The 55,853-nt window shown below is 65.1% G+C and carries 58 protein-coding genes and 1 tRNA gene (1 of these 59 running past the window's edge); 22 read left to right on the top strand and 37 right to left on the bottom strand.

Annotation, left to right across the window (positions count from 1 at the left end):
• Window positions 1–1,653, bottom strand: the 5' portion of a protein-coding gene (locus tag OLX23_RS17540) for a TonB-dependent receptor (RefSeq protein WP_264446331.1). The gene continues 801 nt to the left of window position 1, outside the view; the window shows 1,653 of its 2,454 coding nt (coding positions 1–1,653); it begins with the start codon at window positions 1,651–1,653; the stop codon falls past the left edge of the window.
• Window positions 1,654–1,798: 145 nt separating this feature from the next.
• Between OLX23_RS17540 and OLX23_RS17535 the strand changes: the two genes are divergently transcribed.
• Together OLX23_RS17535 and OLX23_RS17530 are read left to right on the top strand one after the other, a co-directional pair.
• Window positions 1,799–1,873: transfer RNA gene (locus OLX23_RS17535), tRNA-Gln, on the top strand.
• Between the two features lie 227 nt (window positions 1,874–2,100).
• Window positions 2,101–3,459, top strand: coding sequence for a tyrosine-type recombinase/integrase (locus tag OLX23_RS17530; protein ID WP_264446330.1), 1,359 nt, complete (start codon window positions 2,101–2,103; stop codon window positions 3,457–3,459).
• A gap of 82 nt (window positions 3,460–3,541) precedes the next feature.
• Here OLX23_RS17530 and OLX23_RS17525 read toward each other — a convergent pair whose 3' ends face one another.
• The 12 genes from OLX23_RS17525 to OLX23_RS17470 all read right to left on the bottom strand — a co-directional run bounded on the left by OLX23_RS17525 (window position 3,542) and on the right by OLX23_RS17470 (window position 15,349).
• On the bottom strand, window positions 3,542–3,772 hold the full coding sequence (locus OLX23_RS17525) for a DUF2274 domain-containing protein (RefSeq protein WP_264446329.1): 231 nt from the start codon (window positions 3,770–3,772) through the stop codon (window positions 3,542–3,544).
• On the bottom strand, window positions 3,769–4,995 hold the full coding sequence (locus OLX23_RS17520) for a TrbI/VirB10 family protein (RefSeq protein WP_264446328.1): 1,227 nt from the start codon (window positions 4,993–4,995) through the stop codon (window positions 3,769–3,771). Before OLX23_RS17520 ends, OLX23_RS17525 begins: the two co-directional genes overlap by 4 nt.
• Window positions 4,988–5,827, bottom strand: coding sequence for a P-type conjugative transfer protein TrbG (trbG, locus tag OLX23_RS17515; protein ID WP_264446327.1), 840 nt, complete (start codon window positions 5,825–5,827; stop codon window positions 4,988–4,990). Before trbG ends, OLX23_RS17520 begins: the two co-directional genes overlap by 8 nt.
• Entirely contained in the window at window positions 5,824–6,642 is an 819-nt protein-coding gene (gene trbF, locus OLX23_RS17510) for a conjugal transfer protein TrbF (protein WP_264446326.1), read from the bottom strand. Before trbF ends, trbG begins: the two co-directional genes overlap by 4 nt.
• 2 nt (window positions 6,643–6,644) lie before the next feature.
• Window positions 6,645–7,949 (bottom strand): P-type conjugative transfer protein TrbL, encoded by a 1,305-nt coding sequence (gene trbL, locus OLX23_RS17505; protein ID WP_264446325.1) that lies wholly within the window; start codon window positions 7,947–7,949, stop codon window positions 6,645–6,647.
• Window positions 7,950–8,072: 123 nt separating this feature from the next.
• On the bottom strand, window positions 8,073–8,816 hold the full coding sequence (gene trbJ, locus OLX23_RS17500) for a P-type conjugative transfer protein TrbJ (protein ID WP_264446324.1): 744 nt from the start codon (window positions 8,814–8,816) through the stop codon (window positions 8,073–8,075).
• A 26-nt stretch (window positions 8,817–8,842) separates the two neighbouring features.
• Window positions 8,843–11,296: a conjugal transfer protein TrbE gene (trbE, locus tag OLX23_RS17495; protein ID WP_264446323.1), complete on the bottom strand. Its 2,454-nt coding sequence runs from the start codon at window positions 11,294–11,296 to the stop codon at window positions 8,843–8,845.
• Window positions 11,290–11,565 (bottom strand): VirB3 family type IV secretion system protein, encoded by a 276-nt coding sequence (locus OLX23_RS17490; protein ID WP_264446322.1) that lies wholly within the window; start codon window positions 11,563–11,565, stop codon window positions 11,290–11,292. The genes trbE and OLX23_RS17490 overlap by 7 nt, the downstream gene beginning before the upstream one ends.
• Window positions 11,562–11,888 (bottom strand): TrbC/VirB2 family protein, encoded by a 327-nt coding sequence (locus OLX23_RS17485; RefSeq protein WP_264446321.1) that lies wholly within the window; start codon window positions 11,886–11,888, stop codon window positions 11,562–11,564. Before OLX23_RS17485 ends, OLX23_RS17490 begins: the two co-directional genes overlap by 4 nt.
• 2 nt (window positions 11,889–11,890) lie before the next feature.
• Window positions 11,891–12,880, bottom strand: a complete 990-nt coding sequence (gene trbB / locus OLX23_RS17480) for a P-type conjugative transfer ATPase TrbB (protein ID WP_264446320.1) — start codon at window positions 12,878–12,880, stop codon at window positions 11,891–11,893.
• Window positions 12,877–13,293, bottom strand: a complete 417-nt coding sequence (locus OLX23_RS17475) for a CopG family transcriptional regulator (RefSeq protein ID WP_264446319.1) — start codon at window positions 13,291–13,293, stop codon at window positions 12,877–12,879. The genes trbB and OLX23_RS17475 overlap by 4 nt, the downstream gene beginning before the upstream one ends.
• Before the next feature lie 40 nt (window positions 13,294–13,333).
• Window positions 13,334–15,349, bottom strand: a complete 2,016-nt coding sequence (locus OLX23_RS17470; protein ID WP_264446318.1) for a conjugal transfer protein TraG — start codon at window positions 15,347–15,349, stop codon at window positions 13,334–13,336.
• Window positions 15,350–15,672: 323 nt separating this feature from the next.
• Between OLX23_RS17470 and OLX23_RS17465 the strand changes: the two genes are divergently transcribed.
• On the top strand, window positions 15,673–15,948 hold the full coding sequence (locus tag OLX23_RS17465; protein ID WP_264446317.1) for an HU family DNA-binding protein: 276 nt from the start codon (window positions 15,673–15,675) through the stop codon (window positions 15,946–15,948).
• 150 nt (window positions 15,949–16,098) lie between these two features.
• On the opposite strand, the gene rlxS is transcribed toward OLX23_RS17465, so the two are convergent.
• From rlxS to OLX23_RS17450, 3 genes are all read right to left on the bottom strand, one after another.
• The gene (rlxS, locus tag OLX23_RS17460) at window positions 16,099–18,078 is read right to left on the bottom strand and encodes a relaxase/mobilization nuclease RlxS (RefSeq protein WP_264446316.1); all 1,980 of its coding nucleotides are present in this window, start codon (window positions 18,076–18,078) and stop codon (window positions 16,099–16,101) included.
• A 347-nt stretch (window positions 18,079–18,425) separates the two neighbouring features.
• A complete protein-coding gene (locus OLX23_RS17455; protein ID WP_264446315.1) occupies window positions 18,426–18,560 on the bottom strand; it encodes a hypothetical protein in 135 nt (44 codons plus the stop codon).
• A 332-nt stretch (window positions 18,561–18,892) separates the two neighbouring features.
• The gene (locus OLX23_RS17450) at window positions 18,893–19,213 is read right to left on the bottom strand and encodes a DUF736 domain-containing protein (RefSeq protein WP_264446314.1); all 321 of its coding nucleotides are present in this window, start codon (window positions 19,211–19,213) and stop codon (window positions 18,893–18,895) included.
• Between the two features lie 265 nt (window positions 19,214–19,478).
• On the opposite strand from OLX23_RS17450, the gene OLX23_RS17445 reads away from it, so the two are divergent.
• On the top strand, window positions 19,479–19,799 hold the full coding sequence (locus tag OLX23_RS17445) for a hypothetical protein (RefSeq protein WP_264446313.1): 321 nt from the start codon (window positions 19,479–19,481) through the stop codon (window positions 19,797–19,799).
• A gap of 12 nt (window positions 19,800–19,811) precedes the next feature.
• On the opposite strand, the gene OLX23_RS17440 is transcribed toward OLX23_RS17445, so the two are convergent.
• The 4 genes from OLX23_RS17440 to OLX23_RS17425 all read right to left on the bottom strand — a co-directional run bounded on the left by OLX23_RS17440 (window position 19,812) and on the right by OLX23_RS17425 (window position 23,894).
• On the bottom strand, window positions 19,812–20,342 hold the full coding sequence (locus OLX23_RS17440; RefSeq protein WP_264446312.1) for a MucR family transcriptional regulator: 531 nt from the start codon (window positions 20,340–20,342) through the stop codon (window positions 19,812–19,814).
• Window positions 20,343–20,556: 214 nt separating this feature from the next.
• Window positions 20,557–22,371 (bottom strand): ParB/RepB/Spo0J family partition protein, encoded by a 1,815-nt coding sequence (locus tag OLX23_RS17435; RefSeq protein ID WP_264446311.1) that lies wholly within the window; start codon window positions 22,369–22,371, stop codon window positions 20,557–20,559.
• Between the two features lie 93 nt (window positions 22,372–22,464).
• Window positions 22,465–22,929: a DUF2958 domain-containing protein gene (locus OLX23_RS17430; RefSeq protein WP_264446310.1), complete on the bottom strand. Its 465-nt coding sequence runs from the start codon at window positions 22,927–22,929 to the stop codon at window positions 22,465–22,467.
• The gene (locus OLX23_RS17425; RefSeq protein ID WP_264446309.1) at window positions 22,926–23,894 is read right to left on the bottom strand and encodes an ArdC family protein; all 969 of its coding nucleotides are present in this window, start codon (window positions 23,892–23,894) and stop codon (window positions 22,926–22,928) included. Before OLX23_RS17425 ends, OLX23_RS17430 begins: the two co-directional genes overlap by 4 nt.
• 423 nt (window positions 23,895–24,317) lie before the next feature.
• Here OLX23_RS17425 and OLX23_RS17420 point away from each other — a divergent pair, with 423 nt between their 5' ends.
• From OLX23_RS17420 to OLX23_RS17410, 3 genes are all read left to right on the top strand, one after another.
• The gene (locus OLX23_RS17420) at window positions 24,318–24,686 is read left to right on the top strand and encodes a hypothetical protein (RefSeq protein ID WP_264446308.1); all 369 of its coding nucleotides are present in this window, start codon (window positions 24,318–24,320) and stop codon (window positions 24,684–24,686) included.
• 380 nt (window positions 24,687–25,066) lie between these two features.
• The gene (locus OLX23_RS17415) at window positions 25,067–25,405 is read left to right on the top strand and encodes a helix-turn-helix domain-containing protein (RefSeq protein WP_264446307.1); all 339 of its coding nucleotides are present in this window, start codon (window positions 25,067–25,069) and stop codon (window positions 25,403–25,405) included.
• Entirely contained in the window at window positions 25,395–26,726 is a 1,332-nt protein-coding gene (locus OLX23_RS17410) for a type II toxin-antitoxin system HipA family toxin (protein ID WP_264446306.1), read from the top strand. Before OLX23_RS17415 ends, OLX23_RS17410 begins: the two co-directional genes overlap by 11 nt.
• A 70-nt stretch (window positions 26,727–26,796) precedes the next feature.
• Here OLX23_RS17410 and dinB read toward each other — a convergent pair whose 3' ends face one another.
• Together dinB and OLX23_RS17400 are read right to left on the bottom strand one after the other, a co-directional pair.
• Window positions 26,797–27,882 (bottom strand): DNA polymerase IV, encoded by a 1,086-nt coding sequence (gene dinB, locus OLX23_RS17405; protein ID WP_264446305.1) that lies wholly within the window; start codon window positions 27,880–27,882, stop codon window positions 26,797–26,799.
• Window positions 27,883–27,973: 91 nt separating this feature from the next.
• Entirely contained in the window at window positions 27,974–28,204 is a 231-nt protein-coding gene (locus tag OLX23_RS17400; protein WP_264446304.1) for a BrnA antitoxin family protein, read from the bottom strand.
• A 523-nt stretch (window positions 28,205–28,727) separates the two neighbouring features.
• On the opposite strand from OLX23_RS17400, the gene OLX23_RS17395 reads away from it, so the two are divergent.
• The 8 genes from OLX23_RS17395 (at window position 28,728) to OLX23_RS17360 (ending at window position 34,648) form a co-directional block, all read left to right on the top strand.
• Window positions 28,728–29,477, top strand: a complete 750-nt coding sequence (locus tag OLX23_RS17395) for a LuxR family transcriptional regulator (protein ID WP_264446303.1) — start codon at window positions 28,728–28,730, stop codon at window positions 29,475–29,477.
• Window positions 29,478–29,600: 123 nt separating this feature from the next.
• Window positions 29,601–30,236, top strand: coding sequence for an acyl-homoserine-lactone synthase (locus OLX23_RS17390; RefSeq protein WP_264446302.1), 636 nt, complete (start codon window positions 29,601–29,603; stop codon window positions 30,234–30,236).
• Entirely contained in the window at window positions 30,233–31,159 is a 927-nt protein-coding gene (locus tag OLX23_RS17385; RefSeq protein ID WP_264446301.1) for a phytanoyl-CoA dioxygenase family protein, read from the top strand. The genes OLX23_RS17390 and OLX23_RS17385 overlap by 4 nt, the downstream gene beginning before the upstream one ends.
• Window positions 31,160–31,199: 40 nt before the next feature.
• The gene (locus tag OLX23_RS17380) at window positions 31,200–31,799 is read left to right on the top strand and encodes a GntR family transcriptional regulator (RefSeq protein ID WP_264446300.1); all 600 of its coding nucleotides are present in this window, start codon (window positions 31,200–31,202) and stop codon (window positions 31,797–31,799) included.
• A 110-nt stretch (window positions 31,800–31,909) separates the two neighbouring features.
• On the top strand, window positions 31,910–32,038 hold the full coding sequence (locus OLX23_RS17375; RefSeq protein WP_264446299.1) for a benenodin family lasso peptide: 129 nt from the start codon (window positions 31,910–31,912) through the stop codon (window positions 32,036–32,038).
• Between the two features lie 71 nt (window positions 32,039–32,109).
• Complete coding sequence (locus OLX23_RS17370) at window positions 32,110–32,235, top strand: benenodin family lasso peptide (protein WP_264446298.1); 126 nt, start codon at window positions 32,110–32,112, stop codon at window positions 32,233–32,235.
• A gap of 101 nt (window positions 32,236–32,336) precedes the next feature.
• Window positions 32,337–32,915 (top strand): lasso peptide biosynthesis B2 protein, encoded by a 579-nt coding sequence (locus OLX23_RS17365; protein ID WP_264446297.1) that lies wholly within the window; start codon window positions 32,337–32,339, stop codon window positions 32,913–32,915.
• A gap of 206 nt (window positions 32,916–33,121) precedes the next feature.
• Window positions 33,122–34,648: an asparagine synthetase B family protein gene (locus tag OLX23_RS17360; RefSeq protein ID WP_264446296.1), complete on the top strand. Its 1,527-nt coding sequence runs from the start codon at window positions 33,122–33,124 to the stop codon at window positions 34,646–34,648.
• A gap of 37 nt (window positions 34,649–34,685) precedes the next feature.
• On the opposite strand, the gene OLX23_RS17355 is transcribed toward OLX23_RS17360, so the two are convergent.
• The 8 genes from OLX23_RS17355 to OLX23_RS17320 form a co-directional block, all read right to left on the bottom strand.
• Window positions 34,686–36,866, bottom strand: a complete 2,181-nt coding sequence (locus tag OLX23_RS17355) for an Atxe2 family lasso peptide isopeptidase (protein ID WP_264446295.1) — start codon at window positions 36,864–36,866, stop codon at window positions 34,686–34,688.
• Window positions 36,863–39,418: a TonB-dependent receptor gene (locus OLX23_RS17350; RefSeq protein ID WP_264446294.1), complete on the bottom strand. Its 2,556-nt coding sequence runs from the start codon at window positions 39,416–39,418 to the stop codon at window positions 36,863–36,865. The genes OLX23_RS17355 and OLX23_RS17350 overlap by 4 nt, the downstream gene beginning before the upstream one ends.
• A 158-nt stretch (window positions 39,419–39,576) precedes the next feature.
• The gene (locus OLX23_RS17345) at window positions 39,577–40,602 is read right to left on the bottom strand and encodes a FecR family protein (RefSeq protein WP_264446293.1); all 1,026 of its coding nucleotides are present in this window, start codon (window positions 40,600–40,602) and stop codon (window positions 39,577–39,579) included.
• 13 nt (window positions 40,603–40,615) lie between these two features.
• Complete coding sequence (locus OLX23_RS17340) at window positions 40,616–41,167, bottom strand: sigma-70 family RNA polymerase sigma factor (protein WP_264446292.1); 552 nt, start codon at window positions 41,165–41,167, stop codon at window positions 40,616–40,618.
• A 637-nt stretch (window positions 41,168–41,804) separates the two neighbouring features.
• Window positions 41,805–42,395 carry a lytic transglycosylase domain-containing protein gene (locus OLX23_RS17335; protein WP_264446291.1) on the bottom strand — a complete coding sequence of 197 codons (591 nt, stop codon included), beginning with the start codon at window positions 42,393–42,395 and terminating at the stop codon, window positions 41,805–41,807.
• A gap of 35 nt (window positions 42,396–42,430) precedes the next feature.
• Window positions 42,431–42,970 carry a S26 family signal peptidase gene (locus OLX23_RS17330; protein ID WP_264446290.1) on the bottom strand — a complete coding sequence of 180 codons (540 nt, stop codon included), beginning with the start codon at window positions 42,968–42,970 and terminating at the stop codon, window positions 42,431–42,433.
• Window positions 42,963–43,190 carry a helix-turn-helix domain-containing protein gene (locus OLX23_RS17325; protein ID WP_264446289.1) on the bottom strand — a complete coding sequence of 76 codons (228 nt, stop codon included), beginning with the start codon at window positions 43,188–43,190 and terminating at the stop codon, window positions 42,963–42,965. Before OLX23_RS17325 ends, OLX23_RS17330 begins: the two co-directional genes overlap by 8 nt.
• A gap of 137 nt (window positions 43,191–43,327) precedes the next feature.
• Window positions 43,328–44,077 carry a LuxR family transcriptional regulator gene (locus OLX23_RS17320; protein WP_264446288.1) on the bottom strand — a complete coding sequence of 250 codons (750 nt, stop codon included), beginning with the start codon at window positions 44,075–44,077 and terminating at the stop codon, window positions 43,328–43,330.
• A gap of 305 nt (window positions 44,078–44,382) precedes the next feature.
• Here OLX23_RS17320 and OLX23_RS17315 point away from each other — a divergent pair, with 305 nt between their 5' ends.
• The 4 genes from OLX23_RS17315 (at window position 44,383) to OLX23_RS17300 (ending at window position 46,533) form a co-directional block, all read left to right on the top strand.
• Complete coding sequence (locus OLX23_RS17315; RefSeq protein WP_264446287.1) at window positions 44,383–44,769, top strand: nucleotidyltransferase domain-containing protein; 387 nt, start codon at window positions 44,383–44,385, stop codon at window positions 44,767–44,769.
• Between the two features lie 15 nt (window positions 44,770–44,784).
• Window positions 44,785–45,207, top strand: coding sequence for a HEPN domain-containing protein (locus tag OLX23_RS17310; protein ID WP_264446286.1), 423 nt, complete (start codon window positions 44,785–44,787; stop codon window positions 45,205–45,207).
• 721 nt (window positions 45,208–45,928) lie between these two features.
• A complete protein-coding gene (locus OLX23_RS17305; protein WP_264446285.1) occupies window positions 45,929–46,132 on the top strand; it encodes a hypothetical protein in 204 nt (67 codons plus the stop codon).
• Between the two features lie 137 nt (window positions 46,133–46,269).
• Complete coding sequence (locus OLX23_RS17300; RefSeq protein ID WP_264446284.1) at window positions 46,270–46,533, top strand: hypothetical protein; 264 nt, start codon at window positions 46,270–46,272, stop codon at window positions 46,531–46,533.
• A gap of 13 nt (window positions 46,534–46,546) precedes the next feature.
• On the opposite strand, the gene OLX23_RS17295 is transcribed toward OLX23_RS17300, so the two are convergent.
• On the bottom strand, window positions 46,547–46,954 hold the full coding sequence (locus OLX23_RS17295; protein ID WP_264446283.1) for a response regulator: 408 nt from the start codon (window positions 46,952–46,954) through the stop codon (window positions 46,547–46,549).
• A gap of 86 nt (window positions 46,955–47,040) precedes the next feature.
• Window positions 47,041–47,406: a response regulator gene (locus OLX23_RS17290; protein WP_264446282.1), complete on the bottom strand. Its 366-nt coding sequence runs from the start codon at window positions 47,404–47,406 to the stop codon at window positions 47,041–47,043.
• Between the two features lie 164 nt (window positions 47,407–47,570).
• Between OLX23_RS17290 and OLX23_RS25830 the strand changes: the two genes are divergently transcribed.
• Window positions 47,571–47,813, top strand: coding sequence for a DUF6894 family protein (locus OLX23_RS25830; protein ID WP_413629908.1), 243 nt, complete (start codon window positions 47,571–47,573; stop codon window positions 47,811–47,813).
• 148 nt (window positions 47,814–47,961) lie between these two features.
• On the opposite strand, the gene OLX23_RS17285 is transcribed toward OLX23_RS25830, so the two are convergent.
• Genes OLX23_RS17285 through OLX23_RS17275 form a run of 3 tightly spaced genes read right to left on the bottom strand, consistent with a single transcriptional unit; the run spans window position 47,962 to window position 48,657 of the window.
• Window positions 47,962–48,240, bottom strand: a complete 279-nt coding sequence (locus tag OLX23_RS17285) for a hypothetical protein (RefSeq protein WP_264446281.1) — start codon at window positions 48,238–48,240, stop codon at window positions 47,962–47,964.
• 45 nt (window positions 48,241–48,285) lie between these two features.
• The gene (locus tag OLX23_RS17280; RefSeq protein WP_264446280.1) at window positions 48,286–48,525 is read right to left on the bottom strand and encodes a hypothetical protein; all 240 of its coding nucleotides are present in this window, start codon (window positions 48,523–48,525) and stop codon (window positions 48,286–48,288) included.
• Window positions 48,526–48,531: 6 nt separating this feature from the next.
• Window positions 48,532–48,657 (bottom strand): hypothetical protein, encoded by a 126-nt coding sequence (locus OLX23_RS17275; RefSeq protein ID WP_264446279.1) that lies wholly within the window; start codon window positions 48,655–48,657, stop codon window positions 48,532–48,534.
• Between the two features lie 2,233 nt (window positions 48,658–50,890).
• On the opposite strand from OLX23_RS17275, the gene OLX23_RS17270 reads away from it, so the two are divergent.
• Window positions 50,891–51,475 (top strand): type 1 glutamine amidotransferase domain-containing protein, encoded by a 585-nt coding sequence (locus OLX23_RS17270; protein ID WP_264446278.1) that lies wholly within the window; start codon window positions 50,891–50,893, stop codon window positions 51,473–51,475.
• 456 nt (window positions 51,476–51,931) lie between these two features.
• On the opposite strand, the gene OLX23_RS17265 is transcribed toward OLX23_RS17270, so the two are convergent.
• Complete coding sequence (locus tag OLX23_RS17265; RefSeq protein WP_264446277.1) at window positions 51,932–52,366, bottom strand: response regulator; 435 nt, start codon at window positions 52,364–52,366, stop codon at window positions 51,932–51,934.
• Between the two features lie 239 nt (window positions 52,367–52,605).
• Complete coding sequence (locus OLX23_RS17260; RefSeq protein ID WP_264446276.1) at window positions 52,606–54,078, bottom strand: phytoene desaturase; 1,473 nt, start codon at window positions 54,076–54,078, stop codon at window positions 52,606–52,608.
• 117 nt (window positions 54,079–54,195) lie between these two features.
• Between OLX23_RS17260 and ispH the strand changes: the two genes are divergently transcribed.
• The gene (ispH, locus tag OLX23_RS17255) at window positions 54,196–55,827 is read left to right on the top strand and encodes a 4-hydroxy-3-methylbut-2-enyl diphosphate reductase (protein WP_264446275.1); all 1,632 of its coding nucleotides are present in this window, start codon (window positions 54,196–54,198) and stop codon (window positions 55,825–55,827) included.
• Window positions 55,828–55,853 lie beyond the last annotated feature (26 nt).

Genomic DNA, 55,853 nt, shown 5'->3' with positions numbered 1-55,853 from the left:
CCCGATCAGCCAGGTCGGCCGCTTCGATTCCTGGCGCAAGGTGGTCAGGCAGCCCTCGGGCTGCGGCGAGACCGCGCCGGTCGAGCCGCAGATCGGCACCGAGACGTTGGGCGCCGGGAAGATGAAGGTGCGGACCGAGCCCGTGCCCTCGGCTTTGTCGATCGTGTAGCGGATGCCGCCGGTCAGCGAGAGCTGATCGGTGAACTTGTAGCTGGCCTGGCCGTAGAAGCCGATGTTCTCGAAATTGTAGCGCGTCAGCGTGTTCTGGACGAAGCCGCCGGGCGCGCCGGTCAGCGGATTGCGCAGCACGTCGGTGCACTGCAGGGTCGGCACGTCGGTGCAGCTCGCGAAGATCGAGGTGCGCGTGCCCTGCCAGCGCGAGATCGGGCCGCTCTTCTCGTAATAGGCGCCGACCTGGTAGGTGAACTTGCCGTCGCTGCTATTGCCCTGAAGCTGCAGTTCCTCGGTGAAGGTGTACTGCGAGACCGTGTCGTAGTTGGGATCGCTGTAGACGTTGACGTAGCCGAACGGCAGCCCGCCCGCGGTCGGGAAGCGGATGTTGTCGCCGAACAGGTTGGCGCTCTGGCTCTGACGCAGCTCGACGTAGCTGGCGATGTTCTTGACCGTCAGCGTGTCGCTGGCCTTGAGCGTGGTGGTATTGACCACCTGCCAGGTCTCGGCGTCGAGGTGCGCGTCGGGGTTGCTGTTCTCGACGTCGTAATAGCCGTAGCCAGCGAAGCGCGCCGACTGCTGCGCGCAGACCAGCGGCCCGATCAGCGCGCCGGCGCCCGTGATCGGCGCACCCGTCGGCCCGACGCCGGGCGCGCAGGGCACGCCGCCGATCGTCTGGGTGTTGGTCAGCGCCAGGCGCGGGACGTTACCGTTGGTGTCGGACTTGGCATAGGTGAAGATCAGGTAGTTCTCGAGATCGGGCGTCAGGTCGCCGACCACGCTGCCGCGGAAGTAGAGATAGTCGACGTCGTTGAAATCATCGGGACCGATGCCCGAGCGATTCTTGAGATAGCCGTCGCGCTTCATCCGGTCGACGCCGAGGCGGACGCGGAAGGTGTCCGACAGCGGGATGTTGAGCACGGCCTGGCCACGCTTCATGTCGTAGTTGCCGATCGAGCCTTCGACGAAGCCTTCGAGACGGTCGGTCGGCTTCTGCGGCACGAGCAGCACGGCGCCGCCGGTGGTATTGCGACCGAACAGCGTACCCTGCGGCCCCTTGAGCACCTGGACGTTCTGCAGGTCCATGAACGAGCCCGAGGGCACGTTGTTGGCGCCGGCCAGCGACGGCTGCCCGCGCGCGGCGACGACGTCGGCGAAGTAGACCGCGACCGAAGGCGCCGTCTGCGCTTCCTGGACGAAGCCGCGGATCGCGAAGGAGGCGGTCTCGTTGCCGAAGCGCGAATTGGCGCTCAGCGACGGTGTATAAGTCGCGAGGTCGTTGGCCGAGACGACGTTGCGTTCGTTGAGCTGCTGCTGGTTGTAGACGGTGATCGAGATCGGCACGTCCTGAAGGCGTTCCTCGGTGCGGCGGGCCGTGACGATGATGTCGCCCGCATCGCCGCTGGCATCCTGCGCCATGGCCGGGCTCAACGCGCCCAGGGCGGTACTCGCCGACAAGGCGAATAGAATCGATGCTCTCATACCACTCTCTCCCAATGGTCTTGTATCGCGATCCGCCAGCGCCGAGCGCCGTGTCGGAAACAACGTTCTCAAACCTGTCGCAGTTCACCGGGCTCCGCAACCACTTCACATCTGGGCGATCACCCGCTAAGCGCCCCCTTCCTGCTGGGGCGTCGCCAAGTGGTAAGGCACCGGTTTTTGGTACCGGCATTCGCAGGTTCGAATCCTGCCGCCCCAGCCAGCCAGATTCTCAAGAATCGGCCCCGCGCAGGAAGTTACGGCAAATCTCTCAGATTCTGACTTAGACTGGGTTGGACTCAGTTAGACTGGGTTAGACGGCTATTCTGCCAGGATTTCTGCCATGATTTTATCGCGCCGGAACCGCTGGAATCGGCCATGGCAAGACAGTTTCAATGCACTCCGGGTCAAATCGATCTGCTAGGATTTGGCACCCACCGAGATCCCCTCGTGCCCGGGCTGGCAATCGAAGTATTGGGCAGCGGCAAAAAGCGCTGGCGATATCGTCGGCAGATACCCCGAACGAGAATCATCGCGACTCTCTTCGGCGGGCTCTACCCGGCTGTCACGATCGCCGCGGCCCGTGAATGGGCAGACGGACTCAATCAGCAGGTCGAAGCGGGCATTGATCCCCGGGAAGTCACCCGGAACGAGCGAAGGCGCGCCGAAATGACGGTGGCCAAGGCGCACGGGCTTTACATGGTAGCGGTTCGGGAAGGGCGTTCGTCCCGCGCGAAGCGCCCCAACAAGCCACGCACCATCAAAGAGAAGCTCGAAATCTACGACCGCGATATCGCGCCCAAGCTCGCGAAGGCGAACATCTATGAGGTCACGGAAAGAGACCTCATCCGCCTGGTCGAAGCCAAAGGCAGGAAAGCCAAGATCCGGGCGAATCGCCTGGCCGCCGAGCTCAAGGTATTCTTTGGCTGGGCGGCGTCCCTGCGCGGCCTGGAAGTCGGCCTCGAGACCGACCCGTCCCTGCGCCTCGGCGACCTTCGCTTTCCCGAGACGGCTCGTTCGCGAAAGCTGGATCTCGAGGAAATCCGCTGGTTCCTGCTAGCTGTCGTGGAGGAGGAACGCGACTTCCAGCGGGGCATGCTCCTGTGGCTCCTCACCGCGGCGCGAATATCAGAGGTAGTTCAGGCCCGAAGCGCAGAGCTCGCCGGCGAGGTCTGGACCATTCCCGAAAACCGCGCCAAAAACTCTTGCGCCCACAGTATTGCGCTCGGCCCCTGGGGGCGATCACTGATGCTCACCAATCACGAATGGGTCTTTCCCGCCCCTCGTGCCGATGGACCCCGCAACAATTCAGTCTGGTACAAGGCCCGCGACCGGGTGCGGGCCCGCATGGAAGAACTTGCTGGCCACGCAATCGAGCGCTTCACACCGCACGACTTTCGCCGCACCGCGCGATCGAACACCAAGCGCCTGAAGGTCGATTTCGAGACGGCGGAAGCCATGCTCAACCACGTAAAGAAGGGGATGGAGCGGACCTACGATCGCTACGAGATGGAAGAGGAGAAGCGCGCTTGGTTCATCACCTGGGAGCGCGAAGTCGCCAAGATAGCCGTCGAAGCAGGCGTTGCCGAGACCCTCGGCGTCCCGGACTACGATGCCGAGACGCGCGCAAAATCCTACGCGATCAATTTCAGCCTACCAAAGCGCGCGGGAGCTCATCCAGCGTTCGACGTCCGCCCGCTTGAAGCGCGGGCAGTGCCGGTACTTGCTGTCACCCGAGCCGAGATCGTATTCGCGAGGGAACCCGGGCGGCCTTCTCTTTCGGAGCCGGTCGATCTGCCGCCGGGATAGTTGCGCCAGATAGGCAAACTCCTCGACCGTCACGTAGTCCGAGGGTCTGAAAGGCAACGAGGCGGCCACGGATCGAGATCGATCAGGTTGGCCGGTCGGCCAAGTCGCGACACCAGCGGCCAAAGGCCTTGTCGCCATCGAGGAAGGCGGCGACGATCGCGGGCAATAGATCCGCGACCGTCTCCTCGCTTCCATAGGCGGCGCGGTAGAATTCAGCGTAGCGGCCGAGGGTGGCCGCAAGTTCAGGACTCAGGCTGACATTCAGCCGAACCGGCGTGCGATCGGGTAGCTTGGCGAGGCGGATTTGGCTCATCGCAAGACCCCCCGCTGGGCCCACGGCGCAAGAATGAGATCTTTGTGAATAACCACGCGCAGCGGCCAGCCTGGCCGAACCTTTAGTGTAGGCTGGATGTCCAGACTGCGCCCGACGATCTGATCCCCGGCCCTTGCTCCGTTCTGCTGGGCGGATTGGCGCAGCGCGCGCACGAGATCGCTGCGCTCGTCGCCGAAGCTGATTTCCGTGCCCACGCCCAGCAGCGTCGAGAGGGCCACCCCCTTGAGCAATTGCCAAGTGTGTCGGTCGATGCTGTCCGAGAGGCCTGCGTAACCACTGGTATCGGTCGCGGGCATGTTGTCGATGCGGATCGAGGATCCGTCTGGCATCACAATCCGATTCCAGGTGACGAGAGCCCGGCTCTGCCCGAAGGCCACGACGCTGTCGTGTCGACCGATCAGGCGCGCCCCTTGTGGGATCAGCAAGATCTTACCCGTAGCGCTGTCGTAGGCATTCTCGCTGATCTGCGCCGTGACGAGACCCGGCAGGTCAGAGTTGAGACCAGTGATCAAACTTGCGGCGATGGTGCTGCCGGCGCTCAAGGTGTAGGGCGATGGTGCGCCCACGAGCCGGCCGGGATTTACGTCTGATGCCGCGTCGGCCTGTCGCAGGAAACTCGCCTTGCGACGCTGTCCATTTGGATCTGCCGTCCGATCGATATCCAGGCTGCGATCATCGCTGGCGGCCTCTTCATCGGGCATCGCCGCACGCAACGAGGCTGCACCTCCCACCTGCCCCGCAGAGCCAGCACTCGCGATCTGCATCATGACGCCGGACTCGCGAGCGGCCTTCCGGTCAGCTTCGAGCCGTTGGCGTTCGGCCTCGACGGCTTGCGCCGACCGGTCGATGGCCGGCTCGGTCGCCATGACAGCGCGTTGATGCGCCAAGATCGGGCGACCGAGATCACCGGGAAGTGGCGCACCGAGCTTCGGTACGTCGCCGTATGATTTGGGCGCATTGGCCAACTGCTCGGGAGGTGCTGCTCCGTCGATCTTGTCGCTCGCTTCGGCCACCATGCGGAAGGACGTTGGCCGCAGGCCCAGCCAGGCCACGCCTACGATGGCTACCGATCCCAAAGCGGCCGCGGCGATGACCGCACTGCGGCGGAACCGGACGGCTTTCCGCGGCGTGGCTCGCAGGACCAGGGTTTCAGGATCGATCTTCGGCCGAGGAGCGGGGTCTGCTTCTGCCTGATCATTCATGGCCGGTCTCCCGACGGCGGGAGGCCTGCGACGTGATGCGCACCACACTTTGCCGCTTGCCGCCGAGCCGAAGCTCCGCAGCCCCGAACAGCCGGTCGACCACGTAGTATCTGCCGCTCATCCGGTAATTGACCAGTTCGGCCTGGCCGTCCTGGCCCAGCACGAAAAGCGGCGGCGCTTCGCCGACAGCAATCCCCGCGGGAAACTCGATGAAGGTCTGCCGTCCGTCGTCGAAGGCGCGCGTCGGGCGCCACGCCGGCTTGTCGCCAGAGATCTTGTAGTCGAAACGAAGGCGATCGACCGCAAGCCCGCCAGCGACCGGCACGGCGGCCGCATCCGCATCTCGCTGGCGCTGGAGCGCCAGCATCTCGTCATTCGGATAGGTCCAGGAGAGCGCCGCCATGGCCGTTCGGCCCGTGCTCTCGAGCTGGAGCCGGTAGACGCGCCTATCGGTCGCAATGACCAGGTTCGTGGCCAGTCCTGACGCGTACGGCTTCACCAGGATATGCACGCGCTTGCCCGAACCCGAGCCGCTCGTCGTGTCGCCGACGGTCCAGCGCGCCGTGTCGCCGGCGGCTACCGAGGTAATCGCTTCGCCCGGCTGCAGCGCGATGTCAGTGACGCGCTCGGGCGCGGCGAAGAGCCGGTAGAGCGCCCCTTCCGAATAGGGATAGACCTGGACGGCCTGGACGAAGCCCGCACGTGCCGGCTCGCGCAGCGCCGAGCGGTTGGCGTTGGCAACACGGCTCGCCGGCCCTGCACCCCGTGCCTCGGCAGTCCCGGACAACATCATGGCAGCAAGGCCGGCGACGACGATAGTCTGTCTGATCATGGGTTCGTCCCTTCGGTGAGAGTGGCGGCCGCCGGCACCGCAAGGCCCGGATCGAGCGGAGAGCCCAGCGGCAGATTGGTCGGTGCCGGCGCGCGCTGAATTGGCCGCGCCGGCTGGGCGGCCTCGCCAGAGCCATCGAGCTCGCGGCTCCAATCGACCGCCTCGACGTAGAGCCCGAGCGGGTTCTTGCGCAGGGTTTCGGCCGAGCGCGGCGGCCGCACCGCGATCGTCAGGATCGCGGTCCAGCGCGACGAACTGGCGAGGCTGCCACGCTCGAAAGCGCTTTCGCGCCATTGAACCTGGAACGACTTGTCCGAGGCGCGCACGACGCTCGTCACCTGGACCGAGACGGTCATGTCGCCAACATTGGCGAAAGGATCGTTCGACCGGGCATATTCGCTGAGGAACACCCCGCCCTTTCGGCTGACGAAGTCGTAGGCCTGGAGCCAGTTCGCGCGCATCAGCACCGGATCGAGCGAGCGTGACCTGATGTTGGTGACGAACCGCGACAGGAACCAGGCGATCTGAGCGTCGCTGGGCTCGTAAGCCGCGGTTGCGGGCGCTACGGCCCTCGCCTCGCCAAGCTTGTCGACTTCGACGACATAGGGCGTGACCCGGCTCTGAAGAGACTGCCAGATCAGGGCCGCCGAGAGGCCGGCCGAGATGGCAAGACCGCCCAGCGCCATCAGCCGCCAGTTGCTCGCCTGGGCTCTCGCCGAGCCGATCCTCTCGTCCCAGACCTGCCCCGCCCGCTGATAGGGCGTCTCGGGCTCGGGAGTGCGCCCATAGCGCTGCACTGCACGTCTGAATGGCATGGCTAGTCGTCCCTTTCTTTGATGTCGGGGGTGGCGGAAGCGCCGCCGCGGTCGCCGCCCTGGATCGTGTGGAGCGCCAGCTGACGGCGATTGCGCGCGCTCTGCTCGGACTGGAGCTTCTGGGCCCAAGCCGGCATGGAACCTTGTGATTCACTCGGGGCAGTTGGCGCCGAGCCCCCTTTGGTCGTCCCGGCATTCCAGGCGGCCTGCTTGCCGCGCTCGGCCGCTTCGCCGAGACCCATCGCAGAGGAAGCCTTCTGGGCCGCCGCGCCGCGAGCTGCGGTCGCCACGCCACTCATGCCCGCCGACACCGAGGACGACCCGCTGGTTTCCTGGCCGAGCTTGTAAGCCGTAGATGCGGACGACCCCATCGATGTACCGGCTCGAATCGCGCCCATGCTGGCGCCGGCAAGTCCGCGCGCCGCGCTGGCCGCGCCCGCGCCGCCCATAACGAGCCCGCCGGCTGCGACGGCGCTGGTCGCGGCCGCTGATCCGGCGCCAAGCTGCGGCGCGCCCGCGACCAGTCCCGAAGCGACGGCAGGCCCGAAGATGCCGAGACCTAATAGCGCGAGGCTCGCCAGCATCAGCGACAGCGCCTGGTCGATGTCGGGCTCCTGGCCCTGGAGTGCGTCGACGAACTGACCGAAATAGTTCGAGCCGATGCCGACGATGACGGCGAGCACCATCACCTTGATGCCCGAAGAAACCACAGCGCCGAGAACACGTTCGGCCAGAAAGCTCGTCCGGTTCCACAGGGCGAAGGGCACGAGCACGAAGCCAGCGAGGCTGGTTAGCTTGAACTCGAGGATCGTCACGAACATCTGCACGGCGAGCACGAAGAAGGCGACGATGACGATGATCCAGGCGATCACGAGCACCGCGATCTGGACGAAGTTCTCGAAGAAGGCGATCGGCCCGACGAGCTCGCTCGCCTGCTCGAGCAGCGGCGCCGCGGCTTCGAAACCGACGCCAGCCAGGTGCCCGGGCTTCAGCAGCTCGTCGGCGGTGATCGTGCCGCCGCCGGCCGTGAGACCGAGGCCAGCAAACGACCGGAAGATGATGTCGGCGAGATCGTTGAAGCGGTTGAGGATGAACGCGAACGCGCCAACATAAAGTATTTTCTTCAGGAACTTGGCGATGACATCGTCCTCGCCACCTAAAGCCCAGAAGAGCCCGGCGAGCGTGATGTCGATGCCGATCAGGGTCGTCGTCAGGAAGCCGACGTCGCTTCCGAGCAGGCCGAAGCCCGAGTCGATGTAACGGACGAAGGCGTCGAGGAACTGATCGATGACGTTGAGATCGTTCACGGCACGGTCCTGATCGAAGAAGACAAAGCGCCGCGTGAACCCGAAACCCATGACGCAGGAGAAGTTCGAAGTCCTCGCGGCGAGGTGCGCCGGCAAAACCCGCAATGCCGGCGCGGCGGGAGCTCAGTTGCGAGGGCTGTAGGCCTTGCCGTCGCCCAGGAAGCGCGCGGTCGCATCGCGGGCTTGCCGCTCGATCTGGCCGCGGCGGGCCTGCTCGAGCGCCTCGGCCCGGAACTGCGAAGCCATCAAGTTCTGGATCTGGAACTGCTGCTTGGTCGTGAGTGCGAGCAGTTGGTTCGTCGCTTGGCTGACGGCGAGCGAACCTTCGGCGCCCTGGCTGCGCGACACGATCGCCGCGAGAGTGCGTGCATCGCCTTCAACGTTTTCAGCAATCTGGCTCTGGATGCTCATCGTCTGCCGGAAGCTGCCCATGGCCGCCTCGAGCTGCGCGCGCGCCGAAGTCAGCCGCTGACTACGCGTGCCGAGCGCGGTGAAGTCCTGCGGGAACAGGCTCTCGAACTGGCGGTCGAGCGAGCCGACCTTGAAGTCGATACCCTGGGCTTGGCCCATCAGCCGGTCAATCTCCTGGAGCTTGGCCTGCAGCTCCTGGAGCTGCGGGAAGTCGACCCGAGCCAGGTTCTTGCCCTGGTTGATCAGCATCTGTGCTTCGTTCTGCAGCGACTGGATCTGATTGTTAATCGAAGTCAGCGTGCGCGCCGCCGTCAGGATGTTCTGCGCATAGTTGCTGGCATCGAACACGGGGATCGCGAGAGCCGGCGTTGCCGGAAGCCCCACGCAGGTGAGGGCAGTGGCGCCGCCGCTGACGAGTGCGGCCGAACCGAGAGCGGACAGGATCTTGGTCTTCATCACAGCGTACTCCTTCTGCTTGAGGATCAGGCGATTGGCCTGGAGAAATGGGAGAGGACCTCGCCTGCCCATTCGAGCCCGGCATCGGCGAGGAAGGCGGCAAGGAAGCCGCCGCGATCGGGCCCCGCGAGCAGCCCATCGATGCGCTTCTGTGTGGCGGGATCAGAAGCGCCGCAGATCGCAAGAGCCAGCGGGCCGAGGCCCAGCTCGAACAGGCGATTTCCGCCGGCGGACTGCAGGTAATAGTGGCGTTTGGGTGTCGCCCGGCTGATCAGTTCAATCTGCCGCTCGCTGAGGCCGAAGCGCGCATAGGCTTCGAGGCTCTGCGGCTCGATCGCCCGATCGTTGGGCAGCAGGATCCGCTGCGGGCATGACTCGATGATGGCCGGCGCGATCGTCGAGCCAGATATATCGGCAAGGCTCTGCGTCGCGAAGACGACCGCGACGTTCTTTTTCCTCAGGACCTTCAGCCATTCGCGGATGCGCGCGGCGAAGAGCGGATGGTCGAGAAAGACCCAGGCCTCGTCGAGGACGATGAGGGTCGGCCGACCGGTGAAGCGCTCCTCAAGGCGGTGGAACAGATAGGTCAGCACCGGCGCGACCACGCCGGCATGACCGAGCAGCGCTTCGGTCTCGAAGCACTGGACGTCGGCCACCTCGAGCTGGTCCTCGGCGGCGTCGAGCAGACGGCCGAAGGGGCCTTCGAGCGTGTAGGGTGCGAGAGCCGATCGCAGCGGCAGGGACTGGAGCAGCAGAGACAGGCCGGTCAGCGTACGTTCTTCAGGCGGCGCGCTTGCGAGATTCGTCAGCGCCGACCAGACGGTCTCCTTGATGTCGGGCGTGACAAGCACACGCTCGTGCTCGAGCAGTGCCCCGATCCACTCGGCCGCCCAGGCGCGTTGTTTTGCGTCATCGATCCGGCGAAGCGGCTGAAAGGCCAGCGCGCCAATGCCATCACCGGTGCCAGCGTCAGCCTCGCCGCCAAGCCCGAGCGCATGATGCGCGCCGTCCATCGCGAGCACCGTCGCGCGCGCCGAAAAGCCCTTGTCAAAGACGTAGATCTGCGCGCCTTCGTAGCGCCGGAACTGGAGCGCCAGCAGGGCCAGCAGCACCGACTTGCCCGCGCCCGTCGGACCGACGATCAACATGTGGCCGACGTCGCCGACATGGGTTGAGAGCCGAAACGGCGTCGAGCCCGAACTCGTCGCGTGAAGCAGCGGCGGTCCGGCGAGGTGCGCGTTCCTGTCGGGTCCGGCCCAGACACTCGACAGCGGCATCAGGTGCGCGAGGTTCAGCGTGTGGACGAGCGGCTGACGGACATTGGCATAGGTCTGGCCGGGCAGGCTCGAGAGCCAGGCCTCGACCGCGTTGACGCTCTCGCGGATACAGGTGAAGCCGAGGCCGTTGACGATGCGCTCGACGCTGCGGACCTTTTCCTCGACCCGGGCACGATCCTCGTCGGCCACCGTGATCGTCGCGGTCAGGTGCCCGAAGGAAACGTGATCGCCACCCAGAGCCTGGAGCGCGAGATCGGCATCGACCGTCTTGTTGTCGGCGTCGCTGTCGAGAAGCTGGACGGGCTGGTTGTACATGACCTCGCGCAAGAGCGCGGTCAGGGACTTGCGTTTGTTGAACCACTGGCGGCGCAGCTTGGTCAGCGCCTTGGTTGCCTCGGTCTTGTCGAGCGCGATGAAGCGCGTGACCCAGCGATAGGCGAAACGCTGGTGGTTGAGCGCATCGAGGATGCCCGGCCGGCTGACATTGGGGAAACCGAGGATCGACAGGGTACGCACATGGCTTTCGCCAAGCATCGGCTCGAGGCCGCCGGCGAGCGGCGTGTCGGCGAGCAGCGCGTCGAGATAGATCGGCGTCTCGGGCACCGCGACCGCGTGGGGCCGCGTCGATACCGTGCCGTGAAGATAGGTCAGCGTCTCGCCGTCATCGAGCGGCGCGATCTCGGGCATGAAGCTCGACAGGAGATCGAAGGCACGATTGGTTTCGGCGACGAAGGCGGCCAGGGCCTGGCGCCAGTCCCTCCCCTCGCCCGAGGCCTCGCGCTCGATCATCAGGCGACCGGCGCTCTCAGCCTGGTCGACGGCGGGCAGGAAGGTCAGCGTCAGGTAGTAGCGGCTCTCGTAGTGCTGCCCCGCCGCCTCGAAGGCGCCGCGCCGCTCCTCGTCGATGAGCCAGGATGCGGGGTCCGGAAAGCGACTGTCGGGATAGCTCTGCGCTTCGCGGCGCTCGGCTTCGATGTGGAGCGCCCAGCCGGTGCCGAAGCGCTTCAAGACGTTGTTCACCCGCGCACAGGCCGAGATCAGCTCCGACTGGCTGGCGCTTTCGAGATCGGGACCGCGGAAGCGCGCGGTGCGCTGGAAAGAGCCGTCCTTGTTGAGCACGACGCCCGGCGCGACGAGTGCGGCCCAGGGCAGGTGATCAGCGAGCCGGTCGGCCCGCGGGCGATATTCGCGAAGGTTCAACACGAGAGATATCCCTTCTGGCGAAGGTGGCGCAGCGCGACGGGCGCGAAGTCGGGATCGCGCTTGGCGGCAAAGACGGCGGCCGTGTGGCCGAGCGCCCAGACGACGAGCCCGGCGAGCCACTGCTGGAGGCCGAGACCGAGCGCGGCGGCGAGCGTGCCATTGACGATCGCGATCGCGCGCGGCGCCCCGCCGAGCAGGATCGGCTCGACGAGCGCGCGGTGGATCGGCGCCTCGAAGCCTTCTGAGGGTTGGTCGGGCGAGGCGATCATACGACCAGCGCTCCGCCGCCGAAGCTGAAGAACGAGAGGAAGAAACTCGATGCGGCAAAGGCGATCGACAGGCCGAATACGATCTGAATCAGGCGGCGGAAACCGCCGGCGGTCTCGCCGAAGGCGAGCGTCAGTCCGGTCACGATGATGATCATGACCGCGACGATTTTGGCGACAGGCCCCTGGACGGATTCCAGGACCTGCTCGAGCGGCTGCTCCCAGGGCATGCCCGAGCCCGCGGCGAACGCAGGTCCGGCAAACGCGAGGGCGCTGGCGGCAGTCATCAGACGAGCGCCGACGCGCATGACGAACTTGGCAGACATATTCAGTCTCCTTTGCTGAGCGGGAAGGTTTCTGGCGTGAGATCGATCAGCGCGTAGTTCCCGTCCGGACCAAGCCCGGTGACGCGCGCGATCGCCTCGACGCGGCGGGCAAGGCCGCGGCCGTTGATGAAGACGATCGTGTCGATGGCCTCGGCGATCAGCCGGCGCGGCACCGTGACCACCGCTTCCTGGATCAACTGCTCGAGGCGGTGGAGCGCGGCGCTGGCGGAATTGGCGTGGACGGTGGCGATCCCGCCGGGGTGCCCCGTGTTCCAGGCCTTGAGCATGTCGAGCGCTTCGCGCCCGCGCACTTCGCCGACGACGATCCGGTCGGGTCTCAGCCGCAAGGTCGAGCGCACGAGGTCCGCCATCGTGACGCTGTCCGAGCGTGTGCGGAGGGCGACGACGTCGCGTGCGGCGCACTGCAACTCGCGCGTGTCCTCGATGAGGATCACGCGGTCCTCGAGATGCGCCATCTCGGCGAGAAGCGCATTGGCGAGCGTCGTCTTGCCCGATGACGTGCCGCCGACCACGAGGATGTTCCGCCGATCGACCACCGCCTGCGCCAGGACTCTGGCCGTTTCGGGCAGCATGATGCCGTCGTTGACGTAGTCGATCAGCGTGTAGATCCGCGCCGCGGGCTTTCGGATCGAGAAGCAGGGGGCGATGCTGACGGGCGGAAGGACGCCTTCGAAACGCTCCCCCGCGCCCTCGCCGTGCGGCGGCAGTTCCGCCGAGACGATCGGCGCGGCCAAATGTACCTCGGTACGGGCATGCGAGGCGACCAGGCGTACGATGCGCTCGACCTGCGCCGGCTCGTAGCGGACGCCGGTTTCGCAGCGGCCTTCGCCCAGCCGATCGAGCCACAGGACGCCGTCGGGATTGACCATGATCTCGATCACGAGGGGATCGCCGAGCGCGGCCGCGATCGTGGGACCCATCGCGCTGCGCAGCATGCCGCGCATGCGGGCATCGGAGACATCGAGCGTCATGCTCCGGTCTCCTCGCTCGAGCCCTCGCGCGCGCCATTTACGGCGTCATCATTCGAGGCGCTGAACGCAGTGCCCTTGGCTATGTTGACGCCAAGCCGATCGATGAATTCCTGGTACCGCTTGGCGCCCTTTGCCTTCGCCGCCGCATCCATCTCTTGGAGCGAGGCCGTCACCGTCAGTTCGTGTTGGACGAAGAGCATCAGCGCCTCGAGCGTGTAGACGGCGAGCTCGAGGCCTTGATGGACCTGCTGACTGACGCGGTCTTGCTTGCGCGAAATGCGGTCGAGCCGGTGCTGCAGCATCGTATCGACGCTCTTGAGGGCTCGTGTTTTCAGCCATTCGCGCAGTCCGTCGTTCACGAGCTGCGACTTGTTGCCCTTGCGGCCCGCGAGCGCGTCGAGCGCATCGGCCACGTCGCGTTCAAAATAGATGTTCTGGCGAAAGCGCATGGTTTCACATCCCCGGAAAGAGGTCGGGCTGCTGATCGCGGCCCTGGTTCATGGCGTGGGCGCGGACGATCGCACTGGTGACGCGATCGATCGCGCGCTTGTCGGAGACAGGATCGCCATCGTCGCGATCGGGTTCGGCGATCTCCTCGGCCGGCGCGACCTCGGGCTTGGCTGATGCAATCTGCTCGCCGGGCACCTGCTGTTGGTCGTGACCACCGTCGTCGGACGCCTGATCGCCGGCCCCCGCTTCGACATCGTCACCCGGCCCAGGAACTAGAGACCGGCCATCCCAGTCGTCGGGACGTACGGCCGGACGATCGCCATAAATGCCCGTGCCGAGGCGCGGCGGATCGACAACGCGGCCCGCAAAATTGGGATCTTCATAGTAGCGCAGCTTGGTCGCCCGGATCGGCGACATGCCGGCAACGAGAACGAGCTCGTCTTGGGCCGGCAGCTGCATGACCTCGCCCTGTGTCAGGAGCGGGCGCGCGGTCTCCTGGCGGCTGACCATGACATGGGCGAGCCAGGGGGCGAGGCGATGCCCGGCATAATTGCGCATGGCGCGCTGCTCGGTCGCGACGCCGAGCGCATCGGAGATCCGGCGAGCGGTGCGCTCGTCGTTGGTCGCGAAGGCGACGCGCACGTGGCAATTGTCGAGGATCGAGTTGTGCTCGCCGTAGGCTTTCTCGATCTGATTGAGGCTCTGGGCGATGAGGAAAGCGCGAACCCCGTATCCGGCCATGAAGGCGAGGCTCGTCTCGAAGAAATCCAGGCGGCCGAGCGCGGGAAACTCATCGAGCATCATGAGGAGCTTGTGTCGGCGCGCCCCGCCCTCGTCCTCGAGGGACTCGGTCAGGCGCCGGCCGATCTGGTTCAGCACCAGGCGCACGAGGGGCTTCGTCCGGCTGATGTCCGATGGCGGAATGACGAGGTAGAGCGAGACCGGATGCGCGGCATCGACGAGATCGGCGATCCGCCAGTCGCTTCGCGAGGTGACCTCGGCGACCGTCGGGTCACGGTAGAGGCCGAGGAACGACATGGCGGTCGAGAGCACACCCGAACGCTCGTTCTCGCTCTTGTTGAGCAATTCGCGCGCGGCCGAAGCGACTACCGGATGGACGCGGCCCACCCCCAGGTGCTCGGCGGTCATCATCCGCTTGAGCGTCGTGGCGAAGGTTCGCTCGGGATCGGACAGGAAGGTCGCGACCCGCGCGAGTGTCTTCTCCTCTTCGGCGTAGAGCACGTGGAGAATTGCGCCCACGAGCAGCGAATGGCTGGTTTTCTCCCAGTGGTTACGACGCTCGAGCGCGCCTTCGGGATCGACCAGCATGTCGGCGACGTTCTGCACGTCGCGAACCTCGTGCTCACCGCGGCGCACTTCGAGAAGCGGGTTGTAGTGCGCCGAGCGCTTGTCGGTCGGGTTGAACAGAAGCGCGTGACCGAAGCGCGAGCGCCAGCCGGCGGTCAGCTTCCAGTTCTCCCCCTTGATGTCGTGGACCACGGCCGAGCCGGTCCAGGAGAGCAGGGTCGGGACCACGAGCCCGACGCCCTTGCCCGACCTCGTGGGCGCGAAGGCGAGCACGTGCTCGGGCCCGTCGTGCCGCAGATAGCGCCGGCCGCATCGTCCGAGGAAAAAGCCGCGATCGCCGAAGAGACCCGCCCGCACCATGTCGCCTCGCGTCGCCCAGCGGGCCGAGCCATAGGTCGTGACATGCCGAGACTGCCGCGCCCGCCAGAGCGAGCCTGCAATCGCCGATGCGCATCCCAGGAAGCCGCTGGCGCCGGCCAGTGCGCCAGCCTTGTCGAAGACCTCGGGCGCGTAGGCTTCGTAGAAGTACCACCAGATGAAGAGGCTCCACGGGCGGTAGACCGGATGGCCTGCAAAGAGGAACCAGGCCGGGCCCAGCTGATCCTGATAGCCGAGCATCGCCGCAGACCACTGGGTCGCAGCCCAGACGCCGAGAAGCACGATCGCGAAGACCAGAAGGATCTGACCGATGAGGAGCTTGGTCGGCGACATGGCGGGCCTTGGGGCAAAGGGTGGGAACCGGACTTCCGGCCACGCCAATTTCCCACGTCGCGCCCCCGCACGTTAGCGTCTCTCCGCCGACTCTCGCCGACTCTCGCCGACTCCCGCCGACTCCCTCCTGGAGATCCGAGGACACCGCGGGCTTCTCCGGCACGCCTGCTCGTGCGAGTCGCGGCCCCCGCTAAATCACCGGCTCACAGGCTGGCTGGGTGGTCCGTTACGGTAATTTTGTCGGTGGATTTCGCGCCGGGCGCCGGTGGACCGGCTATTTCGCGCGCGATATCCCGCGCTCCAGATTTTCAAGGAGACGCCTGATGAACAATTCCGAACTCGTTGACGCCCTCGCCGCCCAGCTCGACCTCACCAAGACCGATGCCCGCAAATATGTCGACGCGGTCTTCTCGGTGATCACCGAGGCGGCGACCAAGGGTGACGAAGTCTCGCTCAACGGTTTCGGCAAGTTCAAGGTGAAGGCCTCGCCCGCGCGCACGGGCCGCAATCCGACCACCGGCGAACCGATCCAGATCGCCGCCTCGAAGAAGCTGACCTTCGCGGCGGCCAAGGCCGTGAAGGACAAGCTCAACGGCTGAGCCTCTTCCCCGTCGGAATTGTACAATTCCCAGAGGGCGGTCGTGATATTCTGAAGATGCGACCGGGGTATCTCGTCGCAAGACTGGATGCCTCATTGGGGCCTGCTCGTATCGACGCGCAGGCCCTCTTCTTTGGTCTGGCTCGGCCCCTCAGGAAATACCCGGGCCGCCGCGTTGCCGTCCGAACGTCCAGCTGATGCCGCTCTCCCGGACGAGACCGCTCACGACCTTGCCGGCTTGTGGCTCAAGCACTGGCCGCCATGGCACAAGGGTGAACTCGCGGCTCTGCTCGATCAGCTCAAAGCGTCCGCTCACCATGTCGACCCGCCGCCGGTAGACACCCTCGATCCGCTCGCCGGGCGTGCTTTCCGCAAAGCGTAGACCCAGCTCTCTCGAGAGTTGGCCGGCGACCCGCAGGAGCTCGCGTCGCCGGAGCCGTTCGATGAGGTCCGGCGCATGCCGCCATTCCTCCCCCTGACCGCTCGCCAGGCCCTGCTCAAGGAGCCAGGCGCGCCGGGCGCGCAAGGTCTGGCCCAGTTCGAGCCCGAACCCGCTGTCGCCTCGGGCCTGCTCGTCACGATCGACCAGTTGCCGATCGAGCCACGTCGCCGCGTCGGCTACGGCGAGCTCGCGGACTGGCACGGGCGAGAGAACCTCGACGACGACCGGCGTTTCTCGCGCTCGCGCGGCTTCGAACTCAGCCGCACGCGCCAGATGATCGTTGCCGACGCGCCAGGTTCCATCCGGATCTCGCTCAAGGCTCCCAAGGACGCGCCGCATCGCTTCGAGCCGGCGGACATGGGTCTCGGCAAAGGGTCGACTGACATCGGGATCGTGATCACGGTGCAGCTCGGCCGAGTAAAGCCCGTCGTTCGACCGTGCGACGTCAGCGATCGCGCGGTCCGCCGCGCGCGGCGACACATCCCTCGGCGAAATCGCGACCACGCCCTCCATGGGCAGATCACCGGTCGCCTCCGCCTTGCCGATGTCGACGTAATGACTGCGGCCATCGGCGCCGTCGACGATCAGGTAGTGGCGGTCCTGGTACTCGTCCGAGAGGCCCCGCTCGACGAGGCGGCCGACCAGCGGAGCCGACCTATCCGCGACTGGCTCGAAGATCACCCGCGACCGCGCCGGCGGCGGCTCCTCGCCGCGGGCCGTATAGGCACGCTGCATCGTGCGGATGATGTCGCCGCGCTCGCCCATCCGCCGCAATGTCGCGGTGAGGTCGGATGAGAGACGCCAGCCGCCTTCCTCAGGGGCCGCAAGGCCGAGGCGCTCGAGCTCGCGGAGACGCCCGATCTTCAGGGTCTGCTGGAAGGGATCCTGCGCTGTAGGCGTGATCAGGCCATTGTCGGCTTCGCGCACGAGCATGCGATCGATGCTCGTCAGGCGCTCTTGCCCGACCTCGGCGACCAGCCTTTCGCGGATCGCCACATCGCTGCGCGGTCCGAGATCGAGATCGACGAGCTCCGACGCACGCGCGCGCATGCCGTGCCGGATATAGTCCCGCGCTATGACGAGATCCTTCCCCGCCTCGTCCTTACCGCGGACGATCACGTGGACGTGCGGATGGGCCGTATCGAAGTGATCGGCGGCCACCCAATCGAGCTGTGTTCCAAGGTCCTCCTCCATGCGCGACATGAGGCGCCGCGTCAGGCCCTTGAGATCCTCGTATTCGCCGCCGTCCTCGGGCGAGACGATGAAGCGGAACTGGTGACGGTCTCCCGATGAGCGCTCGACGAAGGCCTGGCGGTCGGCCCGGTCGCTGCCGGCGTCGTAGAGCGTTTCCCGCTCTCCCGAGCGGCTCGTTCCGTCGCGCTCGATATAGCGCAGATGGGCCTTGGCCGCTCCCATGCCCTGTGCCCCCAGCCGCACGATCCGCGCCTTGACGATGACGCGCCGGCCGCGAAAGGCGGCGAGCCGGTCGCGGCCCGCGAACATCTGTCCCATGCCGACGCCGCGGCCGATCCTGTTGCCGGTAAAGCCTCGCGCGCCCTGTACCGCGCGGCCGCCCCGGGCGCGGTTGGCGGCAACCAGGATTGCATGAAGCGCTGGCCGGGCGAGGCGTCCTCGGCCGCGCGCATTCTGCCGGCCGAGCCGGGGCTCGAAATCGTCTTCGCTGGACATGGCAGTCTCGCGGGAACGGTCTAGGGCGGGCTAGCCTGCACCAGGTCGGCCCGCACGAAAATCGGTGCCGCCAAAAACCCAGGATTTCTGCGGCTTTGCCCAAGGGACGGCACCGTCCGACTCGGCGCGGCACTGTTTCGCCCTTCCGAAAAACGATGTGCAGACAAAAGCTTATGGCACGCAGACCGCAAGGACAGTGCCATTGCTTTATATCTTGCCCTCCGCCCGCTCCCGCTTTTCTGCCCCTGCTCTTCCCCGTCTCTCCGGGCAACATCCCCGGGAACGGCCGCCGGCGACGATGCAAAAGGGCTCCCGAGCAAAAACGCCCGGAAGCCCTGGCCTGCTGTTCAAGCATGTTGTTCTTGCTCGGAAAATTCCGCCTTGGCCAGTTCCAATTCCGCTGCGATCTGCGCGCGTTCGTCGGCATCGTCGCATGCCGAAAGTTCGGCGCGAAGCTCTTCGATCTGCTGTTCGATGGACATGACTTCCTCCTGATTGTCGTGACGACGGGAGGCGCGCCCGGCGCTGCTCGGCCCGGGTCAAGGACCGCGAAGCGGCCGCGTCAGCGGCGATTGGGGTAACGATTTTTTGCGGGCGGACAGCGCATCCGGGCGCACGCGAAGCCCGCGCCGCCCGCAAAAAATGGTGGGTCCCGATCGTCCTTGGGGCGGGCCGCGCGGCGCCGGATACTGGGCGGACCCGAGCAGAAAATCCCTTCTCCACCTCACCAGTTCTGGAGGGAATCGCCGCAAAACCGGGGTGTCGGATGCGCAAAAAAATGCCCCGCGCGGTGTCCCACGCGGGGCTTGCCGGATCAGTTGGCGGGGTTCCAGATCAGGGCGAAGGTGTCGTCGTCGTCCTGGCCGGCGGCGCGGCCGAGGTTGGCGAAGAGCGGGCGATTGCCGAGTTCGGGCGCCGAGATCGAGACCCGGATATAATCGTTGCCGCTGATCTCGCTGGTGCGGATCCAGCCACCGCCGAGTTCCACGCCGCTCGCGAACACGCGGTAGTCGGGCTGGTCGCCCATCTTGGAACGGTTCGGCACGAGCTGGATGTCAGCGCTCACCGAAAGCGTGCGAAGCATACCCTTAAAGCTGCCGTCGCTCTGGCGGGTGACGTGACCGATTGCAGGCATGATAGTTCTCCTTGGTTCAGATCATCCGGACCACTTCCGGGCGATGGCCGACCGAGGGGAACGGCGAGAGGACGGGCGGTGAACCGCAGGCCGCAGCGCAGCGGAGGACCGGAGCGGGCGGGCTGATTTGGACGCGAAGCGGGCGCGAGGAGCCGCCGTCAGGCGGCGGGGAAATCAGTCGGCACGCGATGGTTTCGGCCGCCTGGCCTGCCGTTCCAGGTCAGGGCCTGAGCCACGAAGGAGGTCCGGCTGGAACCGGGGAGCCATGCTGGCCTCGGACGCGGCAACGCCCGGGCGATCCCGAAAGGGGATAACCCGCACCGTTTCATATGCCCGATCCATCGCCTATAGCCGCCCGGCAATGGGGGATCAGAACACAACTCTGGAACGCGTCCGGCGGCTGGTCGAGCGCCTGGCACCGACACCGGTCTGCGACGAGTGCATCGCGGACCGGATCGATGACGCACACCTCGAAGAGGTCCGGCCCTGCACGCAGGAACTCACGGCCGAGCGCGGTTTCGTGCGTGACAACGATGCCTGCGGCCTATGCGGCGAACGCCATACGGTGATCCGCAAACACCGCTAAGGCCGTAACCCGTCAGGCCGCCGGCGCTTTCGCCGGCGTGCGGCCGCGGCGCGCAGGGCTGGAATTGGCTGCATCTGCGGCGGGTTTCGCCTTCGATCTGTTCGTTTTCTCCCCCGGCTTGCGGCCCAGGCCTACCTGCTTGGCGATGGCGCGGCGCTGCGCCGCATAGGTTTCGGCGACCATCGGATAGTCGGACTTGAGCTTGTAGCGCTCGCGGTATTCGGCCGGCGTAAGTCCATGGGTCGCCAGATGCCGCTTCAAGGTGCGATAGGGCTTGCCATCGATCAGCGAGATCAGGTGATCCTTCGACGCGAGCGAACGACGAACAGAAACCGCGCCGACAAAACCGGGCTTTGCTGCGGCGACTTCATCGCTGGCGGCCGGCCCCGAGGCGAGATCTTTGACAGCACCATGCATGGTCTGGAGAAAGGCCGGAACGTCCTCGGCAGCGGCGCGCGTGTTGGGATTGGAAAGCCAGGCGATGGTCAACTCGGTCGCGAATTCGAGAAATTCGGTCGAGGAATTCGAAGTGTCTTCAGCCATGATGCGCGCCTTTTCTGCTGCTGCTCCGATCTACCCCGACTAACGCAAAGGTCAACGCGGGACAGGATTGAGAGAATTCTTGCCGTGATCTGCGAAGACACCGCAGAAGCCGAATACCCTACGAAAAAAATGCGCCGCGAGGCCGAAGGCCGCGCGGCGCGCGAAAATATTGGCGATGAATAGAGCCCGGCGGCGACCTCGCGTTACCGCCGGATCAGGCGGCGAGCGGCGGCAACACCTCGGGGCTCGCGCCGTCAGTCGCCGGCTCTTGGCTGTGCGCAGTCTCGGCCTCGACCTCGGTCGCCGCCCGCACCTCGTCCCACTCGGCCCGCGCCGCGCTCGCCCGCTCGTGCGCCGCGACCGAGCCGACCCCGCCGCGCGCCGTATAGGCCGATGGCGGAAAGGCCATCCAGCGAGGCACCCAGCCCTCGACCATTTCGCGTCCCTCGGCGCCTTCGAGGTGCGCGCGGATGATGCCCTTCAAGGTCTTGCCCTTCTCCTTGGCGTTTGCCTCGGCAATGCGCGGCCCCGCGACGTCGGCGACCATGGCGACGAGCACCTCGCGGTCACGCAGGAGTTCGAAGAAAGCGTCGTCGGCCGCCCACCAGGTCGCCATGCCGACGTCGATCTCGGCGGCGAGAGCATCGACAACCGGGCTCCCAGCTTCGAGCGTCTCGCCCATGACGATGGCAAGCACGGCCATGACTTCCTCGTCTGCGAGCGCGGTGAGCCTGAGGAACAGTCCGACTAGCCCGTAGCCGTCCCCGTTACCGCCGGTTACGCGCGGCTCGTCCTCGGACAGGTGCATCAGGCGCAGGACCTTGAGCCGGGCTTGGTCGAAAATCGCCTCACCAAGCGTTTCCGCCACGCTCTGGCCGATGTCGTCATTGCGGGTCGCCTGCGGTTCGGGCCGCACGATCCAGAGCGACGAGCCAGCGATGGCGTGGGCGACCATCAGCCGCAGGGCCACACCGGGGTGATCGAGCAGAACGGCGCGGGTCGCGGCGTGACGATGGAGGTCGATATAGGTGCCGAGATTGGCGGTGACCTCGGCGCGGGCGGGCTTCACCTCGGGCTCGCTGCTCTCGCCTTTCGCGGCGATGCGCGCTTCCTTCGTGCTGACATAGCCCTCGTGGAAGGTGACCTCGCCGTCGTCACGAACGTCGATGTAGACGCGCCCGCCCTTGCGCTTGGGCGTCTTTTCGAACTGCCACGCGTGGAAGTATTCGCCGCGCGGGACGACGACCACTTCCCGCCAGCCCGCTTCGAGATACTCGGCGCGCCGCGCCTCGATCGCTTCTTCCTGCCGGGTCCAGAAGTCTTGCGCGTCGGCAAAATAGGCATCCTCGCCGAAAAGGTCGGCGACGAGCGTGACATCCGCCGCATCGAAAAGGGCATGGCGCGCGGGAATGGATTGCCCGCCGAGCAGCCAAGCCTTGAGGCCGTGGCCGGTCGGCGTCCTCTGCTCGGCGTCGTCGTGGATCGCCAGCCACTCGCGCTGGCGCGCCTTGCTCGCGAGCGTCAGGTGACGGACGGTCGTGCGGTCGATCTCCTCGCGCCGGTAGAGGTCGCGGATGCGCGGGAGCAGGTTGCCCAGCGCGAGCACACGTTTGACCATGAGTTCGGGCATGCCGAAGGTTTCGGCGATCTCGGCGGGGTCGCGGCCTTCCTTGACGAGACGCACGAAGGTTTCCCATTGGGTGACCTCATCGGGATCGCGGCGGGCGACGTTCTCGATCAGCGAGGCCTCGATAGCGGCGGCATCGTCACCGTCTTCGAGAACCGCGCAGGCGAGCGCGCCGTGGTCGAAGCCTTCGGCAGCGGCAAGGCCATGCGCGACCCAGCGCCGTGCCCCGGCGACGATGCCCCATGCCCCGTCCGCATTGGCGGGCTTGACGATCAGGGGCTGGATGACGCCGCGCCTGCGGACGGTGCCGATGATGTCCGACACGTCTGGAGCCTTGCGCCCGTGGCGCATATTGGTCTTGTCGATGAACAGCTTGCCGTGTTCGATAAATTGAAGTTTCATGACGGGTACCTCAACATGGGTGCCGGTCCGCCTATTGGCTTCGATCCCTTTCGGGCGGACCGGCTTAGGTTGGACGGCGAACGGCCGCCCACGTCATCCGTCTGCTGACGGAAGCTCGTCGGTTTCGGTGCCGGGTTCCGCGCCAATGTCGGCAGGCAGACCGCCATGGGGATCGCCCGGATTGCGCCTGAGCAGCGCCTCGGCCTGAATGATCGAGCCGAGGCGGCGCGCGGCCTTGGTCCAGACCGAGAGGGTGTGGGTGCTCACGAAGTGCTCGTCGCGCTCGATGCGAAGGCCGAAGGGCAGGCGCACGTCGGCGATTTCGGCGAGGCTGAAAGAGCCGAGTTCGGGACAGCCGAAGCCGAGGTCGGCGAGGCCGAAGAGCGTGTCGCCATCGGCATCGAGTTCCGTGGCGATCCACGTCGCCGCCGCCAAGGGGTTGAACAGCTTGAGCACGGGCACTGGATCGGGCTCGGCCTCCTCGCGGCGCTGGGCGGCGCGGTGCGCGGCGTCGTTGGTGCGCAGCGCGATGCGGAGTTCGGGGGTCAAGAGGATCATGCCGCCGCCCTCCCCTCGATTTCCATAACGCTGTCCGAGGCGCAGGCTTCGGCGTGGCGCGTCAGCAGCCAGTCGGCAGCCTTGCTGGCTTGGCTCGCGGCGCGGAAGATCGCGCGATTGTCCTCTTGGCAAACCTCGAGCCAAGCGCCGATGTAGTCGGCATGCCTGACGGTGGGCACGATGCCGAGCGAGGCGCAGAGGAAAGCCGAACCCATTTCGGCGACGAGTTCTTCGCGCGCATAGTCCTTCGAGCCGAAGGCGTTCTTGAGGCTGCGCCCGAGCCGCGAGGGATGCCCCGTGGCGTGGGTCAGCTCGTGGAAGCAGGTGCGGTAGTAATTGATCTGGTCGCGGAACGCGGGTTGCGGCGGCACCGCGACAAAGTCGGGCTCGGGCGCATAGTAGGCGCGGGCTCCCCCGACGCGAAAATCGATGCCCGAAGCCGCGATCAGGCTTTCGCCGATGGGCTCGACCTCACGGTCGGGCAAAGGCGCGGGTTCCGCGAAAAGGCCCTCGGGCAAGCCATCGATTTGTGCAGCATTGAACACAGTGAAGCGCTTGAGGAACGGCAGCGCCCGCGCCTCCCCGCCCTCCTGCGCCGCGCGGGTCTTCTCGGCCTCCGGCGTGAAACGATCGGCGTAGACGACGGTCGTTCCGTGCTCGCCCTTGCGCACCGCTCCACCCGCCGCGATGGCTTGGCGGAAGGTGAGCCAGCCTTGCGAGTGATAGCCCGCCTCGATGACCGCGCCCCAGAGGATCAGGACGTTGATCCCCGAATAGGGCCGCCCGCTCGCGGCATTGCGCGGCAGACCGGCGCAGGGTCCCGCCCCGAGCGTGTTGCTCCAAGGCTGAACCCAGGGCAGGCGCCCTGCTTCCAGCTGCGCGATGATCCGTCTTGTCACCTCGTCGTAGAGGTTCGCGCGCGGCTCGGCCTCACGGGCAGTGCGGCGGTTCGGGGTATGCGGCATGGCTTCCTCCAGCACCGCCCCAAAACCCACCAGGGCTTCCCCGCGGAGCGGGGTGGGCGGCGCCTGGCGACCTGACGGCGGGGCCAGGGAGGCGGGCCGCACCGAAAGGCCGGAACGCAGTGGAGGAGCCGGACAAAGTCCGGCTTGCGGCTCGCCGGGCCCCGCCCAGAAGGGCGCGCCGCCCACCTCGCGACGAGGGGAAGGCCCACAAGAAACGTCGCCGCGCCCACGAGGCGCGGCGTCCGCTTGTCGGGACCTATCCCGACCCAGCGCCAGTCGATCGTTACCGTCAGGCAGAGACGCTGACAGGCGGCTCAGCGGAGCTTGGCGAACGGCGAGTGTGCCCTAGCGTAGTAGAGCGCGGTCGCGCCCGCGGCGCGAGGCGCAAGTTCGACAGCAGTAAGACATAAGGTCAGCAATCGCATGTCATCACGCGCTGGCCGGCCAGGTGCTCTCATTGTTGTTCTGGCAATCGCTAAAGCGTATTTCGAAGAAGCGATTAGAGAGTGGTCGCGTCTGGAATCCATGATGAGCAGTGTGGCGACAATTGTGCTGGCAATGGTCAACGCTCCTTACGGAGCGGACCTTTGCGCGCATCAGCTCGCCACGATGCTCACCGATCCTGAAAGCGCGACCGGATTCAGCGCTTCGGTCTTCGCGTTCTTTTCCGAGATACCTCCGGCCCTGCAGATGGACTTCATCGAGGAGATGGAGCTCGACGCGGCCCAGGCCACGAAGGTCGCGAACCGGATAGCCGAAGTCTCGGGCTACGCCCTGCCGCTGGCGGCCTAAACCGCATGACCCAAAAAGCGGCCGAGTCGGTGACCTGAGCTGTTTAGAACGACCGCCGCGATATTCGACCAGGCTGAAACCGCCTCGAGGCTTACACCGCGCTGGAGCTTCGACGGCGGAACGGCGCCGCCCCTGCAGATCGATCACCGTCAGGCCGGGACGCACCGCGGCCCGGCTAAGCCAGGCGTCTCTGGCGCCGGACCTAGTAGAGCGCAAGGCAGCGAGCCGCTTCTTCAGGTTCACCGCCTTGGTCGATCCATCGATCCAATTGGCATGATACGATCGATGCATAGATCATTTTATTGATCTTTTAGGGTAAGCCACTTAACTACGATCGATACATCGCCCAGATCAGTGCGATATGCCCGATGGATCGATCAATGCCTGCTACCAATAAGAGAACCTATGCGCGCTATACCCAGGCCGCCGTCACACTCGTGGGGCAGCTGATCCAGGCCGAGCGCAAGCAACGGCGCATGCCGCTGCAGGAGCTCGCCGAGCGCGTCGGCGCATCGCGCGGCACCTTGCAACGTCTCGAGGGCGGTGACCCCAAAGTGGAACTCGGGATCGCTTTCGAAGCCTGCACGATCCTGGGCATACCGCTATTTCAGGAGGACCTGGTCGGCGTGAAGAACAGGGTCGAGGTCATGAGGCAACGCCTGGCACTCCTGCCCAAGTACGCAAGACCGCTCCAGACGGAGGCCGACGATGACTTCTGACCCCGCGGCGCAGGCCCCAAATACAGCGCCGCGCACCGCCTTCGTCTGGACCTGGCTCCCGGGCAGCAGTGAACCGGTCGTCGCCGGACGTCTCGATCGCGTCGGTGAAGAGATCCGCTTCCAGTACGGCCGCACATACCGTGCCCGCGCGGACGCGATCGCGCTCTACCTGCCTGAACTGCCCCTGGGCGCCGCACCGATCGCCCCTCCTCCCGGCCTCGCCATGGCGGGGGCCATTCGCGATGGCTCGCCCGACGCCTGGGGCCGGCGTGTGATCCTCAACCGGACCTTCGGAGGCCGCGGCCAGGATCTCGACGAGGCAAGGCTCGACGAGCTGACCTTCCTCTTGGAATCGGGTTCCGATCGCATCGGCGCGCTCGATTTCCAGCAGGCCGCCGATCGCTACGAGCCGCGTGGCGGCGGGCTGGCCTCGCTCGAGGAATTGATCGAATCGGCCGAGCGCGTCGAGCGCAACATCCCGCTCTCGCCCGAGCTCGACCAGGCCCTGCAACACGGGACCGCGATCGGGGGCGCCAGGCCCAAGGCACTCATCGTCGATGGCGAGACCAAGCACATCGCCAAGTTCTCGAGCAGCACCGACATCTACAGCGTGGTCAAGGGCGAGTTCCTGGCCATGCGCCTCGCCGCGCTCGCGGGGCTCGCAGTCGCGCCCGTCCGGCTGGTCGAAGCCGCGGGGAAAGACGTGCTGCTCGTCGAACGGTTCGACCGCACGCATACGGCGGGCCGGTGGCACCGCAAGGCATTGGTCTCAGCGCTCACGGTCCTCGAACTCGACGAGATGCAGGCGCGCTACGCAAGCTACGAGGATCTCGCGGAAAAAATCCGCCTGCGCTTCGAGGAGGTGCCGGCAACGCTACGCGAGCTCTTTGGCCGGATGACGTACAACGTGCTCGTCGGCAACCTCGATGACCATGCCCGCAACCACGCCGCATTCTGGGACGGGAACCGGCTGGCGCTGACGCCCGCTTATGACATCTGCCCGCAGCCGCGGACTGGCGAGGAGGCGAGCCAGGCCATGCTGATCCGCGGCCAGGACCGGATGAGCCAGATCCGCACCTGCCTTGCCGCCGCTGCGCAGTTCCATCTGGACGAGGCGACCGCGATCGCCACGGTCGCGAAACAGGTCGAGATCATCGGCGAGAACTGGCGCGAGCTCTGCACGCAGGCCCGGCTCGGCGAAGTCGACCGCAAACTGTTCTGGGGCCGACAGTTCCTCAATCGCTTTGCCTTCTATGGCCTCGAAGGCGCGGCGGCCCCACTCGCGGCGCGCGCCGCCTATTGGCGCGAGCACAACGCCTGAGAACGCTTCCCGGCCATCTTCTCGCTCCCTGAAGCCCGACGGAGCCACGCGCCGTGACGACACCGGCAGCTCAGTCGGCCTCGAACAGCGGAAGATCGGACATCACCGGCGATGTCGCTCTCTCGAAATTGGAGACTGTGACGCCAACGAGGCGTATGCCTTTTGGCGTCGGCAGCACCGACCGGATCAAGGCCAGGCTCGCCGCCCGAAGAGCATCGCGCGAGGAGACCAGGGTCGGCTGGGTTCTGCTGCGCGTGATATTCTGGAAATCGCCGTACTTCACCTTCACGGTCACGGTGCGCCCGAACTCCCCCGCCCTTTCGCACCAGGACCAGACGTCGTCGGCCTGGCGTAGCACGCCAGCCTCGATCTCCCTGGCATCGACAAGATCGCGATCGAAGGTGGTTTCCGAGCCCGAGGACTTGCGCTCACGGTCGGGGTTCACCGGCCTCTCATCAATCCCGCGCGCGATCCCGTAATACCAGTCGGCCGAAGATCCGAAATGCTGCTGCAGGAAGTCGAGCGAGCGCGCGCGCAGGTCCGCGCCCGTCTCGATGCCGAGCGAGGCCATCTTGCGCGCGGTCACGGGCCCGACGCCGTGGAACCGCGACACCGGCAAGGTCTCGACCCAGGCGGCGCCCATGTCGGGGGTGACGGCGAACTGGCCGTTCGGCTTGCGCTGGTCGGAAGCGAGCTTGGCGAGGAACTTGTTGTAGGAAATGCCGGCCGAGGCGGTGAGCCCGGTCTCCGCGAATATCCGCGCGCGGATTTCCTTGGCAGTCTTCCAGGCGGTCTCGATGCCGCGGCGATTGGCGGTGATGTCGAGATAGGCCTCGTCGAGCGACAATGGCTGGATGAGATCGGTATAGTCGGCAAAGATCGCGTGGATCTGCCCCGAGACCGCCTTGTAGACATCGAAGCGCGGCGGCACGAAAATCAGTTCGGGGCATTTGCGCAGCGCCGTGATCGAAGGGAGCGCCGAACGCACGCCAAACTGCCGCGCCTCGTAGCTCGCCGCCGCGACTACGCCGCGCGCCGCGGCGTACCCTACCGCCACGGGCCGACCCCGCAGCGAGGCATCGTCGCGCTGTTCGACCGACGCGAAGAAGGCGTCCATGTCGACGTGGATGATCTTTCGGTCGACCGGGTACGCCATCGACCGATCCTACCGTAATTCGAACATAATGGGAACAGATTCAGCAGCGTCATTTGCGCGCACGGGTTCGATCGCCACTCAGGCCCCCGCCTCACGCGTGCGGCATGGCCTTGCGCAAGGCATCGTTCATGCGGCTCTGCCAACCCGGTCCGGAAGCGCGCCAGGCCTCGAGAACCTCGCGGTCGAGCCGCAGCGTCTGGCTGACCTTGGCCGGCTTCTTGCCCGGCCCGTGCGTGCGAAAGGTCTTCGCCAGTTCGGGGACGGCTTCCGCGAAGGGGCGCGCCGCGCCGATCTGCTCGGCTGTCAGCTCCGGATTGTCCAAACCGCGTCCATGTCCGCCTCGGCGTAATTCCGCGACGTCATTGCAGCAGGCTCCTTTGCTTCCTGCTCGCCGACCGGGCGGAGAAGATCGAGAGACCTTCAGAGCCCAGCGCCGGCAAATTTCACGACACGCCTTGATGAAGATTGACGTATTTCGTTACTACATTTTGCTTCTGCCTGACCAGACCGCCCGCTGCACGCATCGAGCCCGCCTGTGCGCGAACGCGATCAGCCCCTTGAAGACAGCCGATGGTGCCGGCGACGGCACTGCAGTCTTACAGACCTGCAGATTGCCCGTCGTGATTATAATCCAAATATAATTGGAGACTCGGACGGTCGCCGATTATTATTTTTCCCGTACAAACTGAATCGAGGAGCCCCGTCTACTTACCTTTGCAAAAGTCGAAAGTGTCGCATCCATCGCTTGCCAGTACGGTGTAGGGACCGCCCGGCTGGACTTGACTTGAAAGGCGGCAGACGGGTTGCCGGCACGAGACCGTTCGCCCGTTTGCCGGATCATCGTCATGGAAATGCTCAAGATGGCGCTTGCCTGGGCGGATCGGCTTGCCGAGGCCCGCTCGACCGAGGTGCTGCGCGATATCATGGCCGAAGCCGGCGAATGGCTCGGCGCGCGTTACTTCGCCCTGTCCCAGCACGCCGATTTCTCAAGGCGACCGCGGGCGCTGCGCCTCCACAACTACCCCGATGGCTGGGAGACCTACTACGACGCGAGGTCGCTCGGCCTGTGCGATCCGATCCACCGCGCGAGCCAGCGGCGCGGCCGCGGCTTTCATTGGCGCGAAGTACCGCAGATCATCCGTCTCGATCGCGCCGACCGGCACATGTTGCTGCTCGGACGGCAGATCGGGCTCGGCGAAGGCCTGACCGTACCGTTCCACATACCGGGCGAGGCGCGCGGCTCGTGCAGCTTCGTCGCGGAGATCGGCAACGATCTCGCCTATGGCGCCCTGATCTGGGCCGAAGCGATCGGGGCCGCGGCCTTCGAGCGCCTGCGTCTCCTACACCGGGATCCAGACCGGGATCGCCTGCCGCGTCTCAGCCCCCGGCAACTGCAATGCGCGGCGCTCGCGGCCCGCGGCTATACGAACCCGCAGATCGCGCGATATCTCGGGATCAGTGTGCAGACCGTGATGGATCACCTGCGCGAGGCCTTCAAACGCCTCGAGGTCGAGTCCCGGATGGAGCTCGCCATGGTTCTTCTCGAAGCGGGAGACCTCTGCTTCGACGACGTCCCGCCGCGCTGCGCCGCCTGAAGCACGATCAACTCGAACCGACAAACAGGACGGATCGAGCAAATCCCCCTCGGCCACGGGGTGCAAGCGGCAACGCCGATCTGATGACCTTCCTCGATCAGCAACCACCTGAAGGGGAAGGCAATGATCCGCACGATCGACCGCATGAGCGAGGCCGAGGGGGCCGTGCTACGCTCCATGTTCGAGGCGAGGAAGCGGGTCTTCGTGGACCTGCTCAAATGGGATGTGCCTGTTCTGGCCGGGACCTGGGAGATCGATCATTTCGACGATATCGACGCGACCTATCTCATTCTCACCGACGGCGAGAGCGGCCACGTGGCCTCGACGCGCCTGCTCAAGACCAATCGTCCCCATCTGCTCGACAGTCTCTTTCCGGAGCTCGTCGATGGCCCGATACCCGCTGGCCCAACTGTCCGGGAGATCACCCGCTTCTGCCTAGACCGATCGCTGCGCGCGGCCGAACGGCGCCAGGCACGCGACTGGCTGGTGAGCGCGCTGGCGGTGCACGCCCTCGAACGCGGCATCACGCATTACACCGGCGTCGCCGAGCTTCCCTGGTTCGAGCAGATCCGCGACTTCGGCTGGAACTGCCTGCCGCTCGGTACGCCGATGCGCGTCGATGGCCGCGTGCTGGCAGCGCTCGTCATCGCAATCGACGAAGAAACGCCCGAGCTTCTTGCAAGCCGCGGGATCTGGCGCACGGGAATGGCCGTGCCAGCCCCGATTGCGAGCGAGATCGATCGGGAGCACCGCGCGTGACGCCGCGCGCTCCGGCCCCGGTCGCCCCGGCTGCCGCCGCTGCGACGCCCCCGGTGCCCGCCGAGGTCATGACCGAGCTGCGCTCCCAGGGCTTCTCGATCCTGCGTAACGCCATTCCCGCCGACATCCTCGCGCATGTCGATGCAGACCTAGACGACCATTTCGCGGGCACGCCGTTCGGCCAAGGCGACTTCTACGGAAGGTCGACCAAGCGCTTCGGGCGGCTCCTCGTGCGCTCGCCCGCCACGAGGCTTCTCGCCGCCGATCCGGCGATCACGGCCATCGCCCGGGAAGTCCTCGCGCCGCGGTGCGATACGATCCAGCTCAACGTGGCCCAGGGAATCGAAGTCCACCCCGGCGAGATCGCGCAGGTGCCGCACCGCGACGAGGATATGTGGCACGGCCCCAAGGGGCAGTTCGAATATCTGGTCAACGTCATGTGGCCGCTGACACCGTTCACGCCCGAGAATGGCGCCACACGCCTCTGGCCCGGCAGCCATGGCGGCCAAGGCGCGAGCGCTCCGCCCGACGAAACCGGGGAGGCGGCGGCCTGCGAGCCGGGCGACGCCATCGTCTTTCTGGGATCGACGCTCCACGGCGCCGGCGCCAATCGCACGGATCTGCCAAGGCGCAGCCTCGTGATGGGATACTCGCTGGGCTGGCTCAAGCCCTACGAGAACCTGTGGCTCGCCTATCCGCCCGAGATCGCGCGCGACTTCGGCACCGAGCTCCGATCGCTCGTCGGCTATCGTCAACACCGCCCCAATCTCGGGAACCTGGACGGGCTGTGCCCTTCGCTCCTGCTCGACGATCGCATGCCTCAATACCCCGCCGCGATCGACGCCCTGACACCGAAACAGGAAGCCATGGTGCGAGCCCATGCCGAGCGCGAGCGGGCGCTCGAAGCGGCGCGCGAACCGTGAGCATGACAAGTGGGTACGCGCCTGAGACGAGAAGCTGCGCATGAGCCCGGGCCGTACCACTCAGCTCGCCTACCATCTGCTCAAGGAGCAGATCGTCTGCGGCGAATGGCAGCCAGGCGCCAGGCTCGACCCCGCGCAGATCGCGCGAAGGCTCGGCATGAGCGCGACACCGGTGCGCGACGCGCTTCACCAGATGCTCGGCGAGCGTCTGATCGAAGCCTGGCCGCGCGAGGGGTTCAAGATCCCCATTCCGAGCGAGGGAGCCTTGCGCGAACTCTATGGCCTGAACGCGGATCTCGTCGCCACCGTGCTTCGGAACCTGCGTCCGAGGATCCCGACGAGGCCCCCACCGACCGACCTCGGGCAGGAGCCTCGCGCGCTATTCGACGAGATCGCCGCCGCGACCAATGCGGAATACGGCGCCCTCCTTCACCAGACGAGCGATCGACTCCACCGGGCCCGGCTCGTTGAACGATACCTGTTCGCCGATCACGACAAGGAGCATGCGGCGCTGGTCGCGGCCTGGTCGAGCAGTGCTGTGGCTGACCTAACCAAGCTGATGGCACGCTATCACCGGCGCCGGCAGAAGGAGGTGGCCGCAATCGTCGCGGCCCTGCTGAAGCCCAGCACGCCAATTTGATAGTCGGAATATATTATTGTTATAAATCAATAACTACGTTCTTACAGAGAACGAGCCATCTATCATTCGAACTGCCGCAGAGTCGCGGCAAACTCGAAAGGAAAGATGTGATGGAACGTGAACACGACACCGCCGACCTGATCGAGCTCGGCACCGCCAGCGTCGAGACCCAGGGCCCCATCGGCGTGTTCTACGACGAGCAGATCGCCTCGCTTCAGCAGGGTCTGACCGACGACTGACCGCCCGGGGGCGCGCGGAGCCTGTGCCCCGCGCGCCCTTTGCCTCCCAACCCAGCAAAAGGAGGTCTGACATGGACCGCCAGGAAGAGCCCGACGTCATCGAGCTCGGTATCGCATCGCGCGAAACCCTCGGGCCGATCGGCTTCATCGCCGAGGAAGTTCTCGGGATGGTCGTCGCGGGTCTCGAAGACGATTAGCGCCCCCGCGGGCGGGCCTGCCCCGCCCGCGTCGCCACAAAGGCACGTCCGCCATGTCTCAAACTTCGACATTGTCCTTCTGCGAAGTCCAGGATCGTTTCGTGTTCCTCGACGTCGCGGCCGACCGCTATTTCTGCCTCGGCCGGGAGACCGAGGCGGCCTGGCGGGCCGCGCTCGCCGGCACTCCGGATCCGGACCAGGTCGCCTTGCTCGAGCGACGGCGCCTCACGGTATCGCCGCCCTGCCCCGGTGCGATCGCAACGGCTAGCCAGCTCGACCAGGCCGCCACCCGGTCCGCCGATGTCCGGCGCATGGCGGCGCTTGCCAGCGGCATATGGACGGCCCGACGTTGCCTACGCCGCGATGGCCTCGCCGGCGGGCTCGAGGCGTTACGTCACGCCCGTCGCCGCGCTGCGCGCCGCGCGCCGCCGACCGGCGAACTTTCCCAAATAGCGCGGGATTTCGCGCGGCTCGCGCTGTTCATCACGCCGCACAACCAGTGCCTGCCCCACTCGTTGGCATTGGCGACCCACCTCGCGGCGCGCGGCCACCGCCCGGAACTAGTCGTCGGGGTGCGCATGGGTCCCTTCCGAGCGCATTGCTGGGTCGAGTGCGATGGCAGCCTCGTCAACGACCGGTACGAGCGGGTGCGCAGCTATGCCCCGATCCACCGCGCATGAGACACCCCCGCTACATCGCCGTCATTGGAGAGACCGACGCTTACGGCCTGAGACGCCCGATCCAGGATCGAGCGCTCGCCGTCGCCGGGCTCGAAAGTACCTTCACGGCGCCCGGCCTCGCACTCTTTGCCCAAGGCGGTCGCCGCGCGTGGCTCGCGCACGATGCGGGTATGGTCCTCGGACGCACACACCGACGATCGGGCGCAATGTCGGCCGCAACCTCGTTCTCGCCGGACGAAACGGGCACAATTCTCGCCACCCGCGGCCGGGATCTCATCGAGAACTTCTGGGGCGACTTCCTCGGCTTCCTCGCCGCTGATGGATCGGTGACGGTAATCCGCCCGCCCTTCAGCGACCTGCCCTGCCTTCACGTCGAGCGGGGCGGGCTCCACGTGCTCGCGTCCGACCTCGCCCTCCTCGAGACCTGCCTGCAGACGCGCCCTGCTCCCGACTGGGATGCCATCGCCTCGCACCTTATGACATCGGGACTGCGCCAGGAGCGCACCTGCGTCGAGGGCGTCAGCGAACTGCTGGGCGGCACCCGCCTGACACTCACGAACCGCACGGTATCGATCGATCCCTGCTGGTCTCCCTGGCATGCCGCCGGAAAGCGCGACCGGCGATGTCCAGAGGAACTCGCCGACCATCTCTGGCAGACGGCTCGAACGAGCGTCGCCGCACAGATCGAGGATCTCGATCATGTTGTCGTCATGCTGTCGGGAGGGCTCGATTCCTCCTATTTGGCCGCGCTCGTCGCGGCGACGGGCACGCGCATGACCTGCGTCAACATCGGTTCCAACGATCCGGCCGGCGACGAGAGCCATTTTGCGACGGCCGTCGCGGCCGCTTTGGAAGTTCCCTACCGGGAAATCGAACGCGACCTCGCCAAGGTCGACGTCACGATTTCGCTCTACAAGGGCCAACCGCGACCGCTCGCGCGATCCTTCGCCCAGGCTAGCCGCGCTGCACGACAAGGCATCGCCGCGCGCCTGGGCGCGCAAGGCATTCTCGACGGCGGCGGCGGCGACAACCTGTTCTGCGCGATGCAGTCGGTCGTCCCTGTCGCCGATCGATTGCGACGGGAAGGGTTCGGCACTGGGGCGCTCAAGACCGCCGCGGAGATCGCTGAGCTCACCGAGGCCAGCCTGTTCACGGTCCTGGGCCGGGCCTTTCGCCGCGCCTGGCTGCGATCGCCTGATTACCGCTGGCCGATCGACACGATGTTCGTGACGACCGAGGCCGCCGAGCGCGCTGGCCCGCCCCGCCATCGCTGGCTCGAGACGCCGCGCGGCGCGCTGCCGGGATCGGCCGGACATATCGGCTTCATGATCGCGGTCGAGAACCTGCTCGAATCCTTCGACGGCGACATAGCCGAATGGTCGCCGCTGATCGCTCTGCCCATCGTCGAATGCGCGCTCGCCATCCCCACCTGGCGCTGGTTCGAGCGCGGCAACAACCGGGCGATCGCGCGCCGCGCGCTGGCAAGGCACGTGCCCGCCCATGTCGCATGGCGCCGAGGCAAGGGATCGCCCGATAGCTTCGTGGCCAAGGTCTTCGAGACCAATCGCGCCGTGTTGCGCGACCTGCTGCTGGGCGGAGCCCTGGCCGCCGAAGGTTTGCTCGACAAGACCGCGGCCGAGCGCGTCCTCGCCGGCATTGGCCCGGTTCGAAGGCACGAGCACGGCCAGTTGCTCAAGGTCGCCGATGTCGAGGCGTGGGTCCGAACGCTATGAGCTTCGCGCCGACCCACGCCTCTCCTCCGCACCCGGGCTAGTCCATATCCGGGCGCGCGGGATTTGCTGCCGCGTGATCCGCACCGGCGTCGCGCAACCGTCGAAGCGCGTCCCACCGCTCGTACTGCGCGGCTTTAGCCGGGTCGGCATCGCGCTTGCCGGCGAGCCAATAGTCGAACCAGTCGAGGCTGCGGACGTAGGTAGCGAGACGGTGCACGGGCTGCCACCTGTTGTGATATTCGTCGGGATAGACGTACATTTCGACGGGCTTGCCCGCCTGCTTGAGCGCCGCCCATGTCTCGAGACCGAGCAGATATTCGCGGTCGGCGAGCTGCATCAGGATCGGAGCGGCGATCCTGTCCGCATTGCGCGAGACCGACATGGGCTGCCAGAAGTCGGCGTCGCCCGGGCCGAGTGGCGGAAAGCCGTCGAGCAGCAGCTGCCGGGCCCGCGCCGGACCGCTCTGGACCATGACCGTGTTGGGCTCTGTGCAACAGCTGCTGATCGCCGCGGCCGCGAAAGTCCGCGAATTGACCAGGGCAAAGGCGCTCGTCGTCGCACCGTCGCTGAGGCCCGTAATGCCGATCCGCCGAGGATCGGCCACGCCCAGCTCTATCGCCTGAGCCACCAGTCCCTCGACCGCTCCGAGCAGCGAGCGACGGTCCACCCAACCTTCGACATTGGGACGATTGACTGATTCCCCACTGGCCGGCGTTCCTACCGCCCGATCACGCCTGTGTGTCCCGGCCGCGGCCGGACGTTCGAAGCTCAAGACGGCAAAACCGCGCGCGGCGAAGGCATGGACAGGATAATCGTCTCCCGTGCCGCCGCGTAAGAAACCTCGGCTGTTGTACTGCACCACGACCAGCGGCAGCCGCCCACCCGCGTAACCCGGCGGCAGCGCGAGATCGCCCCAGGCCTCGATGCCGAATTGATTGCGGAACTTGAGCCGCTTCACTTCGCCCAGCGCGATGCCCGCGAATTCGGGATTGGGATCGTAAACCGGACTACGCGCCCCGCTAGCCGCGTCGATCGACACGATCCGCCGCGGCGTCGTCGCGGTCTCTACGAGGCAAAGGATACGCCGCTGTGCCGGGACGCAGCCGTGAACGGCATCGGTCGTGGCCATCACGCGCCGCGGCTGTCCGCGATCGGGTCGCCAAGCGTAGAGCACGGTCGTTTCCCAGGCCCAGCCTTCCCGTCGCAGGTAAAAAAGCTGGTCGCCGAGCCACAGCAGCGAGCGGATCGAGCCTGTGCAGTGCTCGGCCAGGCAAACAGGCGATGCGCCAGTTCCAGCGGGCGTGCCAAAAATCGAGATCCGCATCGGACCGCCCGGCTTGTCATCGCTCACAAGCCGCGCCGAGAGACCTTCCGCGGAGACAATGACGGGGGACCACACCCGTGTCGGATCGAGAACCGGTGGCACGCGCAAAACGTCGTCGGCGCCGGCATCGCCGAGTGCTTGGCTCGCGATGTCGATCGTCCGAAAGACAAGCGGTTCGCCCACGGCCAGTAGCGGCCGAGCGGATTCGTTCGGCGAGACCCGCGCGTCGTAGAGATAGCCAGTCAGGCCCTCGCGATCGAGGCCCCGCGCCTGCGCGGCAAGGCCGGGCCGCGATGCGAGCACGAGCCGGGCGCCATCGGCGCTCCAGGCGAGCGCTTCGACGTCGACCTCCAACCGCGCTATCCGGCGCGCTCCGCTACCGTCCGCCGAGGCGATCCATGCTTCGGTCCGACCATCGATCCGCTTGCGAAAGGCGAGGCTCTGTCCGTCAGGCGACCACATCGGCGTGACGACCTCGGGCGCTCCGGTTGCGATCAGCGATCCGCGCGTCGGATTCATCATGGTCATGAACTCGCCGCCGCTGTCGATGACATGCGGCTCTGCTCCTTGGACGAGATCGAGGACGACGAGCGCGCGGCAGTGGCGATTGGCCGCGGCATCGCCTTGCGTGATGACGAAAGCGAGCCGCTTGCCGTCGGGCGAGACGGCGAGCGGACTGTCGCCGATGGCATAGGAGACGTCGGTAGCGCCGATGTCGCGAAGGCCCACGAGGTCTTCCGGGGTCACGCGGCGCTTCTGCCCCACCGTCATCGGCGCCGCGATTTCAGGCAGCAGCCGCTCGCAGGCAGCGAGGGCCGGCGCCGAGCACGATAGCGCCCCCCAGGACATCAGCGGAAGAGCGAGCGATAGCCGCCGCGCCAGCACCGCGCTCACCACGTTTTCGCCAGGGTGAGGCTGACGAAGCGCCCGGTCGGAGAATAGTTCGTGGAATCGTATGGGGAATCGTAGAACAGCGTCGTGCGGATCGGGGCCGGTTTCTGGTTGAAGGCATTCTCGACCGCGAGCAGCAGATCGAAACCGCGCGCGGCGCCGCCCGGCTTCAATCGGACCGCAAAATCGAATGTCGTCATGCCGCGCACGCCCCGTTCGGGCACGAAGCGCGTGTCGCGCACGCCGTCGATATGGTTGGCCGCCGCCGAGAGATTGACCGGTCCTTTCGCCCAGGCGGCGGTCAGCCTCCCGCGGAAGTTTGGTGGGTTGAAGATCGTGCCCGCCAGGTCGGTCAGGGATTGGCCAGGACCGCGCTGCTGCTCGCTGTCGAGCAGGCTCGCATTGGCCGAGAGCGATAGCGCCCCGCCGGCGAGCTCGCCCGCGTAGCTCGCGAGCATGTCCACGCCCTCGATCGTCTGGCCCGCGGCATTGGCGTAGGCATTGTTGACGATGGCCGCGATATTGGCCGGGATGATGCCGCCGACCGTGTTGGTGAGCACGTCAACCGAAGCGAGGGCCGCGGCGACCTGCGCCGGGCTCGGCGCGCGCAGGACGAGGTCGGCGAAGTCCGGGTTGCTCAGCGCCTGGACCGTTCGCAGGATCGGCGTGACGATGCGGTCCTTGTACTTGGTGCGGAAGACGCCGGCCTCTAGCCGCAAGCCGCGGGCGGGTTCGAGCACCGCGGTCACCGACCAGGACTCGGCCCGCTCGGGCTTCAACTGCGAATTGCCGCCATTCAAGAACAGCACGGTTGCGCCCGGCGCAAATCCGGTTCCTCCGAAGCTTGCCGGGGTCGATACGAGGCCGCCCGTGACCGAGTTCAGCTGCAGCAGCGTCGGCGCGCGGAACGACTTGCCCCAGGAGCCCTTGAGCGTGAAGCCATCGACCGGCGCGTAGATGAGGCCGATCTTGGGCGTCGTCACGTTGTCGATCCCCGGATAGCGCTCGTGCCTGAGCGCCGCGCTCAGGTTGAGCCGGGCGATCCCGCCGACGCCCATGTCCGGCGAGACGAAGGGCAGGTTGATCTCGCCGTAGGCGTAGCGGCTGTCCTGCTTGCCCAGCACGTTGCGATTGGGCGTGAGCGGTGCGCTTCGTCGCAGGACATTCTTGCGCCATCCGGCCCCGATCGCCAGCTGAGCATCCCCGCCCGGCAGGGCGAACAGCGGACCATCACCGCCGATCTCAGCCGCGTAACCGGTATTGCAGTAGCAGGCGTCGCCGCCGTCGATGAAGGTGGCCCCGAGCACCTGGTCGGTGCCGAACACGGTGCGGTCCTTGCCGTACATCGCGCTCGCCTGGAGGCGCCAACCGCCGCCAAGCTCCGCCTTCAGCGACGGTGCCAGCACGAAGGACCGCGAAGCGGTATTGGCCTCCGCGCGGCTGACGGAAAGATCGCCGGCCGGATTGAGCGGAAATTCGGTCTGCGTGGAGCGCCGGCCATGGAGCGCGTCGAGCGCCAGGGTGACGCCCGGCGCGAGGTCCTGATACCCGGTGACGACCACGCTATGACGTTTGATCAGCGGGAAGAAGGTCACGCCGGGCACGACGGCGCCGTAGTCGCGCTGGCGCGACAGGATGCGCGTGTTGCGCGCGAATTCGTAGGCGACGAGGAGACCCCCGTCCTTCCAGGCCTTGCCCCCGACCAGATCGTACTGCTGCTGGAAGTTGCCGCCGTCGGTCGAGGCGCCGAGCCGGGCGCTCGTGCGAACCCCGTCGAAATCGCGCTTGAGGACGATATTGGCGACGCCCGCCACCGCGTCCGAACCATAGAGCGCCGAGGCGCCGTCGGCGACGATCTCGATCCGATCGACGGCATCCAGGGGAATGGCCGAGATATCGACCGACTGGAATGCCGCCGAATAGGGCAGCCGGCGACCGTTGAGCAGGGTCAGGGTGGCATCACTGCCGAGGCCGCGCAGGTTGATCGACGAACTGCCACCGATGTTCGAACCGTTGGCCTCGGGGACGTTGTTGCCGATGCCGGGGTTCTGCCCGCCTCCGAAATTCTGCGGCACGGCGCGCAGGATATCGGCAACCGAGGCCTGCCCCGCATTGCGCGCCGCTTCGGCATCGAGACGCACGAGCGTCGAGGCGATCGGTGCGCCGCGGATGCGCGTGCCGGTCACGACAATCTCGCTATCGGCATAGGCCCCATACGGACCATCGCCATTGTCGCCGCGGACCGCGCGCTTGATCACGTAGTTGTCGCCCGCCCGCTCGACGACGAGGCCGCTGCCCTCGAGCAGGTGCCGGATCGCGTCGATCGGCTCGTATCGGCCGTTGATCGCTGGCGCACGCCGGCCCTCGACCAGTTCGCTCGGCGCGATGATCGAGACGCCGGCCCGCTGCGCCGCCACCGAAAGCGCCACGCTCAGCGGTTGCGAAGGCATGTCGTAGGCCTGAACCGGCGCCTCGGCACAGGCCGGGCTCGCGGCCAGTAGCGCGGCGGCGCTCAGCAGAATGTGCGCGCGGGTGCGCGACGAATAGCGTGACATCGTAAGTCCCTCCTGTTCTTGCCGCTCGCTGAGCGAGTGGCTGTGAAGGGAAGGACGAGGTCAGGCGCCGGGCACCCTACGATTTAATTTCAGGCCTCAACGAAGCGGCCAGTCCCGCCCGACCGAGTCCGAAAACAAGACTGTCAGAGCGCCCCGGCTCAGGGCATTGCGCGCGGCGCCAGCGGCTTGATCGGTTCGGGCGTCGGCCCCACCTGCACTCTTGCCGCTGGCGGCAGCGACGCTTCGCCGAAACGTGACAGGACGATCCGCCCCGATGCCTGCTCGCTCACCCTGAGATCGAGCGCGGCGGCAAGTCCGGCGGCAAGTGACCGGGCGTCGGACAAGTTGAAACCGCCGGTGACGCGCAGATTGCCGAGCGAGGGATCGGCAAGAACTATGGCGGAAGAGGAAGACCGATTGGCGCGCGCGACCAGGTCGGCAAGTGGCATGCTCTGGGCGGTGAATATTCCGCTCGTCCAGTTTGCCGCCTTAACCGCGGATATCCGCGGCGCCGCATCCTTCCCGACGAATAGCGCGGTCTGCCCTGGGACCAGACGTCCCACGTAACGGCCCTCGACTCCGTCGCCGCGCCGCTCGAGATCGACGGCGCCTGCGATGAGGGCGACCTCGGTCCGATCGCCCGCCATACGCACGTCGAACATCGTGCCGCGCGCGATCACCGCATGTGACGCGGCGACGACGACGAAGGGCCGGGCCTGGCCGTGCGCGACGTCGAAACGCGCGCGACCCGCCAGCAGCTCCACCCTGCGCTCGTCGCGGCCGAAGCCGGTGCGGATCTCGCTTGCGGCGTCGAGTGTCACTTTGGAGCCATCGGGAAGCGAGACGAGGCGCAGGCCCGATCGATCGTTCTCGAAAGTCTCTCCGGGTCTTTCCGATCCGGGACGCCCGATACCATGGACGAACAGCGCGATGGTAACCGCGGCCGCGAGACTAGCCGCGATCAATCCCGGACGCAGCCGCTGTGGCCGGCGCCTGCCCTTACCCGCTTCTCCGCGCGCGGAGATGGCCCAGATGGCCTCGATCTCGCGGTAGGCGGCCGCGTTCAGGGGATCGGCCCGCCAGACATCGAAGTCCTCGCGCGATGCCTCGGCGTCGGCGCCTCGCATGCGCGAGAACCAGTCGCTCGCCTCGCCGAAGCGGTCGCGGTCTAGATCGCCATTCATGGACGGCTGCCGTTCATGGTTTTCCTCCGCTGGCCCTGTGCAGCGCGCGCAAGGCGAGCGAGATGTGCTTCTCGACCGTCTTGACGCTTATCCCCATCCGGGCCGCGATCTGAGCATAGGTCAGATCGTCGAAACGATGCGCCAGAAAAATCTCGCGAGTACGGTCGGGAAGGCGATGGATCGCCTGGTCGACGCGGCGCAAGATGTCGCGGGCCTCGAGCATGACCTGGAAATCGGCCGCAGCCGGATAGTCGCACTGCTCCTCGATCGCGACGAAAGTCGCCCGCCCCTCTGCCCGCCTAGACTGGTCCATGGCCAGATTGTCGGCCACGCGCGCCAGATGGGCATAGGGCCGCTCTACCGCATCGCGGCGCGCGCGGCCGATCCGCAGCAGGCGCAGGAAGGCCGACTGGACGAGGTCCGCGGCACGGTCGGGGTTCGCGCTGCGCGACAGCCGCCGCCTCAACCTCGATGCCTCGGCTTCGTAGAGCGCCGCGAGATCCTCGTCGGCATTCTCGCCAGCTTCTGCGAGAGCGCGGCGGTAGCGCCAGATCTTCAGACGCACGAGAGAGCTCGGGCCGCGCGCCAGCGCGCGATGCTCGTCGCCATGGGCCTCTCCTGGCAAGGCGCCGGTCTAGCCGGTAATCGGGACCGTCGCGCGAAGCCAGCATCGGCGCCTTTAGCATGGAATCATGCCTGTACATGCGCGCCAATCACCCGGGGCCTTGGAGCTTCCAAACCGCCTGGCGAGACTGTCTGACCTGTGCGAGGATCTCGCGCCTCGGCGCTTCGAATGAGCGCAATCGAAGATTCTAGAGTCCGGCCCGCCTATTGCAAGCCTCACACCGCGCCGGCACGCCGCAGATGATAGGGATGCTTCAACAATGGAGGCGATTGCCGTCGAAAGACCGCCCAGCGGACTTGGGTTCACCGCCGCTTGCCCGCACATTTTGCCGGGGCATCCGGGTCGCCGGTGCCATGTCCAGGCTCCGCCCAAAGCCCGGCGCGTTCCGGTCCCGGGACGTTTCGTGGCCCGGATGTCCCACCCCCTCATGGCGACACGGGCCGGCAGCAATGTCGGCTCAAGACCGAATGGCCATCAACGAGCCAACCCGCCAACATCCGCACCAACGACGCAAGCGGCGACAAGCAGCGGAAGCAAACGCAAGAGCTGCCACCGTCACCGGTGACCGGACGCCGGGTCAGGGTTGCGGGCGTACGAAGATCCCGTCCTGCCGCGACGCCCTTGGCGACGCCGAGAGATCGAAGAATATCCCGACGGGCGAAGTTCCCGCGCGTCTCGCCTCACCCTCGACTGTGACCACGCCGATCGCTTGCGAACCCCCGACGAACCTGCTCGGACGAGAGCCGGCCGTCGCGGCCATATAGCTCCGGGTTTCACCGGGGAGCGAGCGCCCGCCGCTCAGATATTCGGCATAGCGCCCCGGCCCCGCATTGTAGGCGCCGAAGAGGCCCGGGTAGCCGAACTGGTCGTACATGAGCCGTAGGTAAGCAGTCCCTGCGAGAATGTTGTCTCGCGGCTCGTGGGGATCGGCGCCGAGCCCCAGCTTCGCGCGCATGTCCGCCCAGGTTCGCGGCATGAGCTGCATGAGGCCCATCGCGCCGGCCGAACTGACGATGGGGCGTCCCCCGAGCCGCGTTCGCCCAGCGCTCTCCGTCTTCATGACGCGCTCGATCCACGCGACGGGCACGCCGAAGCGGTTCGATGCCTCCTCGATGAAGGGCCGCCACCGGGCGACCTCATCGGCGCGTATCGGTGCGGGCGTGCCCACTCCAAGGGCGACTGCGAGGACAACTCTCGCCAGTCTCACGATCGCCACAGCAGACTCGCCTCGCCCAGGACGCAAGCGCTCTCGATCACCCCGAAATAGCGGCCGTCGAAGGAATCGGGAGCGTCGCCCAGGAGGAATACTCGGCTCGCCGACAGTCGCTCGCAGCCCTGCCATTTCGGCAAGAGACGTCTCGCACCGTCCCACTGCCGTCGCATTGCGACGGTCCTACCGTTCACGGTGACCTGCGCGCCCATCCCACAAACAAGGTCGCCGGAGACGCCCGCGACGCGCTTGATAACGGGTACACTGGCAGGGACATACCGCCGCTCGGCCGCAAGCGACCGCACCCGTGGGGGCAGACGGGCCGCGACCAGATCACCGCGCTCGATCGCAGCGCTGCCTCCCAGGCTATACAGTCCCGTCGGCACACTGGCCGTCACGTTCCACAGGAGGACCGGTGACGGGCGCGCCGCGGGCGGAACCGCGAGGAATGCGAAGGCGAGCGCACTCGCCGCCAGAATCCCCGATCGGACTTCCGAGCCCGCTCGCGCCATAGAACGCATCTCTTCAGGCATGGAAGGGTCTCCCGCTCGTGCTCTCGGACCAGCGGATGAGATCGTCGACGTGATACCAGACGTAGCGGGAATGGCGGCGGAACCGTGGCCCTTGTCCGCGGCTGCGCATGCGCTCGAGATGGCGATGCGAGAGGCGCAGGAATTCGGCGGCCTGCTGCGAGTTGAGGAAGGGATTTGCGCGCCTTGCACGCGTGGCCCGCGCCATTTCGTCATCGATCACAAACGCCTCCTGCATCCAGGCCGCGTCCCGAAATCAGGATACGCCATCGGTCGAAGCCGCTCGGCACCCGGCGCTATCGGCCGGAGTCGAGATGAGGTTCTATTGGGCTATGAGAACGGGAGCTGTGCAATTCCCCCTTAAGGGGGAGTATCACCGCAAAGGACTTCGCGGGCGCTGATGAGCCCGTAGCTTGCCACGGCGGCCGAGAGCTGAGACCGTCTGGTCACACCGAAGCGACTTCTGGCATCGTTGATGTATTGGGTCACGGTTTCCTCGGCAATGCCGAGGATGATCGCGATCTCGGCGTCGGTCTTGCCCTGCGCCATCAGCAGCACGCACTGCAACTGGCGTGGGGCCAGATGCGGGACGTCGAGGACCGTGGGATGGAGGATGTCGAACAGGCGAGTAAAGGCATGACGCGCGATCATCTCAGCGGCGGGCAAGGCGATCGTCGGCAGGGGCTCGCCGGTTGCGCAAACGAAGGAGCAGCTCGCCTGGCGATCGCCATGGGCATAGAGGCTTACAGTGAAGCCCTCGCCGAGCCCGGCCGCCTGCGCGCGCGCCAGAACGTCGACTTCCTTGCGCGACAAGGTGAGGCGCGCGGGCAATTCACTCCAGACAAATGTCCCAGGACGAAGTCCTGCGAGGCGGCGCACCGGGTCATGTCGATAGTGCCCCGATGACGTGTATTCGTCGACCCAAGTCCGGGGGTAGTTTTCGAGCAACAGGAAGCGGTTTGGCAGATTGGCCGGGTCGGTATGATGCGCTAGCGCGAAATATCGAAAGCCAGCTTCTTGCGTGAATTGTTCGAGAAGGTCCGATACCTCCTCTATTGTTCTGGCTCGATCGATCTCACCGATGCGCTCGGTGAAATCAGTCAGACCCACCGCTCTCATGAGCAGATGCCATCACGATAGGGCATGTGCGATTCCCGATTATAAATATATTCGAAATATACTCAGCGGCATTGCCGTACCAAGCCTCTTTCACCGACGAGACATCAAGAATCGGCTCGATATTCGATGAATCGACTCGCGATGTCTTCGCACTCCTCGAGTTCACCCTATCCTGAAGCAAGCCTGGAGATCGTGCTCAAGGCCACCACTGCGTCTCGACGCACCCTAGCGAAAGCGGCATAGGACAAGCGTGCGCCAAGCAGCAGGACGATCTGGCGCGCGCGACGAAGATCCTCATGGAGGAGTTCGACAAGGCGATCGCGCTCGGGACCTCGGCGTGGAAGCGCAGCGGCAAGATCTTCAAAATTATCTTGTTCGGCTCCTACGCACGCAGCGACTGGGTTGACGACCCGGTCGGCGGCTATCATTCCGATTTCGACCTGCTGGTCGTGGTCAGCCATGAGAAGCTGACCGACATCGCGGAATACTGGTACATCGCCGAGGACCGCATGCTGCGGGACGAGAGCATCGGCCGCCAGGTCAACATCATCGTCCACGACCTCACCGACGTGAACAATGCGCTCCAACGCGGCGAGTATTTCTGGGCCGACATCGTGCGCGATGGGATCACGCTTTACGAGTTGCCCGGCCACCCGTTGGCGGCAGCGAAGCCGCTATCATAGTTTTACGCCGTGCAGATGGCTGAGCGATATTACTCGGACGGCTTGGAGAAAGTCGACCGGGCATTGCGCGGTGCGAAATTCTACATGTCCGATGGCTCACCAAACGATGCAGCCTTCACTTTGCATCAGGCCGCTGAACGCGCCTACGCTTGCTTCCTGCTCACATCGACGTTCTACTTCCCAAAAGCTCACAATATCAAATTCTTGAGATCTCTATCCGAAGGTAAGGAGCCCAAGCTGGCTGAGGCATGGTCGCAGTCGACAAAGCTTGATCGCCGGCGCTTCGAACTGCTGAAGCGGGCGTACGTGGATGCGAGATACTCGCCGAACTACCACGTCACGATCGAGGACCTGCACTCCATGTACGCGTCCGTAAAAAGGCTTCGAGATCTCGTGGAGCGTGCTGGCAACGCGAGGATAGCGGACCTAGCACGTTAGTCAGTTGATGCTCAGCCATGCGGCGTGACGCTGGCTTTGTTCGCATGCCGGCCCAGCCAAAAAGCTTGCACACCGGAGATCGAGCACTAGCCTTATTCAAGGTTTCACATACAACCTTTATCATCGATCTTGCTACGACCTTCTTGTGAAAGCTTTCGAAGGCGACGACAGGATCTCCATAACGCTGTCATGGCACAGCTCGCGCGCCTGCCCGCACCGCCTGATGCCACTACGGCGTGGTGCCCCTCTCACCGCAGGAAGAGGCGGCGCCACCCGGCAATCATGAAGCTTCTATATTCTGCGCACTCGGCATAGCGGGCCCCGTTCCGGACAAGCTTAAACATCACGCCCCAAAGGTCCCGTTAGTCAGTCGCTACCTCAAATCGATAACGGGCGGCGGCCGTCTCCCCCAACTTTAAAGGCAGCACAAGCCTCCGCAGCGACAACGCCGCACCTCGTCCTGTCGCCAGCGAGGGTCATCCGACCGCGCCTGCGCCCACGTTTTAACCTGTGTTATTAAGGCCGCCAAAGTTCGGCGACACGGTGCGTGCGGTCGTCGCTAGACCCGACCAATCGGGCGGCCCCGCGGCGGCCGGACCCCTTGCCCCTCGCTGTTGCCCACCATGTGCAGCGAGGGGATTTTGCCGATTGATCGTCGCGGAGAATGTCGCCCGTCTTCTCGCCGCGAACCTGGCCCAGAATGAGGACGTAGAGCCTGCCAATGAACTTTCACAATCCAGTGGCGCGAGCGTTCGAAATCGCAAGAATGGGTACGTGCAACGACGTCGCACAGATACGCGCTCAGCTGAAACGCGAGGGGTATGAACGGATCGACGACCACCTCGACAGCCGAAGCCTGCGGCGACAGCTTCTCGCGTCGATCAAAGAGCGCATCGTGGGTTCGGGCCGCAATTCCGTGGACTGACTTGTGTTGAATGTTGTGCTGGGGCGCTCCAGCCCAGTATCAAAAAAATCGATCGCCGTTTCCACCGAGGCGGCGATCACCTCTATCGCGCTGCGACAACCGCCGCTATCCGCAGAATGGTTTCAAGCGGAGGGCCTATGGCCGGTCTCGACGTGCCCGATTTTGACCTTTCGACATTGACTACAGATCAGCATGGCATGCTCGAAATTCTCGGCAAACCTCGCATCCTGGCTTATCGCACGCTTCAATTTCGGCTCGAACCGGCAAAGTACGAGGGGGTGGTAAGTATCGCGCGGGCCCGGGAGGTCGAGCACGCCTGCCCCGTTGTCACCATCCTGGGCCGCGATCGCGTCATACTGCCGAATGGCGACATGCTGAGCTACGCCGATCTCGATTACTAGGTCATGCTGGCAGCTAGACCGCTTTCTTCAATTGGGCGGGCTGCTTTCCGTCGGGAAGTATGCGGCGAAGATGATCGTGGACCAGACTGGCGTCGAATGGTTTTCCAATGAAAATCGCTCTATCGGGCAGGTCTCCGGGCTCCGGCCTGAGCCCGCCGCTGGCCACGACGATTTCGATATGGCTCCATCGCTCGCTCACTAGCCTTGCCAAGGCAAAGCCGTCCAAAACGCCCGGCATTTCCACGTCGGTGAACAATAATGTCACATTGCTGGCTACGTCGTTCAGCAGCTCTGCTGCGGCATCCCCCGTGGACGCCTCGTAGAAGCGGAAGCCCGCCTCTTCGAGGATGTCACAGGCGTGCATGAGCACCATGACATTGTCATCGACTACAAGGGCATAGGGCGAGGTTGATTCAGACATCCTGCAAATAAGCGCCGTTACCGCTCATTGGTTTCCAGATGCCATGCTAACCGATCCTAGGTTTCGCCCGGCGCGGATCTGACCTATCAGTCGTTGCGCAAAAGCAGCCGTTCAAGAGCGGCCCTGACGTCGTCTTCACCGAAAGGCTTGGCAACGACTGGGGCGCTCGAGTACCGCTCGGGCAAAGCTTGCCGGTCAAAACCTGTGGCGAGGAGCCAGGGTATGCGGCGCCGATCAAGCTCGTCAGCCAAAAGGTCAGCACTCTCCTCGCCCAACCGATAGTCTAGGATTGCGGCATCCACATTCCGCGTTTCGAGCAAGGCGAGCGCTGCGTTCCGATCGGCGGCGGGTCCGACGGGGGAATATCCCGCCTCCGATACAATCGTTTCCAAAACCATGGCGATAAGTGGCTCGTCCTCGACCAGGAGGATCCGCTTGACGGGGCTGTCCATCTTTTTCACTCACGCTGCGACCGAGTCTTTGAATGCGCGGGTCATGCCCCGCCAGAGGGCATTGATCTGTAGCTTATGTTACGGAGCCTCCAATTTGTGCAGAGGCGCATCCTGACGCGGGGCGCCCGCCTGATGGCGTTGGGCGGAGATTGCCGAGGCAACCGATGCCGCATCTTCGGCGTAGACACCCCATGCCAAGGTTCTTTTTTACGTCGAGCACGAATTCCAAGATTGTCCGGGACGAAGAGGGCGCGGACTACCCCAATCAGTGTGCTGCTCTGCATTCCGCGCGCCTGGGCCTTCGCGAAATGCTCAGCATAGCGATCCTGGACGGTCGCTTCGATCCCGATGCCTACGTCACCGTTGAGGATCGAGAGGGTAACATTCTTGAGACGGTGCGGGTCTAAGATGCGGTTCCGGACGGCCTGCCTGTTTCCGAGGCTCAATGCAGGCCATTCCAATCGAAATGACGTTCAAGAGGCCCCGAGCCCCAAGGGTCGAACCTCGCGATCAACCTTTGATACGCCGGCGTCACAATGTCGGGCCTGGCCGGAGTCAATTCAGTTTTGAAACTCTGCTCGTAGCGTCGTCCTCATGCATGTGGATGCCCCCCGTTTCGTCGAACGCTGCCCGAGACTGCCCGGCCCGCTGGACGAGCAGCTTGCCATAGCCCTGGCTGATATCGCGCAAACCGCGTTTGGTTCGGCATTGCGGTGCCTGTTCGATGACCATGGCGAGACCGTGAATGATCCCTTCCAGCACGGCATCGGGGCTGCGTCCGTGAGAGTGAAACAGCGCCCGCTTCAACCATGCGGGTAATTTGGGCTGCAGCAAGCGCCCGCAATCTCTTCATCGATTTTGGATTTTCCATGGTGTTTCTCAGTTGGCAGGGTTGGACCTGCGAAGGCGCATCATCTCGAGAAGGTCGATCGCCTGCCGGTCGCCTGCGTCCTTCAGCATTTCGGCGGCGCTGCGCACGATCTTAGCGTGCTCCTCCGCGCGCAGACGAACGTCGCGCTTGGTCTTCAGGCTGTCATCGCCTGCGATGAGCATCGCCTGGGCCATGCAAAGAATGTTCTCGAGCTCGGCATAGTCGAGTGTCGCCTCGCCGGGCGACACGTCGCGCTAGCCCAGCGAAAAGAAGGCGGACTGGATCACCGTCTGAGCGCGCATGTAGCGTTTGGTGAATTCGTCGGCATCGTCCGGGATGGAGCTGAACAACTCCATCGGCACCTCAAGATCCTTTGTCATGTTTCCATCTCCGAAGCTGGCATTGAGGCAATCCGCTCAGGTTTCAACGTCGAGAAAGTCGGCGGGCCTTTTCGCTAGGCCCAGCGCTAATTCGGCCTAGCGACCGTGGGGCGCCGACCCTCCCCCCTAAGTAATCCATGGGGCGGTATCATGGTCGCAGGGTATCCACGAATGCAACGCGCGTGCGCACTTGGCGCACGATGCTGTTGTAGGCCGCGTGCCCCCCCGGCTGCGACCGATGTCGTGATCCGACTCGGCAGCTTCCCAGAAGGCGACAAGGCATTCATCCGGGCAACGGCCGCGCAGCACGCAGAGCGAGAGCGCCACACCGCGCGTTTGGACTTTTTGCCTGTCGGCGGTCGCTTCTCACAGGACATTGAATCCGCGCTGGATCATCCCGCTGACGCGCGCCTTGGCATCTATGGAAGTCATGACTGCGAATGCGTACGATCTCATCGTGCTCGCCTGGCGGCCCTAATAGGGGTGAAGCCAGCGTGCGGCCACGCGGGAGGCTTGGATCGCGCGGGTCAAAACCGGTGCTATGCGTCGCGTCGTCGCCGCGGCCCGGCTGAACCGAAAATCCGCGCGCCCGAGCGAGCGCGGCATGGCGTCATGATCGACGATCCAGTCGCAGATGACGTGCGGGACCTCGCCTTTGCGTTGCAGCCGCCACGCATGGCGATCATGGAGGCGGACATGATCTGGCGCCGATAAGGCTCGAACTTCTTGGGCCAGAGTACTCTGTAGCAGGCAACGCCGGCGAACGCGTTCTCCAACCTCAAAGCAAGCATCCGTCCGAAAACCAAGCGGGGTAGGTCGTGCCCTTGCTTTTTTGATCGAGAACGACGCCCCTTGGCGGAGCCCAAAAAAGCACCGAGCCCCCCCCCGTAGCAGTACGGAGATTGGGCGCCCGGCTCTACCCAAGCGCCCAGTCCATTCTTGAGGTGCGCGAGCTAAGCGCTCGCCCGATAGACTTCAACGGGCGAGCCATCGCCTTCGCGATGCCTTTAACCAACTAGTTTCGATATCCCCGCCGCCCTCGTTGGAAGCCGAGTTCGCGGCCGCCAGCGTCTCGCTGGTACCCATTCGCCAAACGATCCCCTTGCGCTTTTTCAGCAAAAAGAAGGGCAGTATGGCAGCAGCTGCGAAAGGCCTCGGACGATGACGACAGCCGTGTTCCCAGGGAATAGGGCCAACCGAGATTTTCGAGCCGCCCCCTCTGCCTCCGACTTGTGCCCCAACCGCAGGATCGACTCTGCCGGTATAGTTAGTCGCCTCGTCAACAAGACCAGCCTGTCAAACGGATATCATCGCAGCCCTCCATTTTCAGCTTACCATGGGCATTTTCGGCGCAACGAAACGGCGCGTTGCGCTGACTGGTCTGCCAACCGGGACCAAGCCATCCAAGCCTGGCGATGCACGCGTACTTGGCAAGCGTGATCCGGTTGCCTGGATTTTCACTGTTGCCAATACCACCGCGGCAAGCCTGCCATCACCCACTTAGCTGATCCGGTTATCGGCCGACAAGAAAACCTTCGTCCAAGGGCTTGGCCGCTTAGACGAGCAGGCCGCGATCGTCGTCGACTGGGCCCGACGGCGAACAGGCCCGCGCTCGCAACTGTGTAAAACGGGCTTGAAGGGTTGCAGAGGCCGCCGCCTAAGCGTTGTACAGACTGGCGCCGACGAGAAAGACGGCGACTGACACGATGGCGATGCGCAGGATCATTCGCCGGCCTAGGACTATAAAACAGATAGGGGGAAGCGGTTATTGGCTATCGTCCCCTGATGGTACGACTTCGCGGAGAATAAGTCGATCAGCGCCTCTAGATGGTCGCATCCCTCCAACGATAAGGTGCCGAGTGGGGGAAAGCGTGAGAACGTGCAGGCAAGCACTCGGCGTCCGTGCGGCCTTCCCCCCTGGCGCATCAATTTGGGAACGATGTCGGAAACGGCCCTTCGCCGCGGGGACGCACTGCCGAACGGTGAGCAGCGCGTCAGGACTGACATGGGGCGGAGAATGACGAGCGGCGATGCCAGCGCCAGGACCAAGACTTGGGATAGCGGACGGGGCGGCGGGGCCGCGTTCCGGGGCTAGCTTGCGCAAAGCTTGCGCGACCAAATGGAACAGGCTCGCGGCCAAGTCCGTTATGGTGGCAAGCCGGGCATATGTCGGCATCACACAGCCGGCTTTACCAGCCTGGTTTTGCCGGCACACATATCGAGAGACAAAGCCATGTCCCTAGAAGGCAAATCCATCGCGATACTGGTCGCGCCGCGCGGGACCGAGGAACCGGAGTTCGTCGAGCCCAAGTGCGCTGCCGAACAGGCAGGCGCCGAGGTCACGGTCATCAGCCTGAAAAGCGGCAAGGCCAAGACCAACAATAAAGACCTTGATCCCGGCGGCGAATATCCGATCGACACGACCTTCGCAGAGGTTTCCGCAAACGCGTTTGACGGCCTCATCATCCCGGGCGGCTGCGTGGGCGCAGACAAGCTTCGCGCAGACAAGGACGCGGTTGCTTTCGTCAAGGCGTTCTTCGATCAGGAGAAGCCGGTCGCTGCGATCTGTCACGCACCCTGGCTGCTGGTCGAGGCGAATGTCGTCGCAGGGCGGCGCCTGACCTCTTTCTCGAGCATCCGTACGGATATCGAGAATGCGGGGGGCAGCTGGGTGGATGAAGAGGTTATCGTCGACGAGGCGCTGATCACGAGCCGTACGCCAGACGATCTGCCGGCCTTTTGCGCGAAACTGGTCGAAGGGTTTGCTAAGGGTCGGGCTGGCGAGACCCAAGCAGCGAAGCGGGATGGCAGCGCCTGATACGCCTATGCTGCAGACATGGCTGAGGCCAAGCCATGCCATGGCGCGATCGTCGGCGCGCGTTGCGTTTGAACGTCTGGCAGCCGAGCAAAGCGCTGCGCGCCGGCCGGGTTTCAGCAGACCTGATGCCTGTCCAGCAGGCCCGATCAACCGGGATAGCAGCCTTGCTACCCCTGCGCCTGGCCTGAGGCGGAGGGAAAGATGTCCAAACCAGGGGCTTGGCCATGTCGTAAGTCCATTTTCCGCTTTTACCAACCTGCTGCCTCGACGGCTCTCGACCAAAATCGTCTCAGCCAAAATCGGCTTGGCCAAAATAGGCTTGGCCGAAGCGACGGTCCATGCCGGAGGCCGCGGGACAGCACTTCACATGATCAGCAAGTCTTTATGTCTTCAACGCCAGCCAATCGCTCGGCAGCTTTGCTGGCACCCAACGATCCAGGCCTTGTGATCGAACAGCTAGCTCGCCGTGCGAATTCTCTCCGTCAACCATTTGATTGCATTACCTTTTGGCTGGCGAGGCTGCGTCAGAGCGCGCACCTCGGAAGGAATTGCAAGGACGTCGAATGGTTTTGAAATCAGCCCGGCTATGTTCTCCGCCTGGAAGAGTGCAACATACTCTTTTCCAAGGCTCGCCGTGATCATCACGGTCACAAGATCGCAGCATGATGGGAGCCGCCGCAGCGCCTTGTGCAACTCAATTCCGGTCATGCCTGGCAAGCGGTAATCCAGCAGCGCGACATCAAAGGCGAGCTGCCTTTCTGCAATGTCCGCCAGCGCAGCTTCTCCTGAATGGTAGGCTGTCAGGCTGATCTCGCTGTCGAGATGAAGCGCTAGGGTGAGCACTTCGCGAATGTCATCATCGTCTTCGACCAGAAGGACGTTGATAGCCACTGCATGCTCCCTTCTTGATCACATCACGGGCGGAAGAAAACCTTCACACACTGTTTAAAAAACGGATGTGACCCCGACGTTTTCAAGACAGCGAACGGCAATTGCGCCATTTTGGTTGGAATTGTTCAGGCGCAATCCGATGGCCGTGCCATCACAGGAAGGCTTCCAAGCGCGCTTGAAGTCATTGGGCTTGCCATCCTCGCGCCCAGCGAAACTGAAAGGGATAGCGCTTACGCCACTCATATCATCAAGCCCGCGGTAGCCTTGGCGCTGGCTACGACACCCGGAATGCCCGCGCCGGGGTGAGTCCCCGCGCCTACAACATAAAGGTTTTGATAGTGATCGTCGCGGTTGTGCGCCCGCAGCCACGCGCTCTGCGTCAGGATCGGCTCGAGGCTAAACGCGCTTCCCAGATGGGCACCGAGATCGTCCGTGAAGTCCTGCGGTGTATAGTGAAAACAGACCTCAAGGCGCTCGTCGATGTCCGGGATAAGAAGGTCGCGCACACGGCGCATGACTATATCGCGGTAACGAGACGCTTCCTGTTCCCAATCGACGGCGGCCTTGCCCAGGTGCGGTACCGGAGCCAGCGCGTAGAACGTGGACCTTCCCGGCGGCGCGGCATGATCGTCGTTTGCACTGGGATGATGCAGATAGATCGATGGATCGTTGGGCAGCACCCCACGGTCGTAGATGTCGTCGAGAAGGGGCCGATAACGATCCGAGAAAAGGATCGAGTGATGCGCGATGCCAGGAAATTTTCCTTCAAGCCCAAAATGCACGACGAATAGGCTGGGCGAAAAACGCTTACGCTCAAGGCGCCGCGCTTTTTGGGCGGCATAGGCGGAATCTTCCAGCATCTTGTAGGTGGATACGATGTCCGCATTGCTCGCGATAGCATCGCCTTCGAGATGCACACCCGACCGGGTGACGAGCCCGGTAACGCGCGTGCCGGAGTGGCGGATGGTCTTGACCGCTTCGTTGAGGAGCAGCGTTCCGCCAAGGCGTTCGAACAGGCTCACCATGGCTTCGACTAGGGCATGGGTTCCCCCATCGGCGAACCAGACGCCGCCGCTTTTCTCGAGGTGATGGATGAGCGCGTAGATGCCACTGGTTTTCATGGGATTGCCGCCCACGAGCAGTGTGTGAAACGACAGCGCCTGGCGCAGCCGCTCATTTTTCACGAACCCGGCTACGATCGAATAGACCGACCGCCACGCCTGGCGGCGCGCCAGTGCCGGCGCAGCCTTCAGCATGCTGGTGAAGTGCAGAAAGGGCACGGAGCCGAGCTTGACGTAGCCTTCTTCGTAGACCGCGCGGGAATAGGTAAGGAAGCGCTTGTATCCTTCTAGATCGCCTGGAGCGAAGCGGGCGATTTCAGCCTCGAGCCTCTCCCCCCAACCCGAGTAATCAAGTTGCGCGCCGTCGTTCCAAATCAACCGATAAAACGGATCGACTGGCTTTAGCACAATATCGTCGGCCATCCGCCTGCCAGACAACCCCCAAAGCTCTTCAAGGCAGGCAGGATCGGTTATCACGGTTGGTCCCGCATCGAAGCGGTAGCCATCGCAATTCCACACATAGGCGCGGCCGCCTGGCCGATCACGTGCTTCCACGATTGTAGTTGCAATGCCAGCGCTTTGGAGTCGGATGGCGAGCGCCAGTCCGCCAAATCCTGATCCGATCACGATCGCCGATCTGATTTCGGGCATGTATCGACGTCGCCTAAATTGGAGGGTGCCTTATCGAAAATGGCAATCCTGCCGCGCCAGACAACCTGTCCCAAGGGGAGAATGGCAATCGCCCCTATTCTAGATAGATTAGCCTGAGTGAAGGATGATTCTGAAAGCGCAGCACAGGCTCATATAACCGGCGAACGGCGTCTGCTACTCGCCAGCCCTCGCGGCTTCTGCGCGGGGGTCGAGCGCGCCATCGAAACGGTCGAACAGGCGCTGGCTCGCCACGGAACACCCGTCTACGTGCGGCGCGCCATCGTGCATAACCGATCTGTCGTCCGGTCGCTAGAGGATCAGGGCGCCATATTCGTGCAAGAGATCGATGAGATCCCCAAGGGGGCGATCGCAATCCTTTCTGCGCATGGTAGTGCTAAGACGGTGAAAAGGGTCGCGCGCAAGCGTGAATTGCGCGTCGTCGACGCGATATGCCCGCTCGTGGCCAAGGTTCATGCCGAAGTCGAAGGGTGGTTCCGTCAGGGGCGGCATGTCCTTCTCATCGGCCATGTCGGACATCCAGAAATCGTTGGCACTTTGGGTCAGGTGCCAGCCGGCGCGATCTCGGTTTTGTCCCAAGCCGCCGATCTCGACGGCCTGGGCTTACCCACCAATACTGCAGTGGCCTACGCCGTACAGACGACATTCGCCGCGCGCGAGGCGGACGATGTGATAGCGGCGATCAAAACCCAGTTCGCCGATTGCGTCGGGCCGCGGTCCAGCGACATTTGCTATGCTACGACCAATCGGCAAGCCGCGATCGAGGCGATTGCGCCGGGCTGCGATTTGGTAATCGTCGTTGGCGATGCGATGTCCTCGAACGGACATCGACTCGTTGAAGTATCTCGCGCCGCTGGCTGCGCGCAAGTCCAGCTCGTTTCGGACCCTAAGGATATTGCCGAAGAGATCTTGCTACACGCCAGAACGATCGGCCTGACCGCGGCGGCCTCCACGCCGGAGTCGGCGATCTCGCTCGTTATCGATCATCTTCAAAAACACGGATTTGAGCCGCGCGAGGTCCCAGGTCTGCAGGAAACGGTTCGCTTCAAGCCGGTGGCTCTTGAATGGCTCGACGGTATCTCTCCCTCCGCATCGATGGACGAGCGCGCAACCCGACTTCGCCGCGATGTCGATACGCTACTGGATGCGGCCATCGGCAATGCTCCGGGGCGTAGTGATCGCCTTGCCGAGGCCTTGCGCTACGCCTGCATCGGCGTCGGGAAGCGCTTTCGCACAATGTTGGTTGCTGCGGTCGCCGAACTCGTCGGCGGATCCTATAGGCAGGCCTTGCGCATCGGCGCGGCTATCGAATGCGTCCATGCCCAATCCCTCATTCACGATGACTTGCCTTGTATGGATGACGATGACCTCAGACGCGGCCGTCCGACGCTCCATCGCAAGTTCGATGAAGCCACGGCCGTGCTTGCGGGAGAAGCCTTGCTGGCGCTTGCCTTCGAGATCCTTGCCGATCCGCGCACCCACCCTGACGGGGCCAGGCGTGCCAAGCTTGTCCTGTCGCTGAGCCGGGCGGTCGGCCAGGACGGTCTCGCCGGCGGTCAGATGATGGACCTGTTTCCGCCCACCCAGCCCTCGCGCGACTATGTCCTGGCTTGCGAGGCGCGCAAGACCGGCGCTGTCAATCGGCGCGCAAACGGGGACCGGGATCGGCGTGCAATAGGGGACCAGGGTTTGATGCGCGCTTACGCCGTGGCGGGATGGCGGAGGGCGTAGCCCGGAGGCATCCCGCCACGGCGTAA

It is taken from the genome of Novosphingobium sp. JCM 18896 (assembly GCF_025938095.1).
Taxonomy (GTDB): Bacteria; Pseudomonadota; Alphaproteobacteria; order Sphingomonadales; family Sphingomonadaceae; genus Novosphingobium.
Note: the sequence above shows the minus strand (reverse complement) of the source record. Positions and strands in the feature narration are given on the sequence as shown.

Coding starts and splice junctions, on each gene's coding strand:
- OLX23_RS17525 (WP_264446329.1), bottom strand. CDS start 3,772: ATGAGCCAAATCCGCCTCGCCAAGCTACCCGATCGCACGCCGGTTCGG.
- OLX23_RS17520 (WP_264446328.1), bottom strand. CDS start 4,995: ATGAATGATCAGGCAGAAGCAGACCCCGCTCCTCGGCCGAAGATCGAT.
- trbG (WP_264446327.1), bottom strand. CDS start 5,827: ATGATCAGACAGACTATCGTCGTCGCCGGCCTTGCTGCCATGATGTTG.
- trbF (WP_264446326.1), bottom strand. CDS start 6,642: ATGCCATTCAGACGTGCAGTGCAGCGCTATGGGCGCACTCCCGAGCCC.
- trbJ (WP_264446324.1), bottom strand. CDS start 8,816: ATGAAGACCAAGATCCTGTCCGCTCTCGGTTCGGCCGCACTCGTCAGC.
- OLX23_RS17490 (WP_264446322.1), bottom strand. CDS start 11,565: ATGATCGCCTCGCCCGACCAACCCTCAGAAGGCTTCGAGGCGCCGATC.
- OLX23_RS17485 (WP_264446321.1), bottom strand. CDS start 11,888: ATGTCTGCCAAGTTCGTCATGCGCGTCGGCGCTCGTCTGATGACTGCC.
- trbB (WP_264446320.1), bottom strand. CDS start 12,880: ATGACGCTCGATGTCTCCGATGCCCGCATGCGCGGCATGCTGCGCAGC.
- OLX23_RS17470 (WP_264446318.1), bottom strand. CDS start 15,349: ATGTCGCCGACCAAGCTCCTCATCGGTCAGATCCTTCTGGTCTTCGCG.
- OLX23_RS17465 (WP_264446317.1), top strand. CDS start 15,673: ATGAACAATTCCGAACTCGTTGACGCCCTCGCCGCCCAGCTCGACCTC.
- rlxS (WP_264446316.1), bottom strand. CDS start 18,078: ATGTCCAGCGAAGACGATTTCGAGCCCCGGCTCGGCCGGCAGAATGCG.
- OLX23_RS17455 (WP_264446315.1), bottom strand. CDS start 18,560: ATGTCCATCGAACAGCAGATCGAAGAGCTTCGCGCCGAACTTTCGGCA.
- OLX23_RS17450 (WP_264446314.1), bottom strand. CDS start 19,213: ATGCCTGCAATCGGTCACGTCACCCGCCAGAGCGACGGCAGCTTTAAG.
- OLX23_RS17445 (WP_264446313.1), top strand. CDS start 19,479: ATGCTGGCCTCGGACGCGGCAACGCCCGGGCGATCCCGAAAGGGGATA.
- OLX23_RS17440 (WP_264446312.1), bottom strand. CDS start 20,342: ATGGCTGAAGACACTTCGAATTCCTCGACCGAATTTCTCGAATTCGCG.
- OLX23_RS17435 (WP_264446311.1), bottom strand. CDS start 22,371: ATGAAACTTCAATTTATCGAACACGGCAAGCTGTTCATCGACAAGACC.
- OLX23_RS17430 (WP_264446310.1), bottom strand. CDS start 22,929: ATGATCCTCTTGACCCCCGAACTCCGCATCGCGCTGCGCACCAACGAC.
- OLX23_RS17425 (WP_264446309.1), bottom strand. CDS start 23,894: ATGCCGCATACCCCGAACCGCCGCACTGCCCGTGAGGCCGAGCCGCGC.
- OLX23_RS17420 (WP_264446308.1), top strand. CDS start 24,318: ATGTCATCACGCGCTGGCCGGCCAGGTGCTCTCATTGTTGTTCTGGCA.
- OLX23_RS17415 (WP_264446307.1), top strand. CDS start 25,067: ATGCCTGCTACCAATAAGAGAACCTATGCGCGCTATACCCAGGCCGCC.
- OLX23_RS17410 (WP_264446306.1), top strand. CDS start 25,395: ATGACTTCTGACCCCGCGGCGCAGGCCCCAAATACAGCGCCGCGCACC.
- dinB (WP_264446305.1), bottom strand. CDS start 27,882: ATGGCGTACCCGGTCGACCGAAAGATCATCCACGTCGACATGGACGCC.
- OLX23_RS17395 (WP_264446303.1), top strand. CDS start 28,728: ATGGAAATGCTCAAGATGGCGCTTGCCTGGGCGGATCGGCTTGCCGAG.
- OLX23_RS17390 (WP_264446302.1), top strand. CDS start 29,601: ATGATCCGCACGATCGACCGCATGAGCGAGGCCGAGGGGGCCGTGCTA.
- OLX23_RS17380 (WP_264446300.1), top strand. CDS start 31,200: ATGAGCCCGGGCCGTACCACTCAGCTCGCCTACCATCTGCTCAAGGAG.
- OLX23_RS17375 (WP_264446299.1), top strand. CDS start 31,910: ATGGAACGTGAACACGACACCGCCGACCTGATCGAGCTCGGCACCGCC.
- OLX23_RS17370 (WP_264446298.1), top strand. CDS start 32,110: ATGGACCGCCAGGAAGAGCCCGACGTCATCGAGCTCGGTATCGCATCG.
- OLX23_RS17360 (WP_264446296.1), top strand. CDS start 33,122: ATGTCGGCCGCAACCTCGTTCTCGCCGGACGAAACGGGCACAATTCTC.
- OLX23_RS17350 (WP_264446294.1), bottom strand. CDS start 39,418: ATGTCACGCTATTCGTCGCGCACCCGCGCGCACATTCTGCTGAGCGCC.
- OLX23_RS17345 (WP_264446293.1), bottom strand. CDS start 40,602: ATGAATGGCGATCTAGACCGCGACCGCTTCGGCGAGGCGAGCGACTGG.
- OLX23_RS17330 (WP_264446290.1), bottom strand. CDS start 42,970: ATGCCTGAAGAGATGCGTTCTATGGCGCGAGCGGGCTCGGAAGTCCGA.
- OLX23_RS17315 (WP_264446287.1), top strand. CDS start 44,383: ATGGAGGAGTTCGACAAGGCGATCGCGCTCGGGACCTCGGCGTGGAAG.
- OLX23_RS17310 (WP_264446286.1), top strand. CDS start 44,785: ATGGCTGAGCGATATTACTCGGACGGCTTGGAGAAAGTCGACCGGGCA.
- OLX23_RS17305 (WP_264446285.1), top strand. CDS start 45,929: ATGAACTTTCACAATCCAGTGGCGCGAGCGTTCGAAATCGCAAGAATG.
- OLX23_RS17300 (WP_264446284.1), top strand. CDS start 46,270: ATGGCCGGTCTCGACGTGCCCGATTTTGACCTTTCGACATTGACTACA.
- OLX23_RS17295 (WP_264446283.1), bottom strand. CDS start 46,954: ATGTCTGAATCAACCTCGCCCTATGCCCTTGTAGTCGATGACAATGTC.
- OLX23_RS17290 (WP_264446282.1), bottom strand. CDS start 47,406: ATGGACAGCCCCGTCAAGCGGATCCTCCTGGTCGAGGACGAGCCACTT.
- OLX23_RS25830 (WP_413629908.1), top strand. CDS start 47,571: ATGCCGCATCTTCGGCGTAGACACCCCATGCCAAGGTTCTTTTTTACG.
- OLX23_RS17275 (WP_264446279.1), bottom strand. CDS start 48,657: ATGACAAAGGATCTTGAGGTGCCGATGGAGTTGTTCAGCTCCATCCCG.
- OLX23_RS17270 (WP_264446278.1), top strand. CDS start 50,891: ATGTCCCTAGAAGGCAAATCCATCGCGATACTGGTCGCGCCGCGCGGG.
- OLX23_RS17260 (WP_264446276.1), bottom strand. CDS start 54,078: ATGCCCGAAATCAGATCGGCGATCGTGATCGGATCAGGATTTGGCGGA.